Below are 54,949 nucleotides of genomic sequence, written 5' to 3' on the forward strand. Positions count from 1 at the left end.
TGGGCCTGCCATCCTCGTCGGCGAACGACAATGGGGCGGCGTTTGGCGCGAAGCCGATCTTCAACGGCTGTTGCAGAACCCGCTTCTCGGCCTGGCTGAGCGCCAGCTGCGCCGATGCCGACCACTGCGGCAGGGGCAGCCAGCGTTGTGCCAGTGCATCGCGCTGGGCCTGGCTGGTCGCGGCCAGCGCCAGGTCCAGCGCTTCGGCCAGCGGTTGCTTGCTGTTGGGAACGCCGAAGTGCATCCGTTCGGGAGGCAGGTCGCTCGGACGCAGCAGGACGACACCCTGCAGGCGCAGGCGTGCGATCAGTTCGGTGGCAACGTAGGCATTGCCTATGTAGACATCAGCTTTGTCGTCTCTGACCATCTGCAGCGCAGCCAACGAGCTGTTTGCGACAAGCTGCACCGCACGCGGGAAACGTGCCCGCACCTGCGGTCCGGTCAGGAAATCCTGCTCGATGACCACCCGCAATCCGTCCAGGTCGGGCATGTTCGAAGCACGCAGATCGCCCGGCCTCCCCACCAGCGCCAACGGCGCCTCGCCATAGGCAGCGGTATAGACCATGCACTGGGTGCGGTCGGCACTGAGACCGACATTCATTACCACGTCGATCTCGCCACGACAGGCCGCATCCAGCACGGATGTCCAGTCGGAATAACGCCTCGCCTCGACCTTCACACCCAGCTGACGGGCGAGAAGCGCCAGATAATCCGGACCCAGGCCAACCTGCTGGCCATCACGGAGGGACTCGAACGGCGGCCAGCCGCTGTCATACTGGCCCACGACGATGCTTGGATGGGCGGCGAGGTACTCGCGCTGCAGGGGACTGAGCGGCAACAGCCCAGGCACAGCCTGTGCCAGCGCCACGGGCAGCACCAGCACGGCCAGCAGCAGGACCAGCCCGCGAACAGCCCAGCTACGCATCGGCGTCGATCTCCTAGAATCCTGACAGGGCCGCGATGGTCGCGGCCCGGCTTGCCCGGTGGCCATACTAGAGCAATGAGCTTGCGCATCATCATCGCAGACGACCACCCTGTGGTCCGTATCGGTACCCGCGCCGTCATCGAATCGAGCGGGGTCGGCCGCGTGGTCGGCGAGGCTGACAGCGCGCAGGCGCTGATGGCCCTGCTCGGCAGCCAACCCTGCGACCTGCTGGTGACCGACTATTCCATGCCGGGCAGCCCACAGGCCGACGGCTTCGCCATGATCGGCATGATCCGCCGCCGCTTCCCCGACCTGCCGGTGCTGATGCTCAGCGTCTCCAACAACCTGGCGATCCTGCGCATGGTGCTCGACAGCGGCGTGCTCGGCCTGGTCGACAAGAGCTCGTCGATGGACGAACTGCCGCAGGCCATCCAGGCGGTCTATCGGGGCCAGCCCTACATCAGCCGGAGCCTGCGTGAGCGGGTCGAGGCTGCGGGCAGCTGGCGCATGCGCGAGGGCGACGGCAAGCCGTTGTCGCCACGCGAGGTGGAAGTGCTGCGGCTGCTCGGCACCGGCATGACGGTGAAGGAGATCTCGCTGCAGCTGCACAAGAGCGTCAGCACCATCAGCCGGCAGAAAGGCGACGCCATGCTCAAACTGGGCCTGAAGGGCGACGCCGAATTGTTCGACTACCTGCGCGACGGCAAGATCTGAGAACCAGATCACACTGTAAGGGCATCTGTCACCGCCCTCTTTGACCGGCCGCCGTTCTGTGCCAAGATGACCCGGCATGGGTTTTCAATGCGAGGTCGAAGGAATCGACCGGCTCATGTCCTCGCTCCCGTCCCAGGTGGATGGGGTGCGGTTTCCTGCCGGCCGTCTGGCCCGGCAACGCTGACCATGGAGAGGCGCATGCATCACCCCCCCGAGCCATGTTGGACCCTGCCGTTGCGGCCCCTGCGCGCATTCGCGGCGTGCCTGCTCGTCTCTCTTTCCGCTGCGGCCTGCAGCGCCGCCGATCCGGCCCCCTCGTCCTCCCAGCCTGGCGCTCCCGTGCAGGCTGCCGATGCGCCCCGACAGGATGTTGCCCCGATGCAGAACACCTCTCCCGACACCGCCGTCACCCCGCCCGACGCGCCGACCGTGATGTATTTCACCTACCAGGTGGACGGTGATGGCGCGACCTCCTACGAGGTCCAGAACGGCAGCGTGGCGACCTTCTGGTTCGGCCACACCTTCACCCTCGATGGCACCACGTATTACACGGGTTTCTCCTGGGATACCCGCGAGCACTACGGCAAGCCGGGCGAGCAGTCGCCGGCTGGCCCGGATGATCGCGCCAACCTCGCCGAGGCCACTTTCGTGCTGGCCGGCGCCGACGCCAAGAAGCCATGGAAGTTCCGTGGCCAGGAATGGACCATCGGCGCGCTGGGCGCGTACGACAAGGCCGACGATGTCGATACCCGGCGCAAGCCGCTTGAACATCGCACCGCCGACGGTCGCCTGCTGCTGGCGGTGCCGACCAGCAGCTTCGACCGCGGCATCAGCAGCACCGGCTATGCACTGCTGCTGTTCAACCCCAAGCGCAGCGAAGACGACGTGGACAGCAAGGTCTGGCGCTATGTCGGCTCGGTGCGTACGGGCGAGGACAACAGCGCTGCCTGCGACGAAGGCAACGTGATGCCCTGCACCGACAGCGATGGCGAACTGGCCTTCGCTGCCGACGGCAACGGCCTGCCGCGACTGACCGTGACCTTCAAGGGCACCACCATCGAAGGCCCCGGCAAGACCCGTGCGCTGGGCGCCGGCGACGCCGTGCACTACACCTTCGACAGCGCGACCCAGCAGTACGTCGCGCCCTGATAGCACCCGCCCACGCGCGGGTTTCCTGTTGACCGACATGTTCTTGACTCACGGATGAGTCCGGTTGGCGATTCGCGGCATGCGCCGCTCCATCAACCCCGAGGAAAACGTCATGGCACAGCATGACTACAGCAGAAAGGAAGTCCTGGACATCGTCGAGCAGGTCGCCCGGCAGAAAGGCCTTCCGGTCGATGACTTCATGCGCTTCGCGCACATCGAGACCGGCGGCACCTTCAACGAGCGCGCCCACAACACCTCGTCCGGCGCCAAGGGCCTGTTCCAGTTCGTGCCCGGCTCCGCGCGCCAGTACCACCTGACCGGCCACGAGTTCGACCCGACCCGCAACACCGAAGCGGCCGCACAGATGTACCAGGACAACCTGGACTCGATGGCACGCCGCAACGAGCGCACCGGCCACCCGTACCTGTCCGGAGGCAGTACGCCGACCGGCCTGGACCTGTACCTGGCCCACCAGCAGGGCAGCGCCGGCTATGGCTCGGTGCAGACCGCGATTGCCACCGGCACCTTCGGCGTGGTCCGCAACGGCCACGGCGAAGAGATCAACATGCGCCGCAACGTGCTCAACCAGATCGGTTCCGATGCCAAAGCGCTGACCGGCCACACCCTGGCCGAGATGCGCGGCATGAACGATGGCGACCTGGCGCGGACGTTCTCCAGCTACTACATCCACAAGTACGCGGCGATCAGCATTCCGGAAAAGAACATCGCCCCGCAGACAGTGGCGCCGGGCCAAAGCCAGGCCCCGGCAGCGCCTGCACAGGCCAGCGCAGCCGTGGCGGCGGGTGCAGCCACGCTGGCGGCAACCGCAGCGGCGGCCACCGCGCCGAAGCCGGGCATCGAACTGCACGCCGCCTACGAGGCCGGCGTGAAGTACGACCACGTGAAGTACGCCATCAACATTCCGGGTCACGCGCTGTACGTACCGGGCAAGACCGGCAAGAACGTGGAGCAGGGTTACATCGACTGCTCCGGCTGGGTCGGCACGCTGCAGAACCGCACCATGGACGAGATCAACCAGAAGGCCGGGCATGCGGTCTTCAGCAAGGCCGATCGCATCGACCTGGGCAACCTGGGTTCCGGCGGCATCGTGCGCAAGGCATTCGACCAGTCCGGCGTGCTGCTTGACCGCGACGCGATCCTCAAGCCCGGTGCGCTGAAGGAAGGCATGATCATCGGCCTGGATACGGCCAGGACCCGCCACGAGCACTGGAACGGCATCGACCACATCGTGATGGTGGTGCGCGACCCCACCACCGACAAGCTGCTGATCAGCCAGTCCTCCGGCAGCAAGGGCGTGCACACCATGCCGGTCGAGGACTACCTCAAGCAGGTGAAGGACCACCCGAACTGGAAGCTGTACGCCTCCGATCCACTGTCCAAGGCGCGCGACCTGCTGGAAAACCGCACCCCATCGCACGAGCAGGCCCAGGGCAAGCCTGCCGCCGAGCACAAGGCCGCTGCCACGCCGCACGCCGAACTGTACAAGCAGGGCGCGCACAGCGAAGGCGTGCGCAAGGTGCAGGAACAGCTGGGACATCTGGGCTACGTCGGTGCCGACGGCAAGCCGCTGGTCGAGGATGGCCGCTTCGGCCGCAACACCGACGCGGCGGTGCGCCAGCTGCAGAAGGACAACGGCCTGGTGGCCGACGGCATTGTCGGGGCGAAGACGCTGGAGGCCATCAAGGAAGCCCGCGAGCGCCCGCTGCTGAACGACGAACGGCACCCGCGCAATCCGCTCTTCATCCAGGCCAGCAAGGGTCTGGAACTGTTGCCGGCCGGCACCTTCAAGGATCGCCACGCGCTGGAAAGCGCCGCGGCGGCCCTGACCAAGGAGGCGCATGCCGCCGGCCTGCAGCGCATCGACACGGTGGTGCCCAGCCCGAACGGTGAACGCCTGTTTGCCGTGCAGGGCACGATCGGTGACCCGGCGGCCAGCCGCGTGGCGGTGGAGGCCCGAGCCGCCAGCGAGCAGAGCATCGCGCTCAGCAGCGGTGCCGTGCAGGGCGCGCCTAACGTGCTGCACCAGCAGCAGGACGCCCAGCAGGAGCAGGCCCGGCAGGCACAGAAGGCGATGGGCGTCTAAGCCCGCAACGCCTTGGCAGAGAAGGGAGGGCCACGTCCGCGTGGCCTTTTCCCTTTCTGCCAGCTGAGCGGCCGAGGCCGCTTTCAGCCTTGCTTCATGCCGCCTGCCGCTAGATGAATGCGCAAGCCGCACGGTGGACCAGGCAATGTTCCGGCAATGTTGGAACGCCAGCGTGGTCTCCACGGCAGCCGGGGCGCCCGCGCCCTCCCTGCCCAGCGTGGCATGCACCTCACAGGAGAACGAACATGCTCAGTACTTCCACACTCAGCTTCCGTGGTCTGGCGATGGCCCTGGCACTGGTGGCCGGTGTCGCCGTGGTCAGCGATGCCAGCGCGATGTCGAGGAAGGACAAGCGCACCCTGGTCGGCGCCGTGGTCGGTGGCGTGGCCGGCAACCTGCTCTCCAACGGTGATCCGGCTGCCACCGTCGGCGGCGCCGTGGCCGGCGGCGCGATCGGCAACCTGACCACCTCCGACCGCCGCGACCGCCGTTACTACGACAATCACCGTTACGACGACCGCTACGATCGCCGTTACGACCGTGGCTACTACCGCAGCGGCTACTACGACCGCGGTGATGACCGTCGCTGGCAACGCGAGCGCTACTACGACAACCGCTACTACCACGACCGCGGTCGCCATCGCGGCTGGTAAGCAGCGCGGCATCTTCCATGCCGATGCACGGACGGGCGGGTCGATGACCCGCCCGTTTGCGTTGGCCGCGTGCATGGCGTTGAATGCGCAGCCTTGGATGTGACTTTCCCCACTGGGGCTGCGGCATGACTTCTTCCTCCCACCGCGTGCAGGGCCTCAACAACGACGAGGTCGCTGCCGACTGGCCACCGATCAGCGCGGCGGACATCGCGTGGCTGCGCCAGCGCTACCCGCAGCTGCACATCGGCAGCGAACCGCGCTGGCACAGCCCGCGGCCGCTGTCGGCTGCCGCCATCGTCAACGGCGCGAACGGCGCGGTGTTCGTCAAGCGCCATCACCACAGCGTGCGCAGTGCGGCCTGCCTGGAAGAAGAGCACCACTTCATCGCCCATCTCGCCGCAGCGGGCGTACCGGTGGTGCAGGTGCTGCCAGCGGCCGATGGCCACACTGCGGCCGAACATGGCGAATGGACGTTCGAGCTGCATGCGATCGGCGTCGGCGAGGACCTGTACCGCGACGCCGTGTCGTGGTCGCTGCTGACCGATGTCGCGCAGGCCCGCGAAGCCGGGCGCACACTCGCGCAGCTGCACCGGGCCGCCGCCAGCTACCACGCGCCCCAACGCAGCACCCATGTGCTGGTCGCGCGCGACGATCTGATCCGTGCCGACGATCCGATCGCGGCCATCAAGGCAGGGCTGCACGAGCGTCCCGGGCTGGCCCGCTATCTCGCGCGCATTCCATGGGAAGCGCAGCTGCAGCGCGACGTGCTGCCGTGGCATGCCGGCCTGGCCGAGCGCCTGCGCGATGAGCCACGATTGTGGGCGCACAACGACTGGCACGTTTCCAACCTGCTGTGGCGCGATGGGCAGATCAGTACCGTGCTGGATTTTGGCCTGGCCTCGCCCACCAGTGCGCTGTTCGACCTCGCCACGGCGATCGAGCGCAACGCGGTGGCGTGGCTGGAACTGGAGCGCGGCATGGAGACGGTGCGCATCGATATCGCGCTGGCCCTGCTCGACGGCTATCGCCAGGTGCTGCCGCTGTCGGCGGCACGCGTGCACCTGCTGGCCGACCTGCTGCCGATGGTTCATTTCGACTTCGCACTGTCCGAAGTGGAGTACTTCGAAGGCGTCACCGGCTCGACCGCCAATGCCGACGTCGCGTGGCAGCCCTTCATGCTGGGGCATCCGGCGTGGTTCCACAGCGCGCCGGGACAGGCACTGCTGCAGGCGCTGCACGCGGCGGCGTGACCCGGTTGGCGCACCATTGGGGTCAGATCCCTTTCCTGCGGAAAGGGATCTGACCCCGCAGCCTGGACCCCGCAGCCTGAAGGACGCCGGCTCGCAAATCCGTACCATTTGTAGTGAAATGGTCACCTGAAGCGGGGGTGCCTGGATCTGCCAGGCTGAGAGAGTCCCTTGGAACCTGATCCGGTTTGCACCGGCGTAGGGAGCTTTGAGCCGCAGCCACACCCCCATCATGGGCCCTGTGCACCTGCGCGCCGTCGCTTCGTCTCCCTTGTTGTCCGAAGACGAACCGAATGAACCGCTGCCTGCGCCCCACCCTGCTCTCCCTCGCCCTCTGCGCTGCGCTGCCACTGCACGCCAGCGAGGCCGATGCGTCCCCTGATGCGGCTGCCACCGGCGCCGAGCGCTCGCCCACCGAACTGGCGGCGGTACGCGTGCAGGCCGGCAAACCGAAGGCCGATACCTCACGCGTGAACGCCTTCGGTGGCGGCAGCTGGAAGGACACGCCGGCCTCGGTGAACGTGCTTGAGCGCGATTACCTGGACCGTCGCCAGGTGCGTTCGCTGTCCGAGCTGGCCAGCAACGATGCCTCGCTGGGTGATGCGTATGCGCCGGTGGGTTACTACCAGAACGTCGCCATCCGTGGCTTTGCCCTGGACGCCGCCACCGGCTACCGCTTCAACGGCCTGTCCATCGCCGGCGAACAGCGCCTGGCGCTGGAGAACGTGCAGTCGGTTGAAATCCTCAAGGGCGAAGCCGGCCTGGCCGCAGGCGTGATGGCGCCGGGCGGCATCATCAACTACATCGGCAAGCGCCCGGCCGAAGTGCGCACCGCCACGCTCGGTACCGATTCGGAAGGCTCGCGCTACGTCGCCGTCGATGTCGGCCACTGGATCACCCCGCGTTTCGGCCTGCGCCTGAATGCCGCATGGGATTCCAGCAACTCCTATGTCGAGCACGCCGACGGTCGCCGCAACTTCTACTCGCTGGCCGCCGACTGGCTCATTGGCGAGCGCGGCAAGCTGGAAGTGGATGCCAATTACCAGACCAGCTCGCAGCGTTCGGTGTCCGGCTACCAACTGCTGGGCGCACGCGACCTGCCGCGTGGCGTCGACCGCGAACACCTGCTGGGTTACCAGCCGTGGCAGCGCCCGGTGGATATCGCCAGCACCAACATCACCGCGCTGCATACCTACGACTTCAACGAGGCCTGGCAGTCGCGCATCTCGGTCGGCCACAGCCGTTCGGTGATCGATGACAACGTCGCCTTCGCCTACGGCTGCTACTACGCCGTGCTGTGCGCCGATGGCAGCGTGCCGGGCAACTACTTCGCGCCCAACGGCGACTATGACGTCTACGACTACCGCAGCCCGGACGACACCCGTCGCAACCAGCAGGCCCGTGCCGAGCTGCGTGGCCGCTTCGAGACCGGCAGCGTCGGCCATGAGCTGACCGTCGGTGCCGACTACTTCCGGCGCACCGTGGACAAGCGCCCGAGCGTCAACGAGTACGTCGGCACCAGCAACATCCACGAAGCACCGGTGCCGGTATTCGCGCCGTCGCCGAAGATGCCGGGACCGTCCGCACAGCGCCTGGACAGCCGCCAGACCGCGTTCTTCGCGCTGGACCGGATCAGCTTCGGCGATGACTGGCAGTGGCTGGCCGGTGGCCGCTTCGTGCGCCTCGATGAGCGCGCCTACGACAAGCGTGGCACCCCGCAGCGGCACAGCCGCCTGTCGCGCTTCCTGCCGCAGACTGCGGTGGTGTGGAAGGCCACCGACCAGCTCAATGCCTATGCCAGCTACGTGCGCGGCATTTCGCTGGGCCAGGAAGCGCCGTTCTGGACCAGCAACGCCGACACCTTCCTGCCGTCGGTGCAGTCGCGGCAGCTGGAAGTGGGCGTGAAGTACGTGCCGGTCGAAGCGCTGACCCTGGGCGCGGCCGTGTTCCGCATTTCGCAGCCGTACCAGTACGCCAAGCCCGACAGCAGCGACGTCGGCTACACCTTCGTCGAGGAAGGCACGCAGACCCACACCGGCCTGGAGCTGACCGCCAACGGCCAGCTGACCGATGCGCTGCAGATCGTGGCCAGCGCCAGCGTGCTGCAGGCGCGCGCGCGCGACACCGGCACGCCGGCCTATGAAGGCCATCAGCTGGTGAACGTGCCGAAGGTGCGCGCCAGCGTGCACCTGGCCTATGCGCTGCCGTTCGTGCAAGGCCTGGACGTGACCGGCGGCTGGCGCTATGCCGGTGCCAACGTGGCCCGCGCCGACGGTGGCGTGCGCGCACCCGACTATTCAGTGTTCGACGCTGGCCTGCGTTTCCAGCATCGCCTGCGCGAGCGCGCAGTGACCTGGAACCTGTCGGTGGACAACGTGTTCAACCGCTTCTACTGGCGCGATACCGGCAGCAGCGGCGGTGACTACTACCTGTTCCCCGGCGCACCGCGACAGGCCCGCCTGTCGGTGACGTTCGCGCTGTGAGCGGCGTGATGCTCGAGTGGACCGCCGCACTGTGCAGCATCCTCGGCGTCTGGCTGATGGCCCGGCGCCGGCTGGCGGCGTGGCCGGTGGGCCTGCTGTCGGTGGCGCTGTATGGCCTGGTGTTCGCCGAGGCCAAGCTGTACTCGGACACCCTGCTGCAGGTCGCCTTCGGTGGTTTCCTGGTCTATGGCTGGCTCAACTGGCGACAGCATGCCGCCGATGAGGGCAGCATCCGCATCGTGCCGCTGGCGCGCGGCACGCTGCTGCGCGACCTGTCCATCGGCCTGTGCGGTGGCGTGGCGCTGGGTGCGGCCATGCACAGCTTCACCGACGCTGCCCTGCCGTGGTTGGATGCGCTGCTGACCGGTCTGAGCCTGGTCGGGCAATGGTGGCAGGCACGCCGCCACGTGGCCTGCTGGTGGGTGTGGATCGCAGTGGACGTGGTCTATGTGGGTGCGTACCTGTTCAAGTCGCTGCACGTGACCGCCGCGCTGTACGTGTTCTTCCTCGGCCTGGCCGTGTTCGGCCTGCGCGCATGGAGCGCCGCCGCTCGCGAGCCACAGGTGGCAACCCGGTAGAGCCACGCCATACGTGGCTGGGCTACCGGTAGTCGCCAACCTTGGTTGGCGTGCGTGCCGACCAAGGTCGGCATCTACCCAGAACATCCACGCATGGCGTGGATCTACTGGGTAAGCACCAAACCCAGCCGCAGCGGCTGGCGCATGTCGGCCGGTGGCGCGGCCTGCAGGGGTGCACTCTGCAGGGTCGCGCGCAGGGCGGCGTCGACCTGGGTATCACCCAGGCTGTCGAATTCCAGCTTCGAAATGCGGCCATCCGCCGCGATCCACACGCTCACCGGCAACGGCGTCGGCGCGTCCGGATGTGCCTGCAGCCATTCCAGCACGCGCTGCGCCTGCGGGTCCTGCTCCTGCTGCAGGCGCTGCTGCAGCTGCCCCCCCACGGCGGCGGCATAGGCCATCCAGTGTGCAGGAGCTTCCTGCGCGGACACCCCGGCGCTCCCCAGTGCCAGCGCACCGAACAACGCGGCCAGTGGCCGCCACCAGCGGCGTGCACCGGTTGTGTTCCTTGCCATCGCCATCGCCCGCCCCTGCGCTCTCATCCAACGGCTGATGGTCGGCGCGGTAGATGACAGGCAGATGGCGGCCGCTGCTACTCGGCGCGATCAGTCGCCCAGGTCGGCCAGCACCTTGCGCGAGGGCGCGAAGAAGGTCACGCCGGTGGTGGCGGTGGAGAAGTCGAGGATGCGGTCGTGCAGCGGTGCGGGATTGCCGATGAACATGCGCTCGAGCATCTTCTCGATCACCCACAGGCGGCGCGTGTAGCCGATGAAGTAGGTGCCGTACTCGCCGCGACCCGGGTTGGCGAACGGCATGTTGTCGCGCAGGATCTCGTGCTCGCCGTCGGCATCCTCGATGGTGCACAGCGTCTTGTGCGACTTCTGCGCATCGGCCGGCGCATCGTCCAGCTCGATGTTGTCGTGCTTGGTACGACCGATGATTGCTTCCTGCGCCTCGGTCTTCTGCGCGCGCCAGGCATCGAGGTTGTGCAGGTACTTCTGCACCACCACGTAACTGCCGCCGGCATGTTCCGGATCCTCTTCACCCACGATGGTGGCTTCCGGCAGTGACAGCCCTTCAGGGTTGGCGGTGCCGTCGACGAAATCGAGCAGGTCGCGGCCATCGAAATAGCGGAAGCCGGCCACGTCATCGACCGTCTCCACCGCATCGCCAAAGGCCATCAGCAGGTTGCGCTCGAACGCCACGATCAGATCCATCGTGCGTGCACGGATGTGGTACAGCAGGTCGCCCGGCGTGGACACGGCCGTGTGGGTCGCGCCCTTGATCTCGCGGAACGGCTGCAGCTCGCGCGGCGGCGTGGTGCCCACCAGCGGCTGCCACACGCGGTGGCCGATGGCCACGTTGCAGGTGAAGGTGCGTTCGATCTCGCGGATGGCGGTGTTCTTGATCAGGTCGTCGGTGCTGGCCAGCACCTCGCGTGCCTTGGCGATCGACGCCTCGTCATCCTTCACCTTCAGCACCAGAAACGCCGCCGAATGGGTCAGTGGCGCGGTGATCTGCTGCGGCTCGTTGTCGAGCGTATGGTTGACGGCGGTGATCGGTGCGGGCTGGGAGTTCACGGCGGTTCCTGCTGGCTTGAGGCGGACGCATCGCGTGTGGCGATGTGCGGGCGATCATAGCGGAACCGCCTGACCGGGGACGGAGCGGTTCTCGTTCCGTCCACCGGCGAAGCTACGAAGGCCTCAGTCCACATCACTCCAGACCGCCAGTTCGTAGCCATCCAGATCGCGGAAGTGGAAGCGGCGACCACCCGGGAAGGCGAACACCGCCTGCACTACCTCGCCACCGGCGGCCACTACGCGTTGCTGCGCATCGGCCAGGTCCGCGCAGTAGAGGATCACCAGCGGCCCCCCGTGGGCACGCACCGGCGCGTCGGCCACGAAGCCACCTTTCAGACGGCCGTCGTCGAACTCGGTGTAGGCCGTGCCGTAGTCCGTGAAATGCCAGCCGAACACCTCGCCGTAGAAGCGCTTGCTACGGGCAATGTCGGCGACGTTGAATTCGATGTTGTCGATGCGGCGTTCGGCATCGTGGGGCGCGGCAGGATTCATGGCGAGGCTCCGTGGTGGGAGCCCAGCATCGATCAATGCAGCACAGTGGTCTTGAACAAAACGGCCATCATTGTCCCCACTCCAGGCGCAGCTCGCTGGCGGTCATGCCCGCCAGTTCACGCGCCTCGCGGCTGAGATGGGCCTGGTCGGCATAGCCGGCATCAGCGGCCAGCATCGCCAGCGAGTGCTGCGGCAGCGCACGGCTGTGGCGCAGGAAACGTTGCAGCCGCAGGATCCGCTCCAGCGTCTTGGCGCCGTAGCCGAACTGCGACTGGCTGAAACGCCGCAGGCTGCGCGGGCTCAGGCCCAAATGCGCCGCCAGCGTATCCAGCGTGGCATTACCCGCGGCGAGCGCCTGGAACAGGACATGGGCGCGCTGCGCCGGCGTATCGAGCGCGGCCGCACCCATGTGCTGTTGCAGGCAGTGCGCCATTCGCTGCAGGCGCTGTGCAGGCGCGGTGTCGCCGATGGAGGCCGCCGCCTTGTTCGCCCACGCGCCCTTCAGGTCGGCCAGTGGCACGGCCTGGCCGATGATCCCGGCCAAGGGCAGGCCCAGCGCGGCCAATGCCTGGCCGGGACGGAAGCGTGCGCCCAGCACCTGCGCACCGGGTGCCAGCGCCGGGTGCGCGGCCACGCGGTCCGGGCCGACGACGAACAGCGCACCGTCGCGCCAGAGGATATCCACGCAGCCATCGGGCAATACGGTGATGTGCCCATCGGCATCGGCAGGAAGCTGGCTCTGCCACAGCTGGCCAAAGTGGCCGCGCAGCTGCGCAGGCGCCAGATGCTCCTGGTAGGTCGTGCCGGTGCCTGCAAGAGAGGAAGGGTCGCCCATGCCGCATTGTGGCGCCACGGGGCCCATAAAAGTGAAGCCCGGCGCGAGGCCGGGCTTCGGTTGGCGTGTGGGAGAGAGAGAGAGTCACACGCCAGCACAACACGCACTAACGACAGGCGTTTGTTACCAGGTGAAGCGCGGGCCCACGAACCACTCGCGGTCGCCGGCCTTGGCCAGCTTCACTTCGCCACTCAGGCCCCAGTTCTGGTTGAACTTGGCGGTGGCGCCGACACGGCCATAGAACTCGCCGTCCGGGTTGATGCCGTGCTTTTTGGTGTAGTCCTCGTAGCCGGCCATCACGTAGCCTTCCACGTACGGGTTGAACGCGGTGCGCACGCCAACTTCGGTCGAGTAGCCGTTGAAGTCCAGGCCATGCTTCATGTCGAACTTCTGGTACGCAACGCGAGCCACCAGGTCGGTGTTCGGTGCGATGCCGTAGTTGTAGCCGGCGCCGATGCGCCACTGGTCGACGTCATTCTTGAACTTGTCGGTCTCCTGCGCGCTGTAGTCGCCGAAGATGTGGAAGTTCGGGTGCACCGCCACGGAACCCTTCACCTTCCAGCCGTCGGCGTCGCCGCCCTTGGCATCGGTGTTCACGTAGCCGCCTTCAACGTAGTTGTACGACAGGCCATCGGTTGCCGATGCAGCGAACGGCAGAGCAGCCAGAAGACCCAGGGCAAGCAGCGAATTCTTGTTCATCGGGACACACCTTTAATTATTTTGGTTTCGTCGGCCGCCTCCCGGGAGGGGGAGAGAGAAGAGGCGGTCGACAGGTGTGAATTATCCGTTAGGGGGTCTAATCAACCCTGAATATTGAACTGACTGGTGTATAAATAAGGCTGGCGTTCAGGGAACTCCGCATGGGACCGCTGTCGGCTTCTTACGCGCACCACGCTCGATGCTTGATGCGGGCACTGATCCTGATCGCCTCGCCGGTTGCGCTACTGCAGGCACAGGCCGCTGAGCGCATCGTTTCTGCCAGGCACATCGTCGTACAGACAGACGATGTCACGCGCTTCTTCAAGGTGCTGGACGCCAACCAAGGGCGCCCAAGCGCCGATGATCTGCAACACGGCTATCTGGATGCGGGTACGGATGCCCTGCGCAGCTTCACCGACCGCCGTATCGGCTCGATGGAGCGGCTGGCCAGGGCCATCCAGGACAAGCCGGCATTGTTTGCGAAAGCGAGAACCTGCGCGACCGCATTGCCATCGATCCGCACGCGCGTCGCCGCTGCCGTCGATCGACTTGGCGCCCTGTTGCCGTCTGCGCGCTTTCCTCCGGTCACCGTACTGGTGGGCCGCGGCAACAGTGGTGGCGTGACTACCGAAGCAGGTGTGGTCATCGGACTGGAAGCACTGTGCAACGCCGACTGGATGCAGACCGACGTAGGTGACCGCTTCGTGCATCTGATCGCGCATGAGTATGTGCACGTGCAACAGCCCGGTGCACGCGTGGACATCGAGCAGCCCACCCTGCTCTATCAGACCCTGCTGGAAGGGGGCGCCGAATACGTGGCCGAACGGATCTCCGGGCAACCGGCCAACGCGCATCTGCAGCGTTGGACACAGGGTCGCGAGTGTGCGCTGGAGCGCGCGTTCCTGCAGGACAGCATGGGTACCGATCTTTCGAGGTGGCTGTACAACGGTCCCGGCGACGATGCGCGCCGCGGAGATCTCGGCTACTGGATCGGCTATCGCATCGCCCATGCCTATGTTGCGCGCGCGGCCGACACGCGCAGCGGCGTCGCCGAACTGCTGGATGTCCAGCCTGGGAACGCTGCAGCGCTGCTGGAAGCAAGTGGATGGCAACCTGCGTGCGGAGCAGGCGGAAGCACGCAGACGCGCATGCCGTGATGCCGGCTTCATGCAGGTGAATGGGTAAGGTTTAACAGGCACAAGGCGCCCCGCCGATGCAGATCAGTTCGCTTGATCCCGCTTGTTAAGGTTTGTTGATCTACAGGCCTTCACAGCCCATCCACGTACTCAAATTCCAGCTGAAAGCACGGGCTGGCGCCGGGAACAAACGCCGCTATATTCCAGCTTCCCCAGACGAAGGAGGGAGTTGGAAATGAAACTGACCAAGCAGCACATCAACGCAGCACGCGCCATCACCGTCGCCATCGTGGCCACCGTAAGCCTCGGCGCTTGCGCCACCTACAAGGACGAGTTCGCAACCATCAACTCGCGCCTCGATCAGCTCGACGTAAAGGTGCAGGGCGCTGCCCAGAGTGCCGAGTCCGCCAACCAGTCGGCGCAGCAGGCCAACCAGCGTCTGGACCAGATCGAAGGCCGCGTACAGCAGCTTGAAAGGGCACCGGCCGGTCGCAAGCCGCGCGGCTGATAGCTCCCTCATCCTTTGAATTGATCCACCTCTGTATCGGGAACCAGTGGCCTTCGCCGGCCACTGGCATCCTTCCACCCAGGATTGCATTGCAAGGAGCCGTCCCATTCGTACCTCCTCCTCCCCTGCACGCCGCGTCCTCCATGCCGCACTGGCGATGGCACTGGCCGTTGCGTGCAGCGGCGCAGCCAGCGCCAAGGGCAAGGACAAGGAAGCCCCTGAACAGCGAATTGCCGCCGTTGATGAACTTCCACCCGACCAGAGCGTGTCCGAAACAGTGATCGAGCTGGCCGGCTGGGTGGTTGCCAGCAAGGACAACCAGGGCTACCCGTTCGCAATCATGGACAAGGCCGCCGCGCAGGTCCTGATCTTCGGCGGCGACGGTAAGCTGCGCGGCGCGGCACCGGCGCTGTTCGGTTCGGCCATCGGTGATCACTCGGCCCCTGGTGTTGCCAAGCTCGCACTGAGCGCGATTCCCGGCCATGACCGCACCACCCCTGCCGGCCGTTTCATTGGTGGCTACGGCCCCTCCGACGATGCCGGGCGCGTGCTGTGGGTGGACTACGATTCCGCCGTCTCGATGCACCCGCTGCCGCCAGGCACCCCGAAAGAGAAACGCGCCCAACGGCTGGCAACGCCGACGCCGGACGACAACCGCGTCACCCACGGCTGCATCAACGTCTCGCCCGCGTTCTACGAGCAGATCGTGCAGTCCACGTTCGAGAAGGGCGGTGTGTTCTACATCCTGCCGGACAAGGATTCGATCGCGAAGACGTTCCCGGAGTTCGCGCAGAGCCGTGCCGCCGCAGATGGCGACGAGAAGAAGACCGCACAGCATGCCGGCGAGTAGAGCGTTCCTGCATCCGCCTTTGTCGCTGCGGCGCACGCCTTGACCGAGCCTGCCCGCCCGGGCAGCTGCGATGCACCGTCGGCTGCTGGAAAGTCGCCTGCGGCTGAGGCAAGGCGCCATCCCTTGGGGGCCAGCACGCTGGCATACTGCGCCCGTTGATGATCCTGCGAGGCAATGTCTGCCTCGTCCAAGAGGCCGCCGGTGGACCCACTCTTCCAGTTTCTGCTGAGCACGATGGGTGGCGTATTCGTCTTCCTGTTCTTCGTGGCGCGCGAGTACCTGCGTGGCTTGGGATGGCTGCTCGGTTCCTGGGATCCGAACATGGGGCACGCGACCGAAGATGAGCTCATTTCGAAGGCCAATCGCAGCGCCTTGCTGATTGCGGCGGTGCTTCTGGCGTGGGCCTTCATGGGCCCTTCTCCCTACCGCCACAACTGGGAAATCGAAGTAATGGGCATCGGCGCCGGCATGCTGCTGGCCTATGTGGTGATCATCCGCCTTGCAGCTTCAAGGGTGAAGAGGCTGCTTGGGTGAGCGTGCCTCACATCAGCACCAATGAGGATCAGGAAGCCGTAGCCTCTGCAGCCCGCGCCAATGCCGCGGCGTGCGCGTCGCCCTTCCGCTCGCTGTAGCGGTCTACCAGGTAGTCCGACCGGCCCCGCGTCAGCAGCGTGAACTTCACCAGCTCTTCCATCACATCCACCACCCGATCGTAGTACGGCGAGGGTTTCATCCGGCCGTCGTCATCGAATTCCTGCCAGGCCTTGGCCACCGACGACTGGTTGGGGATGGCCAGCATGCGCATCCAACGGCCGAGCACGCGCAACGTGTTGACCGTATTGAACGACTGCGAGCCGCCACTCACCTGCAGCAGCGCCAGCGTCCTGCCCTGCGTGGGCCGCACGCTGCCATCTTCCAGCGGCAACCAGTCGATCTGGTTCTTGAACACGCCGGTGACCGTGCCGTGCCGCTCGGGGCTGACCCAGACCTGGCCTTCCGACCACTGCGACCATTCGCGCAGTCGCTGCACTTCAGGGTGGTGCGGGTGCACGCTGTCCAGCATGGGCAGCGCATGCGGATCGAACACGCGGGTCTCGCACCCCAGGTGACGCAGCAATCGCTCGGCTTCCAGCGCCAGCTTGCGACTGAACGACTGCGGCCGAAGCGAGCCGTAGAGCAGGAGGATGCGTGGTGGCCCCAGATCTGCGGCGGCAAGCTGGCGGTGATCGGGCTGGGGCAGTGAGGCGTCTACCAGGTTCGGCAGGTGGGCACTTGTGATTGGCTTATTCATTCGACTATTCTAGAAATATGGAAACGTCGAATGCAATCGCCGCCCTCACCGCCCTCGGCCATGCCACCCGCCTGGCTGCCTTCCGCCTGCTGGTGGAGGCTGGCCCGGCAGGTCGCATGGCGGGCGACATCGCCACGGCCCTGCAGGTGCCCCCAGCCACGCTCAGCTTCCACCTGAAGGAGCTGGTGCAGGCCGGCCTGGTGGAGAGCGAAAGCCAGGGTCGCCATGTCTGCTACCGCGCCAACTTCGATGCGATGAACGGCTTGATCGAGTACCTGACGCACAACTGCTGCGCGGGCTCGCCAACCGAGCAATGCATGCCCACGGCGCCCGCCTGCAAGGGCTGACCCCACACAGATCCTCTCCTCTCAAGGCAATTGCTCCATGACCCGCAATGTCCTGTTCCTCTGCACCGGCAACAGCGCCCGCAGCGTGCTGGCTGAAGCCACCCTGCGTGCATGGGGCGGTGATCGCTTCAGCGCATTCAGTGCGGGCAGCCAGCCCAATGGCCAGATCAACCCCTTCGCGCTGGCCCAGTTGCAGGCCGAAGGAATGCCCATTGAAGGGCTGCGCAGCAAGTCGTGGGATGAGTTCGTGGATGCAGCACCGATGGCTCTGGTGATCACCGTGTGTGATGCAGCCGCAGCGGAAGCCTGCCCTGTGGTGTTCGGTGACTTCGTCCGCAGCCACTGGGGCCTGCCCGATCCGGCCGCCGTGGCAGGCAGCGATGCCGACAAGACCGCAGCCTTCGCGCTGGCTCATGCCATCGTGAAGGCGCGACTGCGTGCATTGCTCGCCTTGCCTGACTCATTGTGGTCCGACCGCGAAGCGCTGCAGCACGCGCTGGATCAGATTGGACAGTTGCAGCCGACCGACAGCATGCCGTGACTTCCCGCATGAATCTGTTCGAACGCCACCTGACGCTTTGGGTCGGGCTTTGCATTGCGGTCGGCACGCTGCTGGGCCACTTCCTACCCGGTGCTTTCGCGGTGCTGGCGTCCGCCGAAGTCGCCAAGGTCAACCTGCCGGTTGCCGCGCTGATCTGGCTGATGATCATCCCGATGCTGCTGAAGGTCGACTTCCGCGCGATGCGCCAGTTGCAGCAACACTGGAAGGGCATCGGGGTAACACTGTTCATCAACTGGGCGGTCAAGCCGTTCTCGATGGCGCTGCTGGGCTGGCTGTTCCTGCGCCATGCCTTCGCGGACTGGCTGCCCGCAGCACAGATCGACAGCTACATCGCCGGTTTGATCCTGCTGGCGGCCGCGCCCTGCACTGCCATGGTGTTCGTCTGGAGCAACCTGTGCCGCGGCGATGCCAACTTCACCCTGAGCCAGGTGGCGTTGAACGACGCGATCATGGTGGTCGCATACGCACCGGTGGTTGCGCTGTTGCTGGGCCTGTCGGCGATCACCGTGCCGTGGGATACGCTGCTGTTGTCGGTTGGCCTCTACATCTTGGTGCCCGTGCTGGTGGCCGCGTTGCTGCGGCGCTGGATCCTTTCGCGTGGCGGCGAGGCGAGGCTGCAGCGTGCGCTTCGACGGCTGGGTCCGCTGTCGCTGTCCGCCCTGCTGCTGACGCTGGTGCTGCTGTTCGGGTTCCAGGGCCAGCAGATCGTGAAGCAACCGCTGGTGATCGCGCTGATTGCGGTGCCGATCCTGATCCAGGTCTATTTCACTTCCGGCCTGGCTTACCTGCTCAACCGTCGGCTGGGCGTGGCGCATTGCGTGGCCGGCCCTTCGGCGTTGATTGGCGCCAGCAACTTCTTCGAGCTGGCGGTGGCGACAGCCGTGGGACTGTTCGGCGTGCATTCGGGGGCGGCGCTGGCGACGGTGGTTGGTGTGCTGATCGAGGTGCCGGTCATGCTGTCCGTGGTGCGGATCGTGAACCGTACACAAGCCTGGTACGAGAGACGCGAAGAGCACTGACACACCGGAGTGCGCCGAAGTCGATTTGCGTTCTTCGCCCCGCACTGTCGTCATCGGCCTGGTGGGGTACCCGTACGCCACGTCATCAACTTCGACCCATGTCGCATATTCCCCATGCCGCTACGGCCGTTGCGGCGCCTGCGTCTGCGACAGCTTAACAGCGTGCAAAAATGCCAAAAGCGTCTTTGATCAAGCGTTGAATGCAACTGTTCTGATTGGCACCGCGCAGCAGCACGCGTACAGATGACGTGCCATCGAAAAAGGATGGCCGGGCTTCGAAAACCCGTGCGCTTGTTTGACAACGCTTGCCCGCCGGCGTCACCCCTCGTGGCGCCGGCGGGCAATCCGTCTGCCGGCTATGGCGGGCGGAGCGTGGAGGCCCTGTGCCTGCCGGTTTCAACAAGCGCCCGGTTTTCGAGCCACGTCTCCGCCCGCCACCTTTGCGTGGCGGCTGCCGTCTGTCCTGCACGGAGCATTGCCATGAGCACACCCGAATCCTCCCGACTACGCACGCAGTACGTGCCCGCCAGCGCGGACGCGCCTTCGGAAGCACTGCACCCGCACGATCCGCACGGTTTCATCGCCACGCTCGACCGCATCGGCAAGGGCGCCGCCGCCGACGGCCAGCCCTGGCCGGAACGTCATCAGATGCCCGGCCGCCGCATGGCCTTGGCCGACGCGGACTGCGCATTGACCGGCCTGCGCGTGGCGCTGGAAATGCTGCTGGCTGCCGAGCGCGTGCGCCAGAACGGACCCGACGAGGAGTACGTGGGCGACCGCGTGATGGAGGGCCTGATGATGGCCAGCCTGTCGCTGGCCGCACAGGTCAGCGCACGCATGCGGCCGGAAGGGTAATACGGGGAACAACGCACACTGCAACGCCGGGCACGGCCCGGCGCTGCGGCGCACGCCACATCACTCGCAGAGTGCGCTGTCTTCCTTCAACGCGGCATCCTGCAGTGGCTGGCGCTGTTCGATCTGCGCACGTTGTTCCGCCGTCGGCTCGCCCAGCCACCATACACGGCAGCGCGCGGTAAGACGGCCAACCATCTTCGACTGATCGGGCGAATACAGCATCGCCAACGCGGTGCCGGGGCAGTCGTGGGCCTGGCAGGCGGTGTAGAACCACCACGGCTCACCCTGCAGCACTACCAGTTCGCCAGGACCGCTGGGCCCGCTCAACAGGCGTTCGCGCAGCGATGGAATCTCCTTGTCAGCGGATTCGGCTGCGGCCGTGCTCTTCATCAGGGCGTTGAACGCGGCCAGCACCTTCGGATCCTTGCGGCCGCAGTCGTCCACGGTATTGCCGCCCACCAGGGTGAAGAAATGCGTCGCCAGCGGGTTGTCCACGCAGGTGAGTTCCCCGCCGGCGCTCGGGTCTTCCGGTTCGCCTTCGTTGTCCGACACCGAGGGGTCCACACCGTCTTCGGCGGACGGTTCCTTCTCGACCACCGTCGCCACGGCGGCCGGTGCTTCGGCGGTCGGCGCCGGCGCCACAGCAGGTGCAGTCTCGCCAGTCTTCTCCGGTGCCTGTCCGCAGGCTGCCAGCAGCGCGGCCATCATCGCCATCCCTGTGATTCGCATCTTCATTCCGTGTCCTTGTCTGATCTGCGCTGCATCCACCAAATCGGCGGCCGCGTGATTCTAACCAGCGGCGCGCTAGGATGCGTCTGAAGCCTTCCCATCATCGCCAGGGCCTGGACGCATGCGCCGCACACGACTCGCCATGATCTTCTGCAGTGCCCTGCTGATGGCATCGCCGGCAATTGCCCACGATGCAGAAGGCGCGAAGCCCGCACAGCCGCTTCCCGATATCGCGCTGCCCGCACCGCTGGACCGTGTACTGCGCGACTACGAGCAGGCGTGGCGCACGGGTGATGCCAGGGCATTGGGTGCGCTGTTCGCCGAGGATGGCTTTGTGCTGCAGAGCAACCAGCCGCCGGTGCGAGGCCGCAGCGCAATCGAGGCCGCGTATGCCGGCCAGGGCAGCAGTCCGTTGCGGCTGCGTGCCTTGGCGTATGCGGTGGAGGGGAATACGGGCTACATCATTGGTGCGTACAGCTACGGCAACAACGTGGGCGATACCGGCAAGTTCACGCTCACGTTGAAGCGCGTGGGGGATGGGCCGTGGCTGATCTTTTCGGACATGGACAACACCAGCGCGCCGCCGCGGGCGCGGTGATCGGCGTTGCAGTAGATCCACGCCATGCGTGGATATGCAGCGCGCGTGATGCCAAGCAAGCTTGGCACCCACCAAAGCCTGTCTCCCGTCCGGCACCCGCGTGTACTCCCTGATGAAAAAACCCCGGCACGTAGCCGGGGTTTTTCGATTCACTTGAACAGCGTGTCCGGGTATTCCGGTTTCTGTTCCCGCGCCAGCAATGCGCGCAGGCCTTCTTCAGGTGTCTGCTCACCGTGCAGCACGGCACGCACGCGGTCGGAGATCGGCAGGTCGATGCCATGGCGGCGCGCCTGTCGCATCACTTCGTCGGCGGTCTGCACCGACTCGACCACCTGGCCGATTTCGCGCACGGCATCCTGCAGCGTCTGGCCACGGCCCAGGGCCAGGCCCAGGCGGCGGTTGCGCGACAGGTCGCCGGTGCAGGTCAGCACCAGATCGCCCAGGCCCGCCAGGCCCATCAGCGTTTCCGGCTTGGCACCGATGGCAGCGGCCAGGCGCAGCATCTCGTTGAGGCCACGGGTGATCAGGCCGGCACGGGCGTTGAGGCCCAGCTGCATGCCATCGGCCACGCCGGTGGCCACGGCCAGCACGTTCTTCATCGCGCCGCCCAACTCGGCACCGACCATGTCGTCGCCGGTGTAGGCGCGGAACGCCGGGCCATGCATCGCCTCGGCCACCATCTGCGCGAACTCGGGCACGTCGCCGTGCACGGTGATCGCGGTCGGCAGGCCCTGGGTGACTTCCTTGGCGAACGACGGCCCGGTGACAACGGCCAGCGGCACGTCCTCACCCAGCACTTCGCGCGCCACTTCATGCAGGAAGCGGCCCGAACCGGGTTCGAAGCCCTTGGTGGCCCAGGCCACGCCGGCACCGGCAGGACGCAGCGGCGCCAGCGCACGCACGGTTTCGCCGAAGGCATGCGAGGGGGTCACCACCAGGATCCAGGCCGCGCCCTCCACCGCCGACGCCAGGTCGGTGGTGGCACGCAGGCTGTCCGGCAGCGGGATGCCCGGCAGGTAACGCGGGTTCTCGTGGCGCTGGTCGATGGCTTCGACCACGGCAGCATCGCGCCCCCACAGCACGGTCGGATGACCGTGCCGTGCGAGCAGGCTGGCCAGCGCGGTTCCCCAGGAACCGGCGCCAAGCACGGCGATCTTGTCAGCGGTAGTGCTCATCCGTGACGTCGCGGCAGGAATCAGGCGTTGCCAGCCGGCTCGGAGTCAGCCAGCGACGGTGCGTCGCCCTGCTCCTGGCGCTGGCGCAGGGTTTCTGCGTACAGGCCTTCGAAGTTGATCGGCTGCAGGAAGAACGGCGGGAAGCCGCCGGCCTGGATCAGGTCGCTGATCAGCTGGCGCACGTACGGGAACAGGATGTTCGGGCACTGGGTGCCGAGCAGCACGTCGATCGACTGCGGGTCCAGGCCGACCAGGCCGAACACGCCGGCCTGCTTCACTTCGGCCACGTAGGCGGTGCGCTCACCAGCCTGGCAGGTCAGGGTCACGGCCAGCACGACTTCGAAGGCGTTCTCACCCAGGCGCTGCACCTGCTGGTTCAGGTTCAGCTGCAGCTCCGGCTGCACCTGGTCATTGAAGATGGTCGGGGCGTTCGGCGACTCGAAGGAGACGTCCTTGACGTAGATCTTCTCGACGGTGAAAGCGGGGCCGGTGGCGGCATCGACCGGCGCAGCAGCGCCGTTGGTGATCTCTTCGGACATTTCCAGTAACTCCAATGAATGCAATGAAAACGATGGTCGAATTACTGCGATGGGGGCGGGATCAGGCCCATACAAGGCCGGATCCGCCACCTGCGGCAATCAGTTGCGGCCCTTGACCAGCGGCAGCTCGGCCTGCTGCCAGGCGGGAATGCCGCCGTCGAGCACGTAGACCTTCTCGAAGCCGGCCTTCTTCAGCGCCTTGGCGGCGGTTTCCGAGGCGTTGCCGCTGCGGCACACCAGCACCACCGGCGACTGCTTGGCGTTGGCCACCAGCTTGTTGTCCGGGCCGAAGGCACTGGCCTGGGCGTTGCGGCTGCCGGCAATGTGGCCCTTCTCGAAGTCACCGCTGGCCGACAGGTCGACCACCACCGTGCCGCCCGCGTTCATCAGCTGGGTCAGTTCGGCGGGCTTGATGCCCTTGAAGCCCCGGAACAGGCGGCGGATCTCGGTGACGATGATGGCCACGGTCAGGCCGACCAGGGCCGCGGACAGCATCGGGTTTCGGCCTGCAAAGGCCAGCAACTCTTCGTAATTCACTCAGGTCACGGGTCGATTAAGCGGGCGCCGATTGTCGCACAAGCCGGACGCGGCCCGTCACTGCCCCTTCCACAGGTCCGGCAGGCCGGCGGTCTGCCACCAGCGCTTGGCCTCCGGATCCCAGCGCCAGCGCTCGACCACCATCACGGTGCGTTCGGCCTGGGTGTTCTGGTTGATCACCCCGATTTCGACCCGGCGCTCGACCAGGCCGCCTTCCAGCGCCGCGCTGCTACGCTCGCGGTAAGACGACACGCGCAGCTGCGCGTAGCGGTTGAGCTCGAACTCGGTGGGCGGCTTTTCCTTGCGCAGCTTGGGGTCCAGATAGCCGATGGCATCGTCCATGCTGCCCCAGCGGATGGTCGCGCCGTAGGCGATCTGGGTCTCTTCCAGCAGCTTGCGCTGCTTGCGGCTCAGGTCGTCGGCCGAAGCCACGGCGCTGACCAGCAGCAGGGAACACATCAGGAACTGGATGAGGCGGCGCATCGGTGGTTTCCCCAGAACGTCAGCCTGCCATCCTACCCTTTGGCGAAGGCAACGAAGCGACCGCTGAACTCGGCGGCGGGCTTGCCATCGGCACCGGGCTGGGTGGCGATGATGCTGATGCGGGCCTTGCGGCGCTGGCGGAAGGTGTTCAGGAAGGCATCCCAGCCAGTGGCCTCGGCCGCTTCGGCGTGGGCGTGCAGGTCTTCGTAGACCGGGGCCAGGTAGCGCAGGTTGCTGTCGGCCACGTAGACCTCGGCATCGTGGCCGGCCAGGCGCAGGCGCAGGCTGACCAGCGCCCAGCCGGACAGGGTCAGCACCGAGGCCAGGCTGCCACCGAAGGCGTTGCCCTTGTCGTTGACGTTGGCGGCCAGCGGCGCGGTGATGCGCAGCACGCCATCGGCATAGCCGTCGAGCTGGATCTGCATGGCGCGGACCGCCGGCATGCAGTCCAGCACGTCCTGCAGGGCGGCCAGCGAGGAAGTCAGAGCATCAACGGACATCGGAGCAGAGACCACGACAACGAAGGGCCCGCATAATGCAGGCAATGGCCGACCATACGATACCCACTGGCGCCGCCGGTTCCGAGCCGGGCTGGACCTTCATTTCGCTGCGACCGCAGGGCCAGAATTCCGCACTGCGCCGCGCCGTTGCTGGGCTGGGCGGGCATGTGGTGGCCCTGCCACCCTGGCGCCTGCAGCGCTTGAACGGCATGCCAGTGGTGCGTCAGCTGCAACGCGCGCTGAACTGCGATCGGGTGGTGTTCACCAGCCCGGCCGCCGTTGCCGCAGCCGCGTCCCTGCTGCCGCTGGCCGAGGCGCAACGCAGCCCGTGGCTGACCGTGGGCGAAGGCACCGCGCGCGCACTGCGGGCGCAGGGCGTCGGCGAGGTGCATGCACCGCAACGGATGGACAGCGAGGGCCTGCTGGCGCTGCCGGTGCTGGCCGAGGCGCGGGGCCTGCGCATCGGCCTGGTCACCGCCCCCGGCGGACGCGGGCTGATTGCTGCACACCTGCAGGCCGCCGGCGCCACGATCGAACGTGCCGATGTCTACCAGCGCCGCCTGCTGCGCCTGCCGCCCCGCACGTTGGCTCGATTGCCGCATTCAGCGCAGCCGTGGGTGCTGGCGGTGAGCAGTGGCGAAGCGCTGCAGCATTTCTGGCAGCAGCTTCCGCCGGCATTGCAGCAACGCCTGCAGGCCCAGGCCACCGTCGTCGTGGCCAGCGAACGGCTGGGCGATCAGGCGCATGCACTGGGGCTGCAGCGCGTGGTGCGCGCGGCCGGGCCCACCACGGCACAGCTGGTGGCCGCTGCACACGCCACGCTCACCGTCCCGGCAGCGACCTGAACAGGGACGTGGGTCACGCTTGCCGCTGTGGTCGGCAACAGTGATGCTGTGCACAACGCGGCCTGCCGGATCCTGACCGGCGACGTTGCCGACAAGGAAGCCCCATGAACGAGACTCCGCCCGTTTCCCCGCCCCGTCGACCCGTGCGCTGGCTGCTGCCGCTGGCCGGAGTGGTCGTGCTTGGCGTGGGCGGCTATGCCGGCTGGTACGTCTGGCAGCAGCAACAGCACGAACAGGAAGCGCAGGCACAGACCATGGCCGTGCAGCTGCAGGGCCTGGAGGCGACGCTGGATGCACTGCGCCGCGACCAGCGCGCGACCAGCCAGCGCCTGCAGGATGCGGCGACCACCAACCGCGTGCTGCGCGACGAGATGCTGGGCCTTTCGCAGCGCAGTGCGCTGCTGGAAGAGAACCTGGCCAAGCTGGCCGACAGCGCCAATCAGGGCCGCCAGGCGGTACAGCGCGATGAGGCCGAACTGCTGCTGACCCAGGCGGCGCAACGCCTGAACTACGCCGACGACGTGGAAGGCGCGCGCCGCCTGTATGCACAGGCCGCCACCGCGCTGGCCGATCTGCCCGACAGCGATGGCCTGAACCTGCGCCAGGCATTGGTGCAGGAGCGCGATGCGCTCGATGCGCTGGGCGCCGGCCCGCGCGTGCAGTCGCTGCAGCGGCTGGATGCGTTGGCCAGGGCACTGCAGGGGCTGCCGTCGCAGGTGACCGGCAACGCTGCGACCGACACCGCAAAACCGTGGTGGCAATCGACGCTGGCCCCGTTCGTGGACATCACCCCGAGCCGCCAGAATGGCCCGCTGACCGCCGCCGAACGTCGCAATGCCGACGACGCCCTGCAGCTGGAACTGACCCTGGCGCGCGCCGCGATCGAACGCGGCGACCGCACGGGCCGCGATACCGCACTGGAACGCGTGGAACACTGGGCACAGCGGCGTTGGCCGGATTCACCGGCCCTGCGCGCGCAACGTGCTGAACTGAAGGCCTTGCGCGAGCTTCCGCTGCAGGCCAGCAACACCGTGCTTGGCAGCACCCTGCAGCAACTGCGCACCCAGACCGACCGGAGGTAATCCCGCATGAAACCCCTGCAATCCCTGGTTGTGCTGTTGCTGGCGGTGGCCATCGGCGTGGTGGCCGCGCAATGGCTCGGCGCCGATGACCTCAACCGTTTCGGTGAAGTGACCCTGCGCTACGGCGGTTACGACTACCACAGCAACCTGCCGAAGGTGGCGCTGCTGTCGGTGATCGCAGTGCTGGTGCTGTGGCTGCTGTGGAGCCTGATTGCCGCACCGTTCCGCGCCTGGGGCCGCTACCGCCGCAAGCAGGGCCGGGTACGCCTGATCGACGGCCTGCAGGCCTACGAGCACGGCCAGTGGCAGCGTGCCGAGAAGCTGCTGGATGGCGCTGCCAAGGACCCGGAAGTGAGCGCGGTGGCGCTGGCCAATGCCGTGCGCAGCGCACAGGCACGTGCCGACGGCCCCGCCGGTGAAGCGCTGCTGCAGCGTCTTGGCGAGAGCGATGCCACCCTGCAGGCACTGCTGCGCGCCGAACAGCTGCTGGCGCGCGATCTGCCGGTGGATGCGATCAACGCATTGGACGTGGCGGCGATCCAGCCGCTGCCGCCGCGCGGCCTGTGGCTGCGTACCGAGGCGCTGGCGCGTGCCGGTCGCGCACACGAGGCCTATGGCCAGCTTGGTGCGCTGCGCCAGAGCAAGGTACTGCCGGCCGAATCGAACAGCGAACTGGAAGCCCGCCTGGCCGCACAGGCGCTGCTGGAAGCGGCCGATGTCAACGCATTGGCCGCACAGTGGGAAGCCACGCCGAAGGCGCTGCGGCCGACCCCGGACGTGGTGGGAGCCTATGCCAGCCGCGCGGTGGCCCTGAACTGGGATGAGCCGGCGCTGCTGGCGCTGGAACAGGCGCTGGACCAGCGCTGGGACGACGAACTGGTGGCGCTGTACGGCCGCCTGCCGGCCGAGCGCCTGGCCACCCGCCAGGCCAACCTGGCGCGCTGGCGCAATGTGCATGATGGCTCGGCCGCACTGCATCTGGCGCAGGGCCGCGTGGCCCTGGCCCAGCAGCAGTGGGATGCCGCCGATACGTTCCTGCACGAGGCCATCGCCGCCGGCGCCGGTGCCCCGGCGTGGGAAGCGCTGGGTGAACTGTTCGCGCAGCGTGGCGAGCACGCGCTGGCCGCGCAGTGCCTGGCCAATGCGCTGCGACTGCAGCGCGGCGAGGACAGCGTGGCGCTTGTGCGCGGCAGCGAGGCGCCGCTACGTGCCACGGTGGAAGAGCAGCCCATCGCGGTGCAGCCGCCGGTGTATGACGCCAATGAAGAGCGCGACGAGTTCGGCAACCCGCGGTTGCCGTGAGGCGTGCCGACCAACGGTCGGCACCCACCGGAGCAACAAAAAAACGCCGCCCAATGGGCGGCGCTTTCATGTGTGGAACCCGGTAGTCGCCAACCTTGGTTGGCGCGCGGTCGCAACGATCAGCGTTCGACGATCGCCACCACGCCCATGCCGCCGGCGGTGCAGATCGACACCAGCGCGCGGCCACCGCCGCGTTCGGCCAGCTGCTTGGCTGCGGTAGCAATCACACGTGCACCGGTGGCGGCGAACGGATGGCCGGTGGCCAGCGACGAGCCCAGCAGGTTGATCTTGTCCGGGTCGATACGGCCCATCGGTGCATCCAGGCCCAGGCGGTTGCGGCAGTAATCCTCGCTCTCCCACGCACGCAGGGTGCACAGCACCTGTGCAGCGAAGGCCTCGTGGATCTCGTAGATGTCGAAGTCCTGCAGGGTCAGGCCATTGCGCTTGAGCATCTCCGGCACGGCCACGGTCGGTGCCATCAGCAGGCCTTCGCCATGCACGAAGTCCACCGCAGAGACGTGCGCATCGCGCAGGTACGCCTGCGGCTCATGGCCGTGCGCACGCGCCCACTCTTCACTGGCCAGCAGCACCGCGGCGGCGCCATCGGTCAACGGCGTGGAGTTGGCGGCGGTCAGGGTGCCACGGCCGGAGACCTTGTCGAAGGCCGGCTTCAGCGTGGCCAGCTTTTCCAGCGAGGTATCCGGACGCAGGATGTTGTCGCGCTCGACGCCACGGAACGGTGCGATCAGATCGTTGAAGAAACCGCGCTCATAGGCAGCGGCCAGCTTCTTGTGCGAGGACACCGCCCACTCGTCCTGCGAGTCGCGCGAGATGTTCCATTCCTTGGCCATGTCCTCGCAGTGGTCGCCCATGCTCTTGCCGGTGCGCGGCTCGGCCACGCCCGGGAACTCGGGCTTGAGCTCGGAGAACTTGAAGCCGGAAGTGAGCGCGCGGATCTTGTCGCCAGTGCTCTTGGCACGGTTGGCGGCCAGCAGGCGCGCGCGCAGCTTCTTGCCGTAGACGATCGGCACGTCGGAGGTGGTGTCCGAACCGCCGCCGATGCCCGATTCGATCTGGCCCAGCGCGATCTTGTTGGCGACGGTGATGATGCTGTCCAGCGAGGTGCCACAGGCGCGCTGCAGTGTGATGCCCGGGGTCAGCGGCGACAGGCCGGACGACAGCGTGGCTTCACGGCCCAGGTTCCAGTCGCTGGAGTGCTTGATCACCGCACCCATCGCCACTTCACCCAGCTGCTGGCCGTGCAGGCCGAACCGTTCGACCAGCGCGCCCAGCGTACGGACCGACATGCCGAGGTTGCCGACATCCGAATACGCGGTGTTCTGGCGGCAGAACGGAATGCGGACGCCACCGAGGATGGCGACGGGACGAGCGTTGGGCATGGAGATACCTGGCATGGATGAGGGTGTCTGCAACATGGCCTGCACGGCGGAGCAGGCATAATGGAGCCAAGTGTAGCTGCCGCCCTGTGATGGGCCAACCGTGGAACCATGAGCAAACCCGACCCCGCGATGAATGCCCTTGGCGTGCTGGCCCTGGAACTGGCCGGCGGTGAAATCCCCCGCCAGGCGGTACTCAGCGCCGAACAGGCCGGTGAACTGGCCGATCGCGTCGGCCGCGACCTGTCCAAGCTGGTGCCGCAGGTGGCCGAGCTGGACCTGGTGTTCGCCGCCGCCCATTTCGACCCGGCCGAAGTGCTGCGCCCGGGCTGGCCGATCCACCGCCGCCTGGAAGAACTGCAGATGCGTGCCCCGGGCCGCAACCAGGGCCCGCGCCTGCTGGCCTTTGGTACCGACGCCCAGGGCGACGTGCCGCTACCGTTCCAGGCCGACGCCAGCCTGGTGGGCGGCGGCCTGCGCGTGGTGCCGTTCCTGCTGACCGGCAGCGACGTGGCGACGACCAATGCGGTGGCCGAGGCGCTGGAAGACACGCTGCTGGCCAACGGCATGGCCCATGCCGACACCGCGTTGATGGCGCAGAACACCTTCGGTGCCCGCATCGAGCACGCGCGGTATTTCACTGTGAATGATCTGGCCGCGATGATGTCGATGCAGTACGACAACCAGGGCCTGGCCGCACTGTGGCCGCTGATCGAGACCGCGATCATGGCCCCCGGTGAAGACGAATGGCTCAACGCCGCGCCCGAGCCGCTGCTGCGTTACACGCATGGCGAAGCACGCATGGCGCTGTTCGATCCGGCCGGCTGGTGCGCGCACTACGATCACGGCAAGAACGATTGCGACCGCCTGAAGGGCATCTACGAGCAGTTCCTGATGCGCCAGCGGCAGATGGCCGCCGTGCTGGAAGCACATGGCGTGCCGGTACTGTTCGTGCACTGCGAGGCCGGCCAGGACGCGCGCGAACTGCTGGCGCGCTGAAGGCGGGTAGTGCCGGCCGCTGGCCGGCAACATCTGGATCTACGATTGCCGGCCAGCGGCCGGCACTACCGATCAGGAAAAACGCCGGCTTGCGCCGGCGTTTTCCGTTTCAGCAGAAATAGCCGCAGTGCTGTTCGTGCACTGCGAGGCCGGCCAGGATGCGCGCGAACTGCTGGCGCGCTGAAGGCGGGTAGTGCCGGCCGCTGGCCGGCAACATCCGGATCTGCGATTGCCGGCCAGCGGCCGGCACTACCGATCAGGAAAAACGCCGCCTTGCGCCGGCGTTTTCCGTTTCAGCAGAAATAGCCGCAGTGCTGTTCGTGCACTGCGAGGCCGGCCAGGACGCGCGCGAACTGCTGGCGCGCTGAAGACGGGTAGTGCCGGCCGCTGGCCGGCAACCTCCGCATTTGCGATTGCCGGCCAGCGGCCGGCACGACCGATCAAGAAAAACGCCGGCTTCTGCCGGCGTCCTCCGTTTCCAGCAGGAGCGCGCTTACGGCGCCTTCTGGATCACCGCACACGCCAGGCGCGCGCCGGCATTGCCGGTCGGCTGGGTCTTGTAGTCATCCGCATCGGCGTGGACGATCAGGCCACGGCCGATGATGTCGAAGTCATCACCCTTGCCGATGTTGACGTTGCTCGACACCGGGCCGTCGATGGTGGCCACGCCCTTGTCGTCGGCCTTGATGTTGGGCATGTCGCCGCCGTGGTGCGGATCGGTGGCGACATTGCCGTGATCCTGCTTGCCCGGGTTGAAGTGGCCACCGGCACTCATGCCGTCCGGGGCGCTGCAGTCGCCCTTCTCGTGAATGTGGAAGCCGTGCTCGCTGCCCGGCTTCAGGCCGCTGATCTGGCCGGTCACGTGGACCTTGCCATCGACCACCTTGAAGGTGACGCTGCCCTTGGTCTCGTTGCCCTGGGTCGGTGCCAGCTCGGCGCTGGCCGTAGCATCGGCAGCCGGTGCAGCCGCCGGGGCCGGCGTTGCAGCCGGTTCGGTGGTAGCACCGTCGGCCGGCGCGGCCGGCGGGGTTTCAGCCTGCGGCGCGGCCGGCTGCTGGTTGCAGGCCGCCAGGCCCAGCGCAGCAATGGCTGCGAACAGCGAAGTGTGGATCAAGCGCATGGAATCTCTCCCTGGATGATGCCTGCAGTGATCAGCGGACAACCCGGATCACGCCACAGGCGATGCGGACGCCGGCATTGCCGGCGGGCTGGCTGCGATAGTCGTCGGCGTTGGCATGCACGACCAGTGCACGTCCGGCGATATCGGTGGCGGCGCCTCCGCCAAGGGTAACGCCCTTGAGGTGGATATCGACGTTGGCGCGGCCCTGGGCGTCGGCACGCAGATTGTCCATGTCGCCCAGGTGGTGCTTGCCGGTGCCGGCGCGGCCATGCGCAGCGCCACCGGGATTGAAGTGATTGCCGGCACTGCTGGCATCCACCGCACTGCAGTCGCCGCGCTCGTGGATGTGGAAGCCGGCCTGCTGCATCGGCTGCAGGCCACCGATCAGGCCGGTGATGTGGATACCGCCGGGCTCCACCATCAGTGCGATGCGGCCACTGACAATGCTGGCCGAGGCCGGCGCAATATTGGCCTCGACCTGCTTCGCTGCGCTGACCACGGTCGGCGGCGGCGGAGTAGGTTCGGTCTTTTTCGGCGCGCTGCCGCAGGCAGACAGCAGCACGGCGGCGGACAACGGCAGGATGGCAAAGGACAGACGCATCAAAGACTCCTTGCAGATGACACTAAGCGTTGCATCGTCCATGAACGATCAACAGTTCGGCAAGCGGGCGCGAGGATCGCGTGCAGGGGCCGTTCAATGGCCCCCGCGGCGGCGCCCGGCGCCCAGCTTGCGGGTAAGGGTATTGCGGCCAAGGCCGAGGCGGGCAGCGGCTTCTGCGCGGCGCCCATGGGTGATCTGCAGCGCGGCCTCCAGCAGCGCATGGTCGACCCGCTCGCGCACCTGCGCGTGCAGCCCTTCCACGCCTTCGGCCAGCTGACGGCGTGCCCATTCGGCCAGCAGCGCTTCCCACTGCCCCGGATCGGCGCTGGTGGTGCTGCTGCGACGACCGCGCGTACGGTTGAGCGCGGTATCGACGTCGGCCACGCCGATGGTGTCGGCGGCCGCCAACGCCGCCATCCGCCAGCACACGTTTTCCAGTTCGCGCACGTTGCCCGGCCAGTCGTGTTCGCGCAACGCCTGCAGTGCGGCCGCGGTCAGGCGCTTCGGCGGCGTATCCAGCTTGCGCGCGGCGGCGGCCAGGAACGTACTGGCCAGCTGTGCGATGTCCTCGCGGCGCTCGCGCAGCGGTGGCAGCTGCAGGCGCACCACGTCCAGGCGGTGCAGCAGGTCGGCGCGGAACTTCCCCTGCGCAACCAGACCTTCCAGGTCCTGGTGGGTGGCGGCAACCACCCGCACGTCGACGCGGATCAGTTCACGGCCACCGACGCGGAAGAACTCGCCCTGCGCCAGCACGCGCAGCAGCCGGGTCTGCAACGGCAGCGGCATGTCGCCGATCTCATCCAGGAACAGTGTGCCGCCATCGGCCTGCTCGAAGCGGCCGATATGGCGGCGCTGCGCGCCGGTGAAGGCGCCGGCTTCGTGGCCGAACAACTCGCTTTCCAGCAGCTCGGACGGGATTGCAGCGGTATTGAGCGCGACGAAGGGCCCCTGCGCGCGCGGTGATTCGCGATGCAGCGCATTGGCCACCAGCTCCTTGCCGGTGCCGGTCTCGCCGGTGATCAGCACCGCCAGCGGTGCCTGCGCCAGGCGACCGATGGCGCGGAACAGCGCGCGCATCGGCGGGGTATCGCCCACCAGTTGCGGCGGTTGGTCGCTATGCGCTTCGGCCGCAGGTGTGGCCGCCGCCAATGCCGGTGCGACGGCCGGCAGCACCCGTTGCGCCAGTGCCACCGCATCGTCCAGATCGAACGGCTTGGACAGGAATTCATGCGCGCCACCGCGGAACGCGCCGGCCGTGCTGGCTACATCGGTATAGGCCGACATCACCACCACCGGCAGCTGCGGCAGCGCGGCCTTGAGCTTGTCCAGCAGCACCAGGCCATCGTCGCCGGGCATGCGCACATCGGTGAACAGCAGCGCCGGTGGCGGGCCTTCGCTCAACGCCTGCAGGGCGGGTGCGGCGCTGTCGAAATCGACGACCTGGTAGCCCGCCTCGCGTAGCGCGGTGCACAGCACGAAGCGCACGGCCCGATCGTCATCGACCACCCAGATGCGCTGCGGGGACGAAGAAGACTCAGACATCGCGCGGGGCCTCCTCGGCCGGGGCAGCGCCGCTGACGATCGGCAGCAGCAGAGTGAACACGGTATGGCCCGGGCGCGAGCGGTAGGTCAGCGTGCCGCGATGCTCGCGCGCCACCTGCTGGGCCAGCGCCAGGCCCAGGCCAGTGCCTTCGGCACGGCCACTGACCAAGGGCAGGAACAGGTGTTCAGCCAGTTCCTCGGGAACGCCACGGCCGTCGTCGGCGATTTCCAGGCGCAACGCCAGCGTGTGCAGCTGCTCGGCAATGCGCACGCCATGCTCCACGCGGGTACGCAGGGTGATGTTGCCGGCGCCGGCCTGGATCGCGTTGCGCACCAGGTTCCAGACCGCCTGGGTGAGGCGGTCGGCGTCACCATGGAATTCGGGAATGCTGGGGTCGTAGTCGCGCTGCAGGCGCACCGCCCAGCCGGCTTCGCTCTCGGCCAGGCGCAGCACGCGCTCCAGCGCGGCATGGATGTTCAGTTCGGCGTGGGGCGCCGCCGGGGCCGGCGACAGCAGCTGGTCGAGCAGGCCGTTGAGGCGCTCGATCTCCGAACCGATCAGTTCGATCAGCTCACGTTCGCCGGCGTCGCGCTGAGCGGCACGCCGCGCCAGCAGCTGCGCCGCGCCCTTCAACCCGGCCAGCGGATTACGCAGTTCGTGGGCCAGCCCCTTCAGCGCCGCGCTGAGCGCGCTGGGCAGCGCCTGGGTGGGATCGAGTCCTGGGAACTCATCGACCGGATGCGCTTCCAGCAGCCAGCCGCCATCGTCGCGGCGGCTCATCCAGCCCTCAGCGAAGCGCGGGGCCTCGCCGGGCACCGCCAGCGCCAGCCGGTTCAGGCGCAGGCTGTCGCGTTCATCGCGGGCCAGGAAATGGGCCAGTGCCTCGCCCTGGACTTCCAGTGCGGCCAGCGGCCGACCCAACAGGCGCCGGACGCTGACGCCCAGCCAGCGGGCGAAAGCCGGATTGCAGCCGGCAATGCAGCCATCGGCCCCGGCCCAGGCCAGCGGCGTGCCCAGGGCATCGAGGGACGGCGGGGGTGCGGGGTCGGACATTGCACCAATGTAGTGCAAAACGGGGGTTCGGGGTCAGAGCCCTTTCCTCGCGGCAAGGGATCTGACCCCTTGCGCTGCGGGATCCGGGGTCGGATCCCTTTCCGTGAGGAAAGGGCTCTGACCCCTGCCGCAGGTCGAGCAAGCTCGACCACTACCAGATGCGTGGCCGGTTACAGCTTCATGTTCAGGCCGACGAACACGCTGCGGCCCGGGGCCGGCGAGAACATCGGGCGGGCGCTGTCCCAGAAGAAGCTGTCGTACCAGGCGTAGGCGTACTGGCGGCCGGTGACGTTCTTCAGCTGCAGGTCCACGCTGAAACGCGGGGTGAGCTGATAGGCCGCACTGAGGTCGAGCACGGCGAAGCCACCGAACTTGCCGGCCACGTTGCGTTCTTCCAGGTAGTAATCGCCCTGTGCACGCGCCTGCAGGCCCAGCCGCAGCGCATCCGTGGCGCGGTAATCCACACCCAGATTGCTGATATGGCGCGGGGTGGCAGCCACTTCGCGGCCCTGCAGGGAAATGCCGGCATCGCGGTCGTCGCGGGTGATCTTCGCTTCCTGGTAGGCGTGCGAAGCCCATACCGTCCAGTCGTCGCCCAGTTGCAGGCTCAACTGCGCATCCACGCCTCGTCGGCGGGTCTTGCCCAGGGTGACCGTGGTGCCAGTGGCCGGCATGTTGGATACCTCGTTTTCCGCGTCCTGCTGCCACACCGCCAGGCGCGCCTGGGCGCCCTGGAACGGCTGGAACTTCAGGCCCAGCTCCATGCCGGTGTTGGTGGACGGCTGCATCGGTGCCTGCCCGGGGGTGAGGTAGGCCGGCGCGGTGGACCCGGTCAGCACCTGGAAGGTGCGGCCCCAGTTCGCGTAGACGTGGGTGGTCTGGCCCAGGCTGTGGATGATGCTCAGCTTGGGCTGACCGATGCTGCCGTAATCCTGCAGCCGAGCGGTGATGCCGTTCATCAGGTGCGTGCGGCCACTGAAACGGTCCACGCGGTAGGCCGGCACGATCTTCCAGGCCTCGACCGGCTGGTAGACGGCCTGCACGTAGGCACCCCAGTTGTCGAAGCTGTGGCGATCGTCGTTCTGCACGCGCGCCGGCGGCTGGCTGTAATCGGTCGGTTCGGCGTAGGCGTAGCGCTCGCGGATATAGCCGTTGTCCTGCTGCTCGTAGTTCAGGCCGCCCTCGACAGTAAGCGCGGGGCTGGCCTGCCAGGTCAGCGTGCTGAGCAGGCCAGTCTGGCGCTCATCCCACACGCGGCGCTGACGCGGCAGGTTGCCGGTGGGCAGATCGCTGAAGGTCACGCGGCGGTCGTCTTCATAGCGGTTGTAGTAGAGCCGCGTGCCGAAGGTGAGTGCGTCGGACAGCTTCAGGTCGACGTGCGCGGCGATCTGCCGCATGTCGCGGTCATCGCCATCATTGCCGTTGCGCAGCTCGCTGCCACGGCGGAGCGTGCGCAGTTCCTCGGCGGTCATGAAGCCCGGTTCGTCGGCCTCATGGTGGTAGGCGCGCGCCGTCAGGCCCACGCGCAGCCCTTCGTCCAGCGTGCCGAAGAACCACTTGCCGCCCAGCGAGTACTTCTTCGAGGTGTCGTGGTCGCGATAGCCATCGCTGGCCTGGGTGCCAACAAAATAGTTCTGCGCGAAGCCATTGGCTTCGCGGCCAACCGCCAGCTGTGCATCACGGGTGTTGTAGCTGCCGTAGGCCAGGCGCGCATCGGTGTAGCTGCCGCCCTGACGCGTACCGAAGTTCACGTTGCCACCGATGTTGTGCAGCCCATAGCGCGGGTCGTTGGTCCCGCGCACCACTTCGATGTAGCTGATGTCCAGCGGGAACAGCATGTCGATGAAGCGCTGGTTGCCACTGTTGACGTTGCTGGGGATGCCGTCGATGAGGGTCTTGATGGCGTTGAGGTAGCCCTCGCCGTTGAAGGCGCGGAAGCTGACCTTGCCCGATTCGGCCCCCTGCCGCGTTTCGGTGAGCTGGATGCCGGGCATCTGCCCCAGCAGCTCCCAGCTGTGCGAGACGTTGCGGTCTTCGATCTGGTCCGCGCCGAGCACGTCCACCGAAGTCAGCACCTGGCGCGCGCTGAGCTGGCCTTCGCCATGCTGGTGCACCTGCACCTTGCCGAGGGTGAGCGCGGCATCGGCGGACTGTGCGAAAGCTTCAGGGGCGAACGGAGCGGCCGCGAGGGCGGCCACAAGGGTGGGAGTCTTCATGGGAAGGGGCGGCTGCGGTGAAATGTAATCATATAACATTTCACATGCCCGCTTTTGCAGCGTCGAGCAAGGCTCGGCGCTACAAGAGCGGGTGCCGGGGGCTGGGATTACACCGGGTAGCCGGTGGCTTCCCGTGCCTTCTTCCAGGCGGCTTCGAATTCACGCGCGGAGATTTCGTCGTCCTCGTCGAAATCCAGGAACGACACCGGCTGGTCGGCCAGCAGGAAACGGTCATCGCTGTGGGCGTGCTCGTCGGCCCAGACCATCTTGGTGCCGTAGATTTCCACCTGGCGCACGATCTTCTCGCCACGGGCTTCCATCAGCACGTTGCCCTTGCCCAGCCCCGATTCGGCCCAGTGCTTGTAGTACTTCTTTGCGGCGGACTTCGCGCCGCGTTTTGCGTTGTGCTTTGCGTAGGTCATTGCAGGGGTCCTGGCCGCAGGCGCGGCCGGAAAGTTCGGAATGGCGCCATTATCAGGCATCCGGGGTCAGAGCCCTTCCCTTTGGAAAGGGATCCGACCCCTGCTGCTTCAGTTCGGCAGGGGCGCGCCCTTCGGCCACAGCATCCAGATATTGCCCTTCTGCTTCATGTCGCCGGCCAGCTTGCCGGCGGCATCGCCGCTGCCCCAGTACAGGTCGGCGCGCACCTCACCGGCGATGGCGCCGCCGGTGTCCTGCGCGGCCACCGGGCGCACCACCGGGGTGCCGTCCGGGCGCGTGGTGGAGAGCCACAGCAGGCTGCCCAGCGGCACCACGCTGCGGTCCACCGCCACGCTGTAGCCGGCGGTGAGCGGCACGTTCAGCGAACCACGCGGGCCTTCCGGGCTGTCCGGGTTGCGCACGAAGAACACGTAGCTGGGGTTGCTGCGCAGCAGTTCCGGCACGCGCGCGGGATTGGCCCGGGCCCAGGCGCGGATCGCGTCCATGGTGACGTCTTCCTTCTTCAGCTGGCCCTGGTCGACCAGCCAGCGCCCGACGGCGCGGTAGGGGTGGCCATTCTGTTCCGCATAGGCCAGCCGCACCTGCTTGCCATCGGCCAGGCGCACGCGGCCGGACCCCTGGATCTGCAGCAGCTGCAGGTCCATCGGGTCGGTCAGCCAGGCCAGCACCGGGGCGTTGGCGCCCTGGGCCGCGATGGTGCCGGCGTCGTCATAGGGCTTGAGCACCTTGCCTTCGACGCGACCGCGCAGGCGCTTGCCCTTCAGTTCCGGGTAGAGGCTCTCCAGCTGCACCACCACCAGATCATCGGGAGTGCCGTAGACCGGCACCGTCGCCTTGTCGGTGCGGGTCAGGCTGCCGGCATAGATCGGCTCGTAGTAGCCGGTAATCAGTCCGTCGGCCTGGTGGCCACCGGCACGCAGCGCATAGGCATCAAGGTCGCGCTGCAGGAACTGGCGGATCGCGGCCGGGTCCTTGTCTGACACTGCTGCGGCGGTGGCGCAGGGTTTGGCCCAGACCGCATCGTTCTTCAGGCGGGTGCAGCTGCTGCGCCAGGCAACGAAACCGGCCTGCAGATCGCTGTTGGAGACGGGTGGCAGCGCGCTCCATGCAGCCTTGGCATAGGTCGCTGCAGGCGGCATGGTGGGCGTGGGCGCTTCAGACCCGGTGCGGGGGGCGGTGGTGGCGCAACCGGCGAGCACGGCCGCTGCCAGCAGGATGCAGTGCCTGCGCTTGACGAAGGTGGCGGAATCGATCATGCCGCCATGGTGGCGGGCCGGCCGCTGGGCGGCAACCCGGCGCGGGGTCAAGCGTTCATGCGCGGGGTCACGGCGTCTGCAGCAGCAGCGAGTACAGGATGCGCGCGTCTTCGGCATCCAGCGTCTTCGGCAGGTCGTCGCGGCCACGGAAACGGCGGTGGAAGGCGGCGACGGTGGCCTCGCGGTTGTCCAGCGGATAGCCAAAGCGGGCCAGCGCATTCCACGCGTCGAAACCCTCTGGCGCAGCACCGTCGGCCGCGCGCGGCCACACGCCAAAGCCGACCTCGGCCAGCTGCTGCCAGGGGAAGAAGCGGCTCGGATCCTGCTTGCGCGTCGGCGCCAGGTCGGCGTGGCCGATCACCTGGCGCGGCGGGATGTTCAGGCGCGAGGTGAGGTCGCGCAGCAGCACGATCAGCGATTCGATCTGCGCCGCACTGAACGGGCTGCGGCCATCGTTGTCGAGCTCGATGCCGATCGAGGCCGAATTGAGATCGGTGATGGTGCCCCAGCGCCCGGCGCCGGCGTGCCAGGCACGGCGCTCATCGGCGACCAGCTGGTAACGATGGCCATCGGCACCGACCAGGTAATGTGCACTGACCGGTCCACCGCTGTTGGCCGTGCGCAGCGTATGCAGGCTCTGCTGCACCGACTTCTGCTCGGTGTGGTGGATGACGATGATGACAGGCGTGCGCGCGTTCTGGTTGGGTGATGGCACCCAGGTGGCGAGCGGGTTGCGGGTTTCCTGCGGCGCGGAGGCACAGGCAGCCAGCAGCAGGCAGGCCGAGAGCATCAGGACAGTGCGGATCGGGTGCATGGCCTGATTGTGCGCGATCAGGCGCGATGATGCATGTCACAAGGAAGATTCGGTAGGTCCACGCCAGGCGTGGATGCGCCACTCCGGCTGTGCCACCAACGGTCGGCACCCACCAGAGCAGACCCCGTGCCAAGCAAGCTTGGTACCTACCAGAACGAGGACAGTGGAAGTGCCGACCAACGGTCGGCACCCACAACATCAATGCAATAGCTCTGCCGCTACTTCAGGCCTCGTAGGCAGATTCGCCGTGCGAAGTCACATCCAAGCCGGTGCGTTCGGCCTCTTCGGTCACGCGCAGGCCGACCACGACCTTGACCACCAGCAAGATGACCGCGGTCACCACCGCCGACCACACCACGGTGAGGCCGACGCTGACCACCTGCACCCACACCTGGTGGGCGATATCCAGACCGGCCTTGGTACCACCCAGCGACTGTGCACTGAACACACCGGTGAGAATCGCGCCGACGATGCCGCCGACACCATGCACACCGAACACGTCGGCAGTGTCGTCCACCTTCAGCAGGCGCTTGAGGCCGGTCACGCCCCAGACGCAGACCACGCCGGCGACGAAGCCGATGATGATCGCGCCGAGTGGGCCGACCGTGCCACATGCCGGGGTGATGCCGACCAGGCCGGCCACCGCACCCGAAGCAGCGCCCAGTGCCGATGGCTTGCCCTTGCTGATTGCTTCCACCAGCGTCCAGCCGAGCACGGCGGCGGCGGTGGCCAGCACGGTGTTGAGGAAGGCCAGCGAGGCCACGGTATCGGCTGCGGCAGCGGAACCGGCATTGAAGCCGAACCAGCCCACCCACAGCAGCATCGCGCCGATGTAGGTGAACGGCACGTTGTGCGGCTTCAGCGCGGTCTGGCCGTAGCCCAGGCGCTTGCCGACAAACCAGGCAGCCACCAGGCCAGCAACGCCCGCATTGATGTGGACCACGGTGCCGCCGGCGAAATCGATCGCGCCCAGCTCACCCAGGTAGCCGCCCCCCCAGACGATGTGGGCCATCGGGATGTAGCTGAGGGTGAACCACAGCGCCGAGAACAGCAGCACCGCGCGGAACTTGATGCGCTCGGCGAAGGCACCGACGATCAGCGCGGTGGTGATACCGGCAAAGGTCGACTGGAACGCGACGAACAGATAGTCCGGCAGGCCCTTGATCGGTGTGTTGCCGACCGACTCGGGGGTGAAGCCCTTGAGGAAGGCGAACTCGGTGAACGACCCGAAGAACGGATTGCCCGCGCTGAACACCGCGCTGTAGCCGTAGGCCACCCACAGCAGCAGCACCAGCGAGAACACCACCAGGATCTGGCTGAGCACCGACAGCACGTTCTTCGAACGCACCAGGCCGCCGTAGAACAGGGCCAGGCCCGGCACGACCATCAGCAGCACCAGCAGGGTGGAGGTGAGCATCCAGGCCACGTCGCCATGATCATAGGCGGCGGCCGCTTCGGCCACGGCCGGCGCAGCGGCTGCAGCTGCAGTGTCCTGCAGCGGTTCAACGGCCACGCTTTCGCTCGGCAGTGGCGACACCTGCGCCTGGGCGTGGGCATTGCCCGGCCAGGCACCCGCGGCCAGCGCACTCAGCAGCATCAACAGCCACACGACATGGAACCGGGCTTGCCACCCGGTGAGAAGGCGCATCTTCATGGGGGAGTCTCCGGAAAGGGGTTACAGCGCGTCGGCACCGATTTCGCCGGTGCGGATGCGGATGACCTGTTCGACGGCGGTGACGAAGATCTTGCCGTCACCGATCTTGCCGGTGCCTGCCGACGATTGGATCGCTTCGATCACCGCATCGGCACGCTCGTCGGTGACTACGGTTTCGATCTTGATCTTGGGCAGGAAATCGACGACGTACTCGGCGCCGCGATACAGCTCGGTGTGGCCCTTCTGGCGGCCGAAGCCTTTCACTTCGGTCACGGTAATGCCCGACACGCCTGCGTCGGACAAGGCCTCGCGGACCTCGTCGAGCTTGAACGGCCGGATGATGGCGGAGATCAGTTTCATGCGCATGTCCCGATGGTGGATGGGGCCAGCGCGCCAGCGCGCGTTGGCATCAGGCAACCAGCGGCCATCACTGTGATGGCCGTGGCTGTTGCACCGGACACGTACAGGGCCGGGACGGCCGTGCCTCTCTCCTTGCACGACCGACGCGGGAGGGAGGGCGGCCCTGGTCGCGTATCCGGTCTCTCTCTTGCCCCTGGATCAGGGGTCAGAGCCCATTCGTAAACGAACGGGATCCGACCCCGATCTGACCGCGGCTCCCCAGCCGCGAAAACGGAAGCGATGGCGGCGGGTGGGAGGGGGAAGCCCACCGCCATCGCATCCGGTCAGCTGGCGTAGTACAGCTGGTACTCCAGCGGGTGGGTGGCCGCGCGGAACTTGGTCACTTCCTGCATCTTCAGCGCGATGTAGCCGTCGATGAAGTCATCGCTCATCACGCCACCGGCCTTCAGGAACTCGCGGTCCTTGTCCAGCGCTTCCAGCGCCTGGTCCAGCGAGGAGCAGACCTGCGGGATCAGCTTCTCTTCTTCCGGCGGCAGGTCGTACAGGTCCTTGTCGCTCGGTGCGCCCGGGTCGATCTGGTTCTTGATGCCGTCCAGGCCGGCCATCATCAGCGCGGTGAAGGTGAGGTAGCCGGACTGGATCGGGTCCGGGAAGCGCATTTCGATACGGCGCGCCTTCGGGTTGGAGACCCACGGAATGCGGCACGATGCCGAACGGTTGCGGGCCGAATAGGCCAGCATCACCGGCGCTTCGAAGCCCGGCACCAGGCGCTTGTAGCTGTTGGTGCCCGAGTTGGCGAAGGCATTGATGGCCTTGGCGTGCTTGAAGATGCCGCCGATGTACCACAGCGCCAGCTGGCTCAGGCCGCCGTAGCCGTCACCGGAGAACAGGTTGGTGCCGCCCTTGGACAGCGACTGGTGCACGTGCATGCCGCTGCCGTTGTCGCCGACGATCGGCTTGGGCATGAAGGTGACGGTCTTGCCGTTGCGGTGCGCGACGTTCTTGATCACGTACTTCATGCGCAGCAGTTCGTCGGCCTTCTGCACCAGGGTGCTGAACTTGGTGCCGATCTCGCACTGGCCGGCGGTGGCCACTTCGTGGTGCTGCACTTCCACTTCGATGCCGACCTGTTCCAGGGTCTTGCACATCTCGGCGCGCAGGTCGTGCAGGGTGTCGGTCGGCGGAACCGGGAAATAGCCACCCTTCACGCCCGGACGGTAACCGCTGTTGGCGCCGTCGTACTTGGCGCCGCTGTTCCAGGCGGCTTCTTCGGAATCGACCTTGAAGAAAGTGTTGCCCATTTCATTGGCGAAACGGACCGAGTCGAAGATGAAGAATTCCGGCTCCGGGCCGAAGAACGCGGTTTCGGCAATGCCGGAGGACTTCAGGTAGGCCTCGGCGCGCTTGGCGATGCCGCGCGGGCAACGGCCATACGGCTGCATGGTGGCCGGGTCGAGGATGTCGCAGCTGATCACGATGGTCGGATCGGCGTAGAACGGGTCGACGTAGGCGCTGGCGGTATCCGGCAGCAGCACCATGTCCGACTCGTTGATGCCCTTCCAGCCGGCGATCGAGCTGCCATCGAACATCTTGCCTTCTTCGAACAGCGACGGTTCGACGATGCTGACCGGGAAGGTCACGTGCTGCTCGACACCACGCATGTCGACAAAGCGCAGATCGACGAATTCGATCTGGTTGTCCTTGATCAGCTTCTCAACGTTTTCCACGGACATCGGTACGACCTCGGATGGGGATGAATGCCTGCTGAGGTAGAGCAACGACCGTGCCAACTTTTCAGATGCCGCAAGTCATTGATTTCATGAAGGCCGCCCCGTGCGGGTGCAGAACGCGGCGCACCAAACGAGTGCACCGACCACCAGACGCACCCGTTTGGTGCAGCGCGGATCGTCTATCCTCTCGCCCTTCTTCCTTCCGCCGCGCGTGCACGCACCGTCCATGTCCGACCTGCTCTCCGCCCTGCTGCTGGGCATCCTCGAAGGCTTGACCGAGTTCCTGCCGATCTCCAGCACCGGCCACCTGCTCATCGCCCAGCACTGGCTGGGTGCCCGTTCGGACTTCTTCAACATCGTCATCCAGGCCGGCGCCATCGTGGCCGTGGTACTGGTGTTCCGCCAGCGCCTGCTGCAGCTGGCCACCGGCTTCAACCAGCGCGGGAACCGCGAGTACGTGTTCAAGCTGGGCGCGGCGTTCCTGGTCACCGCGGTGGTCGGCCTGGTGGTACGCAAGGCCGGCTGGTCGCTGCCGGAAACGGTCAGCCCGGTGGCCTGGGCGCTGATCATCGGTGGCGTCTGGATGCTGCTGGTGGAGGCCTACACCGCGCGCCTGCCCGACCGCGACCAGGTGACCTGGACGGTGGCGATCGGCGTCGGCCTGGCGCAGGTCGTGGCCGGCGTGTTCCCCGGCACCTCGCGCTCGGCCTCGGCCATCTTCCTGGCCATGCTGCTGGGCCTGAGCCGCCGCGCGGCCGCCGCCGAGTTCGTGTTCCTGGTCGGCATTCCCACCATGTTCGCCGCCAGCGCCTACACCTTCCTGGAAATGGCCAAGGCTGGGCAGCTGGGCAGCGAGAACTGGACCGACGTGGGCGTGGCCTTCCTTGCCGCGGCCGTCACCGGCTTCGTCGTAGTGAAGTGGCTGATGGGCTACATCAAGTCGCACAGGTTCACCGCCTTCGCCATCTACCGCATCGCGCTGGGCGCGGCACTGCTGCTGTGGCTGCCGTCCGGCAGCTGAACAGCACCGGGGCATGGCAACCCCGTTGCCGGCCCTACCCCGTTTCCCCCACGGTTCCCCAAGGAGAATCACCATGAACCGCAAGCTCACCCTGCTCCTCCCGCTGGCCCTGATGGCCGCCTGCAGCCAGACCCCGGCACCGGCCGGCACCGGCGGCGACGACGTGGCCCCGGCCGCGGCCAAGGCAGCAGACCAGCAGACGCTGGCGCACCTGGATGCGCAGCGCCTGCAGAGCCAGCACTGGCTGCTGCAGCAGGCCACCGGCGCCGACGGCAAGCGCATCGACGCGCTGTTCGCGCGCGAAGACAAGCCGGTCACCCTGGACTTCGCTGATGGCCGCCTGTCGGTCAGCAACACCTGCAACCGCATGGGCGGCGGCTATACCTTCGACGCTGGCAAGCTGAGCGTCAGTGCGATGGCCTCGACCATGATGGCCTGCACCGACAAGGCGCTGGTGGCGCTGGACGAGGCCGTGTCGAGCCGCCTGCAGGGCGAGCTGAAGGCCGAGCAGGATGCCGATGGCAAGCTGACCCTGACCAACGCCAAGGGCGACAAGCTGGTCTTCACCCCGGAACCGACGGCTGAAACCCGCTACGGTGGCGCCGGCGAAACCGTGTTCCTGGAAGTGGCCGCCAAGACCGAGAAGTGCTCGCACCCGCTGATCCCGGACTACCAGTGCCTGCAGGTGCGTGAGGTCAAGTTCGACGACAAGGGCCTGAAGCAGGGCGAGCCGGGCAAGTTCGAGAACTTCTACGGCAACATCGAGGGTTACACCCACGAAGACGGCGTGCGCAATGTGGTGCGCGTGAAGCGCTACGAGGTGAAGAACCCGCCGGCCGATGCGCCGTCGCAGGCGTACGTGCTGGACATGGTGGTCGAGTCGGCCATCGAGAAGAAATAAAGCGATGGAAGGGCGGCCGAGAGGCCGCCCTTCTTCATGGTCGGTAGGGCCGGCCGCTGGCCGGCTGCCCTGCGCCGCACTGCCAACACACGGATGCTGCCGGCCAGCGGCCGGCACTACCCGGATGCATCGGGAGATCGGCATGAAGCACGTCCCCGTCCTCATCATTGCTGCGCTGCTGGCCATGTCCGCGAATGTGGCCGCTGCCAGCACGCCCAGCACCGATCAGCTTGAAGCACACCTGTGGCAACTGGTGCGTGCCACCAACGCGCAAGGAAAGCGCATCGACGCGTTGTTCGTCCGCGGTCGCGCGCCCTACACACTGCGCTTCCAGTCCGGTTTCATGAGCGAGTTGAACCTGTGCAACCACGTCAGCAACGAGTACCGGCTGCAGGGCAACCTGCTGATCCTGCGCAACAGCGTGCAGACCACAGCGCTATGCGTCGATCAGAGACTGCCCACGCAGCAGAAGCTCGCCGGAAAGCTGATGCACGGCGAAGGCTCGGCACCGACGCTTGCGCTTGACGACCGCGGCGCGCTGGTGCTGCGCAACGCGAGGGGCGACACCGCAGTGTTCGAACCGGCGGCGCTGCAAGCGGATGGAAGGTAGGGCCGGCCGCTGGCCGGCATCTTCCCTGTGTTGCCGCCGTTGCCTGCAGCAGCCGGCCCGCGGCCGGCTCTACCCTGTGTGCTGCTCAGCCCAGCGCCGGGTTCAACGTGTAGGTGCCGTGCAGTGCGGCTTCGGCCAGCACGTGGCCGTGCATGGCGCGGTACGCGTCGGCGGCGGTGAAGCGCTGCGGCAGGTCCAGCGACGCCACGTCCAGCGCGAATACGCGGAAGAAGTAGCGGTGCATGCGCTCGTCGTTGAACGGCGGATACGGGCCGTCATAGCCCAGGTAATCACCGGCCATGTCCGGGTTGCCCGCGAACCAGCCGGTGAAGTCGTTCAGGCCTTGGCGGCTGCCGGCCGGGCCGTCGGGTGCGGGCTTGCCCTTCACCACGAAGCCGTCGCTGCAGCTGCCAGCGGCGATCTCCTGCACCGTGGCCGGGATATCGGCCATCACCCAGTGCACGAAATCGCAGCGCGGCTGGTCGCGCGGCACGCTCATGTCGCTGCGGCCAACCGTCTCCGGCACGGTCGGTACGTCCGGGTCCACGCATACCAGCAGGAACGAACGGGTGCCGGCCGGCGCCCCGCTCCAGGCCAGGTGCGGGTTGCGGTCCGGGGCGAAACCGTTGGCGTCGCCCGCGGCGAACTCACGATCAATCGGTGCGCCGTTGGTCAGGCTGTGGCTGGTCAACTGCATCGGACTCTCCTCACTCTTCCGGGTAACCCAGGCGCACCGCAACCGGGGTGAGCTGGGCGAAGGCGGCGCTCATCACGTCGCGGTAGTTGCGCCAGTGGCCGGCCGGCAGGCGCGGGGCTCCCAGCTGTGCCGCCGGCGGCATCGGCCGCTCGAACAGGCGGCCCAGCAGTTCGGCCATCGCCTGCGGATCGTTGCCGATCTGGTCGATGCGCAGCAGCACGTGCGGGTACAGGTCGTCCTCATGCAGCGTGGCGATCTGGGTCAGCGCGCGGGTCAGCCATTCACTGGCTTCGGCCAGCGACGTCATCGCCAGCGGCGCGGCGGCACCGTAGGCCACCCAGTCCAGCAGCATGTCGCGCGGGTCGCGCAGCACCAGCACCAGGCGGCCCTGCGGCAGCTGCGGGCGCAGCGCCCACAGCAGGGCGTTGTCCCACCACAGCAGCCAGTCGATCACGGTGTCGCTCTGCAGGCCACGTGCCGGCAGCTGTTCACGCCAGCGCTGCACCAGCCGCTCCGGCGTCAGCACGCCTGAGGCCAGGTCCTGCAGCGTGTTGTAGTTCTGGAACGCATCATCGGGCGGCGTGTTGGTGTAGCGGTCGCTGCGCAGCACCGGGCTGGCAGCAGCCAAGCCGGTCGCTACCCGCTCAACGCCCGAACCCGGCGGGCCCCAGAGGAAGATCGGCGCGGAGCTGGCATCGCCGTCGATGCTGCCCTTGTCCGGCCAGCTCGGCGGGGACTTGGCCTGTGGCGGCAGTGGCAAGCGCTGCGGCGCCTGGTCAGCCTGCAGCGACAGCCAGGTGCGCAGGGCGTCCTGCGGCTGCCCGGCGCGGTCCTGGATCTCGCCCATCCACGTCCGCAGGTCGGCGCGATGCTCTTCCGGCGCCAGCTCGATCAGCGCCTGCACGCGGGCCACGGCGGCGGCGGGATCGCGCTGCAGCAGGCCTTCGACCAGCCGGGTCTCGCCGCTGACGCGGCCCGGTTCCAGGCTGACGATGCGTTCGGCGATCGCTTCGGCCTGAGCATGTTCGCCGGCCATGTCATGCAGGCGCAGGCGCGCCTCCAGGGCCGGCAGATGCGCGGGCATCGCCGCCATCCAGCGCTCGACCGCGGTCACGGCGCTTTCGCTGCCCACCTGCTCGATGGCCAGCCGTGCCAGCCACACATCGTGCAGCTGGTCATCGGTATCCAGTACCGCATCCAGGCGTGCACGCGCTTCATCCTCGCGCCCCAGGCGCTGCCATGACATCAGCAGCAGCTGCAGCACCTGGCGGTCTTCCGGCTGCGTCTCCAGCAGCGGCAGCAGGTAGTCCAGGGCCTGCAGCGGCTGGCCATTGCGCAGCGACAGTTCACCCGCCAGGCGGCGCATCGACGGTACGTCCATCTCCGGCTGCTGCAGGGCCACCTGCATGGCTTCGGCGGCGGCAGGTACGTTGCCCTGGCGCAGTGCCAGCTGCACCACCAGCCCATGCAGCGAGGACAGCGACGGATTGAGTTCCAGCACGCGGCGGAACGACTGCTCTGCAAACGCCAGCATGTCCTTGCCCAGGTAGGCAAAGCCCAGTGCGTACAGCACGCGGGTATCGTCCGGCAGTGCCTTGCTGGCAGCCGACAGCAGCGCCAGTGCACGGTCGGCGTCACCGCGGCGCAGTGCAACCATGCCGTCGATGGTCAGCAGTTCCGGATGATCCGGCTCCACGCGCGCGGCCAGGGTGGAGATGCGCTGCGCTTCGTCGAAGTCATTGCGGCCGATTGCCAGGTGCGCCTGCATCAGATAGGCGGAGAACGAGTTCGGATCGAGGCCGGTGGTGCGCACCAGTGCTTCGTCGGCACCCTCGAACTGGCGCAGTGCCAGCAGCAGGCCGGCATGTTGCAGGTGCAGCTGGGCGTCGTCCGGGGCCAGCCGCAGCGCCTGCTGCAGGGCCTCCATCGCCTCCTCGGCGTTGCCCTGCTGCTGCAGCGCAAGCGCCAGCCAGCGGTGGGCGTTGGCCTGGCCGGGTTCGTCACGGGTCCACGCCTGGGCCAGCTGCACGGCCTGGTCGGCCTGGTTCTGGCGCAACGCTTGGATGATCTGGTCTTGCATGGCAGTCCGGTTCAAGTGCAAAGCCGCATTGTAGCGGGCTGCGCGCTGTCGCCGGTTCAGGCCTGCAGGACCCGCTGCAGGCGCTGGGCGACCCAGCGCTCGGAGAAGCCGTCGCCGCGCCAGTTTTCGATGAACCCGCAGTGGCCACCCCAGCAGGCGGTTTCCAGGCGCGCCTGGCCTGGCAGCTGCCAGTTGCTGAAGGTCGCGTAAGGAATCACCGGGTCGTCCTGCGCCATCAGGATGTCGGCCGGTACCTGCAGGGTCGACAGGCGGTCGCCGGCGATCGAGTAGCCGTCGAAATAGGCCTGCAGCGAACCGAAGCTGGTGTGGCGCTCGACCAGCCAGGCGGTCAGCGCGCGGATGTCCAGCTTCAACACGCGGTCGTCGCAGTCGCTCAGCTCGGGGAACAGATCGCGCTTGCGGCGCAGCGAGCCGGCCCACTTGCGGCGGAAGTACCAGTCGTACATCGCCGGGCCGTTCTCGATGCTCTCCATCGTCAGCGCCGGGTCCAGCACCGGGCACACCGAGGCAACGCGCAGCAGCGGCACGCCGGCCGCCGGCGCGCGCAGGGCCAGGCGCAGCACGAAGTTGCCACCCAGCGAATAACCGGCGGCCACCAGCGGCAGCTGCGGCCAGCGCTGGGCGATATCGCCCGCGGCGTGCACCACTTCATCGATGAGATTGGAGTGGAAGATGCCGGGGTTCAGGTGATGGGTGTTGCCGTGGTCGCGGAAGTTCAGCCGCACCACGTCGAAGCCCTGCTCGATCATGCGCGCGGCGGCCATGCGCATGTAGCTGGATTCGGCACTGCCTTCCCAGCCATGCAGCAGCAGCGCGATGCCCTTGGGCTCGCGGCCTTCGACATGGCTGTGCCAGCCCTGCAGGCGCACGCCATCACCACCATCGAGGATCAGCTCTTCGCTGACCGCACCGGTGGCCGCCAGCAGCAGCAGGCCGCGCTGCAGGCGCATGCGGCTGGAGCTGAGCATCGACTGCAGGTGCGGATTGCGCAGCCAGCGCGGCGGCTGATAGTCAGCCGCATGCAGCGTCGGCGTACCGGCGTCCAGGACAGGTGGCGGGATCAGGGCCACCGTAGCCTCACCCGGCGCTCATGGCCGCCACGATGCGCGCGCGCGAGGTTTCCGCGATGCGCCGACGGCCTTCCAGGTCCTGTGCACCGATCGGCGCCAGGAAGTGCACTTCGGCACGTCGCGCCGGCTCGCCGAGCAGGCGCAGGAAATTGGCAAAGAAGCTCTCGTTCGGACCGAACGCGACGATGGTCTGCGCGTCGCCCTTCGCCCCGTACACCAGGGCCACCGGCTGCACCGGCACGCCGGTCTCGACCGCGGCCTGGAAGATGCGGGCGTGGAACGGGCCCACTTCGTGACCGCCGCGGGTCCGCCCTTCCGGGAACACGCCCACGGCCTTGCCCTCGCGCAGGCGGTCGGCCATCACCTGCATCACGCCACCGAGCGATTCGGTGTTGCCACGCTGGTGGAAGATGGTCTGGCCACGCGCGGCCAGCCAACCCACCAGCGGCCAGCTGGCGATCTCGCGCTTGGCGACGAAGCCCATCATGCGCTGGCTGTGCAGGATGCAGATATCCACCCAGCTGACATGGTTGGCCACGAACAGCACGGCACCGGGCAGCGGCGCGCCGACCTGCACCAGGCGGAAGCCGAAGATCCACATCAGCCCGCCCTGCCACCAGTTGACCACCTTGGCGCCGAAGGTCGCCTCGCCCACGCGCAGTTCGCCCCACGGCGGAAGCATGCCGATCAGGATGAGCGGCAGGAACACGATGATGTGGACCAACAGCAGCGGTACGCGGTACAGGTAACGGCACACACGCGCCACGCCGCCACGGGGGGCCGGAGTGGGGGAAGTCATCCGCGCACGATACCGGAGGGCCGTCATCGCTGCCAGCCGATTTAGGCCATAACCGCCATCGACCGGGGCAATCGGCGGGGAACGCTGGGTTCCGCTGCCGTCAACGAGCCCCAGGGGGGCTCAGCCGTGACCGGCAGCCACCACCGCCAGGGTCAGCCGCGAGATGCATACCAGGCGGCCCTGCTCGTCCTCGATGCGGATCTCCCACAGCTGGGTGCTGCGGCCGACGTGCAGCGCGCGGGCGGTGCCGGTGACCGTGCCCGAGCGCACGGCACGCACGTGGTTGGCATTGATCTCCAGGCCCACGCAGACCTGCTTGCCGGTATCCACGCACAGGTTGCCGGCGCTGCTGCCCAGGGTCTCGGCCAGCACCACCGAGGCACCGCCGTGCAGGATGCCGTAGGGCTGGCGGGTGCGCTCATCCACCGGCATGGTGGCCTGCAGCCAGTCCTCGCCGGCGGCACTGAAGACGATGCCCAGGGATTCAATCGCCGTGTTGCGGCTGAGCGCGTTGAGCTGCTCGATGGAAACGGCTTCGCGGAACACCTGGGCCATGCGGGTACCTTCAGAGGATGGGAACGAGACCGGCGCCGAATGCGGTCAGCATGCGCACCAGCAGCCACTTCGGGCCGACGTTGACTTCGGGGAAGTCGCCGACGGCGACGTAGCAGCGATGGAAATCAGGATCCTGCCGCGGCAGCGGCTGCGGGCACTCCGGGCCGGGCTTGAACTCGTAGTCGGTGGCGTAGCGCCAGGGCCAGAAATCAAGGATGGGCAGCGCTTCGGAGGCCTTGCCGACGCTGTAGTTCAGCCCCGACAGCACCGGTGGCTTGGCCCGTGGCGCCACCGTCCAGGAGTTCTGTGGGTGGGTGTCACGCAGGATGCTCTGCGCCAGTTCCTCGGCAAAAACCGGGTCGTCGATGATCACCGCGCCTTCGGTGTTGTAGTTCTCGCTGCGCGGATCGAAGTTGTGGGTGCCGACCACGCCGATGCGGCGGTCGACCACCAGCGACTTGGCGTGCAGGCCCATGCGCGCGCCCTTGCGGGTGACCGGCAACGGCTTGTTGACCGCCTTGCTGCCCAGGAACGACGGCCGCGTCTCGGTGCGCAGCAGGCGCGTTTCCACCTCGCTGCCGGCGGCGCGACGGCGTGCGCGTGCGTTGTCGTAGGCACCATCGCTGTGGCGATTCAACGGGCCCTGCCTGCTGCCGGCATCCGAACCACTGCTGCTGCCACCGCGTGCGTTGCTGCCGGCAGCACTGCCACCGATCAGCGGATTGCGACCGCCCTCGTCTCCCCCCCCGGGCGCAGCGATCGGGTCGGGCAGCAGGTTGCGGTAGTCAACCGGCGCGTCCAGCGGGAACGGCTTGTATTCGAAGATGTTGAAGCCCAGTTCGCGCATGTTGCGCCGCTTGTACTTGTACGACAACGCATACACGATCGGGTTGTCGGTCGCCGCCAGGCTGTTGCTGGACACCACCACGCGCGGTGGCTGCGGGCGCTTGCGCAGTTCACGGAACAGCTTCTGCGCCGGCTTGGACAGCACCAGGTACGGCGTCTGCAGGATCACTTCCTTCTGCGCACTGGCGATCAGCGCATCCAGCTGGGGCTCGGTCACATGCTGGCCGGCCAGCGGTGCATCGGCCTTCTCGCGGCGATGCTTGCGTGGCAGGTCGGCCACGTAGCGCACCGAAGCCACCGGTAGCGCGGTATCGACGAAGGAACGGGTGACGAACTCGGTGTCGTTGGCTTCGGCACTGACCCGCTGTACCCGTTCCGGGCGGCGGAAGCTGGCCGGCGGCAGCGTTGGCACGCCCTCGCGCAGCAACGTACGGCCCACGTCGTTGAGGCGCTCGGCCGGCACGCTGCGGTGTGCGCGCCAGAACGCGTCGAAGTTGGCCGCCATCGCACGTGCTTCCGGGCCGGCGATCAGTACATCGCGGTCGCGGAAGTTGTACTCGCGGTCCCAGTCGTAATAGTCGTCCTGGTAGTTGCGGCCACCGACCACGCCGATCGCATCGTCGATCACCAGCAGCTTGTTGTGCATGCGCTGGTTGAACCGGCGGAAGCAGCACAGCACGCTGCCGGCATAGTCGAAGTAGTTCAGCCGGGCCTTGCCGAAGGTCGGGTTGTAGACCCGCAGCTGGAAGTTCTGGTGGGCGCCGGACAGGGCGCCGAGGATCTGCAGGTCGGAGATCGCCGAGAGCTGGTCGATCAGCAGCCGCACCTTCACCCCGCGCCGCGATGCGGCCAGCAGTTCGTCGATGACCAGACGGGCGCTGTCGTCCTTGTCGAAGATGTAGGTCTGCAGGTCGATGCTGCGGGTGGCGCTGCGCAGCAGGTTCAGGCGTGCGACCAGGGCGCCCTCGCCCTCATCGAGCAGGGTGGCGTAGTGGCGCGGTCGTTCCGGGGTGGATTCGGTGAATGCCCGGCCGGCCAGCGCCCGCAGCGGCGAATCCTGTGCACAGCGGTCTGCACGCTGGCAGTCGACCACGGTCGAACGTGCCTGCACGGCGATCGCCTCGGCGCGGTCGCGCTCGGCATTCGACAGCGATGCACAACCGCTGCCCAGCAACACGGTTGCCAGCGCCAGTACACGCAGCAGGAAGTTCACGGTTTCGGCGCCTCGCTCAGGCGCGCACGCAATACGAAAGTCACTCGGTCACTCAAGGCAAGCTGCCAGCTGTCCATGCCATACCGGCCTCGCTGCACGGTACCGCGGCTGACGACGTCGCAATCATAGCCGGGTCGGGCGCACTCCGCCTTCTCGACCTTCAGTGTCTCGGGGTGGCTGATCCCGCGCAGGGTCAGCCGGCCGTTGATGTCGCCACCGCTCTCCACGGTTTCCGGCCAGTACGGCAGCGAGTCGAACTCGACCACCGGATGGCGGCCGGCATCAAAGAACTCCTCGCCGCGCATCCACCCGGTATAGCGCGCCTTGCCGGGGATCTCGACCGAGCGCGTGAACATCTTCAGGTGCACCTGGTGGCGGCCGTCGGAGAGGATCTCGATGCGCCCTTCGAAGTGTGGGAACAGGCCTTCGATACGCTGCCCGAAACGGGTGCGCACCTCGAAGCCGATCTGCGAACGCTGGGTATCCAGGCGCATTACCCGGTGCGCTTCGGCGACCACCGGTGGCAGGGGGGTCGGCGTGGGCACGGCCGCCCAGGCCGGGCCGAGTGCCAGCAGCGCGGGCAGCAGATAGCGGCTGCGCCGCGCCAGGCTCATCGGATCACGGCCACCAGAATGCGTTCAGGCTGGCCACGCCTGGCTCGATCGAGGCCTCGCGCGGGAAGCCGAGCACGGCGATGCCGGCCGGCGGCATGCCGCGGTAGTCGCTGCTGGTGCCCTCGGTCATCAACGCCACCAGCCGCTCCAGGCCCGGGTTGTGGCCGACGATCAGCACCCGGTCGAGATCACGGCGGTCGTCCACCAATGCCGCCAGGGTGCCGGGGGTGGCTTCGTAGATGCGGTCTTCCAGGCGCTTTTCCACGTAACCGATGGTGCCGAGCACGGCTTCCAGGGTTTCGCGGGTACGCCGCGCCGGTGAGCACAGCACGCAGTCCGGCAGCAGGTTGTTCTCCTTCAGCCACTTGCCGGCGGCTTCGGCTTCGGCGAGCCCCACCGGCGACAACGGCCGGTCGAGGTCGGCCTGGCCGGGGGTAGCCGGTTCGGCATGGGCATGGCGCAGCAGGATCAGTTCACGCATCGCGGGTTTCCATGAAGAAGAGGATGCAGCAGGAAGAGTGACGCAGGCATCAAAGCTTGAGCCAGGACAGCAGCGGCTCCCAGTCGGCCTGATGCTCCCGCACCTGGGCCGAGCGGTAGTCGAACAGGCTGCGGCCGAGGCCGGTCATGACCACGTAGCTCTGGCTGTCACGCAGCTGCGCGACCACCGGGTACGGCCATTCGGCCAGCATCTGCAACGCCTGCTGCGAGGTCTGGGTCCAGGGCTTGGTGCGGTTGAGGACCAGCCCCACCGGCAGCTTGCGGCTGTGCACCCGCGGGTTCTGGGCCAGGCTGTTGAGGAAGCCGACGATGGCTTCGATGTCGAGCGCCGAGGGCAGCACCGGCACCACCACCGCGTCGGCAGCGTCAAGGAAATGGGGGATATCGTCGGCCAACGCGCCCGCCGGTGCGTCGATGATGACGGTTTCGGTGCCATCGGGCAGCTTCTGCGCCCACTGCTTCTTCCGATACACATCAATGGGGAGCACCGCGCTTTCCAGCCCGGCCCGCCGTTGCGCCCAGCGGGTGCTGGAGCCCTGAGGGTCGGCGTCGGCGATCACCGTGGCCCTGCCCTGCAATGCCGCGTACGCGGCCAGGTGGGTGGCGACGGTGGTCTTGCCCACCCCGCCCTTGGAACCGGCCACCAGGATCGTCTTCATGCCAGCCTCGCTTCCGGGTACGTGCCCCGAGCGTACACCGGCGGTGGTGACGGGAGGTAGCACCGCGCTGAACCTGCGGCCATCGCCTTTGCTATCGTGGCGCCCCCGAAGGATCGAACCGGCATGAGCGAGCTGCAGGACCTGAGCGCACTGATCCGCGCCAACACCCCCCTGATCGTGATCGAGACCCAGGACGAGGGTCGCATCGTCGACCTGTTCCGGCAGACGCTGATGCACGTCTGGCGGGCGCTGCACCGGTGGTCGATCACCGAGGGCCTGCGCCGCATCGACCTGGACAGCGAAGATCCGCCGGCCGGGCCACCCGACGCCAGCGCGGCCCTGCAGATGATCCGCCAGGCCG

At 67.3% G+C, this 54,949-nt stretch carries 58 protein-coding genes and 1 riboswitch (2 of these 59 running past the window's edge); of the genes, 24 read left to right on the top strand and 34 right to left on the bottom strand.

The genetic code is table 11. The annotated features are described in order from the left end of the window. Positions 1–925, bottom strand: the beginning of a protein-coding gene (locus AC5P78_RS07325; RefSeq protein WP_049396232.1) for an ATP-binding protein. It extends 2,675 nt beyond the left edge of the window; only the first 925 of its 3,600 coding nucleotides appear in the window; the start codon lies at positions 923–925; its stop codon lies off the left edge, out of view. Positions 926–1,000: 75 nt separating this feature from the next. On the opposite strand from AC5P78_RS07325, the gene AC5P78_RS07330 reads away from it, so the two are divergent. The 7 genes from AC5P78_RS07330 to pnuC all read left to right on the top strand — a co-directional run bounded on the left by AC5P78_RS07330 (position 1,001) and on the right by pnuC (position 9,853). After that, positions 1,001–1,639 (top strand): response regulator, encoded by a 639-nt coding sequence (locus AC5P78_RS07330; RefSeq protein ID WP_005407620.1) that lies wholly within the window; start codon positions 1,001–1,003, stop codon positions 1,637–1,639. A gap of 378 nt (positions 1,640–2,017) precedes the next feature. Then, positions 2,018–2,788 (top strand): hypothetical protein, encoded by a 771-nt coding sequence (locus AC5P78_RS07335; RefSeq protein ID WP_005407619.1) that lies wholly within the window; start codon positions 2,018–2,020, stop codon positions 2,786–2,788. A gap of 112 nt (positions 2,789–2,900) precedes the next feature. Next, entirely contained in the window at positions 2,901–4,892 is a 1,992-nt protein-coding gene (locus AC5P78_RS07340; RefSeq protein ID WP_012478761.1) for a peptidoglycan-binding protein, read from the top strand. A 245-nt stretch (positions 4,893–5,137) separates the two neighbouring features. Continuing rightward, complete coding sequence (locus AC5P78_RS07345) at positions 5,138–5,545, top strand: glycine zipper 2TM domain-containing protein (RefSeq protein ID WP_012478760.1); 408 nt, start codon at positions 5,138–5,140, stop codon at positions 5,543–5,545. 125 nt (positions 5,546–5,670) lie between these two features. Continuing rightward, complete coding sequence (locus tag AC5P78_RS07350) at positions 5,671–6,795, top strand: phosphotransferase enzyme family protein (RefSeq protein WP_049396233.1); 1,125 nt, start codon at positions 5,671–5,673, stop codon at positions 6,793–6,795. Between the two features lie 123 nt (positions 6,796–6,918). Then, positions 6,919–7,014: riboswitch (TPP riboswitch) on the top strand. A gap of 71 nt (positions 7,015–7,085) precedes the next feature. Further along, positions 7,086–9,275, top strand: a complete 2,190-nt coding sequence (locus AC5P78_RS07355; RefSeq protein ID WP_012478758.1) for a TonB-dependent receptor — start codon at positions 7,086–7,088, stop codon at positions 9,273–9,275. 8 nt (positions 9,276–9,283) lie between these two features. Then, positions 9,284–9,853 (top strand): nicotinamide riboside transporter PnuC, encoded by a 570-nt coding sequence (gene pnuC / locus AC5P78_RS07360; protein ID WP_024956293.1) that lies wholly within the window; start codon positions 9,284–9,286, stop codon positions 9,851–9,853. Between the two features lie 104 nt (positions 9,854–9,957). Here pnuC and AC5P78_RS07365 read toward each other — a convergent pair whose 3' ends face one another. From AC5P78_RS07365 to AC5P78_RS07385, 5 genes are all read right to left on the bottom strand, one after another. Next, positions 9,958–10,374, bottom strand: coding sequence for an energy transducer TonB (locus tag AC5P78_RS07365; RefSeq protein WP_012478756.1), 417 nt, complete (start codon positions 10,372–10,374; stop codon positions 9,958–9,960). Between the two features lie 84 nt (positions 10,375–10,458). Beyond that, positions 10,459–11,433: a Dyp-type peroxidase gene (locus AC5P78_RS07370; protein ID WP_012478755.1), complete on the bottom strand. Its 975-nt coding sequence runs from the start codon at positions 11,431–11,433 to the stop codon at positions 10,459–10,461. Positions 11,434–11,556: 123 nt separating this feature from the next. Beyond that, on the bottom strand, positions 11,557–11,925 hold the full coding sequence (locus tag AC5P78_RS07375) for a VOC family protein (protein ID WP_012478754.1): 369 nt from the start codon (positions 11,923–11,925) through the stop codon (positions 11,557–11,559). 67 nt (positions 11,926–11,992) lie between these two features. After that, the gene (locus AC5P78_RS07380) at positions 11,993–12,760 is read right to left on the bottom strand and encodes a helix-turn-helix transcriptional regulator (protein ID WP_044569347.1); all 768 of its coding nucleotides are present in this window, start codon (positions 12,758–12,760) and stop codon (positions 11,993–11,995) included. A 123-nt stretch (positions 12,761–12,883) separates the two neighbouring features. Continuing rightward, positions 12,884–13,459, bottom strand: coding sequence for an OmpO family porin (locus tag AC5P78_RS07385; RefSeq protein WP_005411880.1), 576 nt, complete (start codon positions 13,457–13,459; stop codon positions 12,884–12,886). A 206-nt stretch (positions 13,460–13,665) separates the two neighbouring features. Here AC5P78_RS07385 and AC5P78_RS07390 point away from each other — a divergent pair, with 206 nt between their 5' ends. The 4 genes from AC5P78_RS07390 (at position 13,666) to AC5P78_RS07405 (ending at position 16,487) form a co-directional block, all read left to right on the top strand. Next, positions 13,666–14,616, top strand: coding sequence for a DUF2268 domain-containing putative Zn-dependent protease (locus tag AC5P78_RS07390; protein ID WP_032965489.1), 951 nt, complete (start codon positions 13,666–13,668; stop codon positions 14,614–14,616). A 214-nt stretch (positions 14,617–14,830) separates the two neighbouring features. After that, positions 14,831–15,103, top strand: coding sequence for a hypothetical protein (locus AC5P78_RS07395; protein ID WP_005407606.1), 273 nt, complete (start codon positions 14,831–14,833; stop codon positions 15,101–15,103). Positions 15,104–15,260: 157 nt separating this feature from the next. Beyond that, a complete protein-coding gene (locus AC5P78_RS07400) occupies positions 15,261–15,953 on the top strand; it encodes a L,D-transpeptidase family protein (RefSeq protein ID WP_044569346.1) in 693 nt (230 codons plus the stop codon). A gap of 174 nt (positions 15,954–16,127) precedes the next feature. Beyond that, complete coding sequence (locus tag AC5P78_RS07405; RefSeq protein ID WP_012478750.1) at positions 16,128–16,487, top strand: hypothetical protein; 360 nt, start codon at positions 16,128–16,130, stop codon at positions 16,485–16,487. Positions 16,488–16,515: 28 nt separating this feature from the next. Here the strand turns inward: AC5P78_RS07405 and arsH are convergent, their stop codons facing one another. Further along, entirely contained in the window at positions 16,516–17,244 is a 729-nt protein-coding gene (gene arsH, locus AC5P78_RS07410; protein WP_012478749.1) for an arsenical resistance protein ArsH, read from the bottom strand. 17 nt (positions 17,245–17,261) lie between these two features. Here arsH and AC5P78_RS07415 point away from each other — a divergent pair, with 17 nt between their 5' ends. The 4 genes from AC5P78_RS07415 (at position 17,262) to AC5P78_RS07430 (ending at position 20,027) form a co-directional block, all read left to right on the top strand. After that, positions 17,262–17,591 (top strand): ArsR/SmtB family transcription factor, encoded by a 330-nt coding sequence (locus AC5P78_RS07415; RefSeq protein ID WP_049396448.1) that lies wholly within the window; start codon positions 17,262–17,264, stop codon positions 17,589–17,591. A 37-nt stretch (positions 17,592–17,628) separates the two neighbouring features. Next, positions 17,629–18,132, top strand: coding sequence for an arsenate reductase ArsC (locus AC5P78_RS07420; RefSeq protein ID WP_414498502.1), 504 nt, complete (start codon positions 17,629–17,631; stop codon positions 18,130–18,132). A gap of 8 nt (positions 18,133–18,140) precedes the next feature. Beyond that, complete coding sequence (gene arsB, locus AC5P78_RS07425; RefSeq protein ID WP_044569345.1) at positions 18,141–19,172, top strand: ACR3 family arsenite efflux transporter; 1,032 nt, start codon at positions 18,141–18,143, stop codon at positions 19,170–19,172. 480 nt (positions 19,173–19,652) lie between these two features. Then, complete coding sequence (locus tag AC5P78_RS07430; RefSeq protein ID WP_044569344.1) at positions 19,653–20,027, top strand: hypothetical protein; 375 nt, start codon at positions 19,653–19,655, stop codon at positions 20,025–20,027. 60 nt (positions 20,028–20,087) lie between these two features. Here the strand turns inward: AC5P78_RS07430 and AC5P78_RS07435 are convergent, their stop codons facing one another. Next, on the bottom strand, positions 20,088–20,762 hold the full coding sequence (locus AC5P78_RS07435) for an Ivy family c-type lysozyme inhibitor (protein ID WP_049396447.1): 675 nt from the start codon (positions 20,760–20,762) through the stop codon (positions 20,088–20,090). 136 nt (positions 20,763–20,898) lie between these two features. Here AC5P78_RS07435 and AC5P78_RS07440 point away from each other — a divergent pair, with 136 nt between their 5' ends. Beyond that, positions 20,899–21,354, top strand: a complete 456-nt coding sequence (locus AC5P78_RS07440) for a YybH family protein (RefSeq protein ID WP_044569341.1) — start codon at positions 20,899–20,901, stop codon at positions 21,352–21,354. A 149-nt stretch (positions 21,355–21,503) separates the two neighbouring features. Here the strand turns inward: AC5P78_RS07440 and AC5P78_RS07445 are convergent, their stop codons facing one another. From AC5P78_RS07445 to AC5P78_RS07465, 5 genes are all read right to left on the bottom strand, one after another. Further along, positions 21,504–22,529: an NAD(P)H-dependent glycerol-3-phosphate dehydrogenase gene (locus AC5P78_RS07445; RefSeq protein WP_012478742.1), complete on the bottom strand. Its 1,026-nt coding sequence runs from the start codon at positions 22,527–22,529 to the stop codon at positions 21,504–21,506. 20 nt (positions 22,530–22,549) lie between these two features. Next, positions 22,550–23,068 carry a protein-export chaperone SecB gene (gene secB, locus AC5P78_RS07450; RefSeq protein ID WP_005407596.1) on the bottom strand — a complete coding sequence of 173 codons (519 nt, stop codon included), beginning with the start codon at positions 23,066–23,068 and terminating at the stop codon, positions 22,550–22,552. A 99-nt stretch (positions 23,069–23,167) separates the two neighbouring features. Next, positions 23,168–23,605: a rhodanese-like domain-containing protein gene (locus tag AC5P78_RS07455; RefSeq protein WP_004153552.1), complete on the bottom strand. Its 438-nt coding sequence runs from the start codon at positions 23,603–23,605 to the stop codon at positions 23,168–23,170. 57 nt (positions 23,606–23,662) lie between these two features. Next, a complete protein-coding gene (locus AC5P78_RS07460) occupies positions 23,663–24,088 on the bottom strand; it encodes a hypothetical protein (RefSeq protein WP_005407594.1) in 426 nt (141 codons plus the stop codon). A gap of 32 nt (positions 24,089–24,120) precedes the next feature. Continuing rightward, on the bottom strand, positions 24,121–24,588 hold the full coding sequence (locus tag AC5P78_RS07465) for a YiiD C-terminal domain-containing protein (protein WP_005407593.1): 468 nt from the start codon (positions 24,586–24,588) through the stop codon (positions 24,121–24,123). Between the two features lie 35 nt (positions 24,589–24,623). Here AC5P78_RS07465 and AC5P78_RS07470 point away from each other — a divergent pair, with 35 nt between their 5' ends. From AC5P78_RS07470 to AC5P78_RS07480, 3 genes are all read left to right on the top strand, one after another. Further along, a complete protein-coding gene (locus AC5P78_RS07470) occupies positions 24,624–25,433 on the top strand; it encodes a uroporphyrinogen-III synthase (RefSeq protein ID WP_044569338.1) in 810 nt (269 codons plus the stop codon). A gap of 104 nt (positions 25,434–25,537) precedes the next feature. Further along, on the top strand, positions 25,538–26,515 hold the full coding sequence (locus tag AC5P78_RS07475; protein ID WP_012478740.1) for a uroporphyrinogen-III C-methyltransferase: 978 nt from the start codon (positions 25,538–25,540) through the stop codon (positions 26,513–26,515). 6 nt (positions 26,516–26,521) lie between these two features. After that, positions 26,522–27,817, top strand: coding sequence for a heme biosynthesis HemY N-terminal domain-containing protein (locus AC5P78_RS07480; RefSeq protein ID WP_012478739.1), 1,296 nt, complete (start codon positions 26,522–26,524; stop codon positions 27,815–27,817). A 119-nt stretch (positions 27,818–27,936) separates the two neighbouring features. On the opposite strand, the gene AC5P78_RS07485 is transcribed toward AC5P78_RS07480, so the two are convergent. Then, positions 27,937–29,232, bottom strand: a complete 1,296-nt coding sequence (locus tag AC5P78_RS07485; protein ID WP_012478738.1) for an acetyl-CoA C-acetyltransferase — start codon at positions 29,230–29,232, stop codon at positions 27,937–27,939. A 93-nt stretch (positions 29,233–29,325) separates the two neighbouring features. On the opposite strand from AC5P78_RS07485, the gene AC5P78_RS07490 reads away from it, so the two are divergent. Further along, the gene (locus AC5P78_RS07490) at positions 29,326–30,213 is read left to right on the top strand and encodes a hypothetical protein (protein ID WP_005407588.1); all 888 of its coding nucleotides are present in this window, start codon (positions 29,326–29,328) and stop codon (positions 30,211–30,213) included. A 493-nt stretch (positions 30,214–30,706) separates the two neighbouring features. Here the strand turns inward: AC5P78_RS07490 and AC5P78_RS07495 are convergent, their stop codons facing one another. The 11 genes from AC5P78_RS07495 to glnA all read right to left on the bottom strand — a co-directional run bounded on the left by AC5P78_RS07495 (position 30,707) and on the right by glnA (position 43,004). Then, positions 30,707–31,333 carry a superoxide dismutase family protein gene (locus AC5P78_RS07495; protein ID WP_005411864.1) on the bottom strand — a complete coding sequence of 209 codons (627 nt, stop codon included), beginning with the start codon at positions 31,331–31,333 and terminating at the stop codon, positions 30,707–30,709. Between the two features lie 31 nt (positions 31,334–31,364). Continuing rightward, positions 31,365–31,934 (bottom strand): superoxide dismutase family protein, encoded by a 570-nt coding sequence (locus AC5P78_RS07500; RefSeq protein ID WP_495217176.1) that lies wholly within the window; start codon positions 31,932–31,934, stop codon positions 31,365–31,367. A 93-nt stretch (positions 31,935–32,027) separates the two neighbouring features. Beyond that, a complete protein-coding gene (ntrC, locus tag AC5P78_RS07505) occupies positions 32,028–33,476 on the bottom strand; it encodes a nitrogen regulation protein NR(I) (RefSeq protein WP_012478733.1) in 1,449 nt (482 codons plus the stop codon). After that, complete coding sequence (locus AC5P78_RS07510; RefSeq protein ID WP_323157407.1) at positions 33,469–34,530, bottom strand: two-component system sensor histidine kinase NtrB; 1,062 nt, start codon at positions 34,528–34,530, stop codon at positions 33,469–33,471. Before AC5P78_RS07510 ends, ntrC begins: the two co-directional genes overlap by 8 nt. Before the next feature lie 170 nt (positions 34,531–34,700). Next, on the bottom strand, positions 34,701–36,746 hold the full coding sequence (locus AC5P78_RS07515) for a TonB-dependent receptor (RefSeq protein ID WP_012478731.1): 2,046 nt from the start codon (positions 36,744–36,746) through the stop codon (positions 34,701–34,703). 107 nt (positions 36,747–36,853) lie between these two features. Continuing rightward, complete coding sequence (locus AC5P78_RS07520; RefSeq protein ID WP_012478730.1) at positions 36,854–37,168, bottom strand: hypothetical protein; 315 nt, start codon at positions 37,166–37,168, stop codon at positions 36,854–36,856. 108 nt (positions 37,169–37,276) lie between these two features. Next, entirely contained in the window at positions 37,277–38,443 is a 1,167-nt protein-coding gene (gene mltA / locus AC5P78_RS07525) for a murein transglycosylase A (protein WP_012478729.1), read from the bottom strand. A gap of 67 nt (positions 38,444–38,510) precedes the next feature. Continuing rightward, the gene (locus AC5P78_RS07530) at positions 38,511–39,257 is read right to left on the bottom strand and encodes an N-acetylmuramoyl-L-alanine amidase (protein WP_012478728.1); all 747 of its coding nucleotides are present in this window, start codon (positions 39,255–39,257) and stop codon (positions 38,511–38,513) included. 223 nt (positions 39,258–39,480) lie between these two features. Beyond that, a complete protein-coding gene (gene amt / locus AC5P78_RS07535) occupies positions 39,481–40,911 on the bottom strand; it encodes an ammonium transporter (RefSeq protein ID WP_043034922.1) in 1,431 nt (476 codons plus the stop codon). Between the two features lie 21 nt (positions 40,912–40,932). Then, on the bottom strand, positions 40,933–41,271 hold the full coding sequence (locus AC5P78_RS07540; protein WP_004134334.1) for a P-II family nitrogen regulator: 339 nt from the start codon (positions 41,269–41,271) through the stop codon (positions 40,933–40,935). Between the two features lie 323 nt (positions 41,272–41,594). Beyond that, positions 41,595–43,004: a type I glutamate--ammonia ligase gene (gene glnA, locus AC5P78_RS07545; protein WP_005407550.1), complete on the bottom strand. Its 1,410-nt coding sequence runs from the start codon at positions 43,002–43,004 to the stop codon at positions 41,595–41,597. Positions 43,005–43,227: 223 nt separating this feature from the next. Here glnA and AC5P78_RS07550 point away from each other — a divergent pair, with 223 nt between their 5' ends. The 3 genes from AC5P78_RS07550 to AC5P78_RS07560 all read left to right on the top strand — a co-directional run bounded on the left by AC5P78_RS07550 (position 43,228) and on the right by AC5P78_RS07560 (position 45,533). After that, a complete protein-coding gene (locus tag AC5P78_RS07550) occupies positions 43,228–44,022 on the top strand; it encodes an undecaprenyl-diphosphate phosphatase (protein ID WP_024956253.1) in 795 nt (264 codons plus the stop codon). 73 nt (positions 44,023–44,095) lie between these two features. Next, positions 44,096–44,923, top strand: coding sequence for an META and DUF4377 domain-containing protein (locus AC5P78_RS07555; protein ID WP_076738902.1), 828 nt, complete (start codon positions 44,096–44,098; stop codon positions 44,921–44,923). 142 nt (positions 44,924–45,065) lie between these two features. Then, the gene (locus AC5P78_RS07560) at positions 45,066–45,533 is read left to right on the top strand and encodes an META domain-containing protein (RefSeq protein ID WP_076738918.1); all 468 of its coding nucleotides are present in this window, start codon (positions 45,066–45,068) and stop codon (positions 45,531–45,533) included. Between the two features lie 85 nt (positions 45,534–45,618). Here AC5P78_RS07560 and AC5P78_RS07565 read toward each other — a convergent pair whose 3' ends face one another. The 9 genes from AC5P78_RS07565 to AC5P78_RS07605 form a co-directional block, all read right to left on the bottom strand. Further along, positions 45,619–46,230, bottom strand: coding sequence for a YbhB/YbcL family Raf kinase inhibitor-like protein (locus AC5P78_RS07565; protein ID WP_076738901.1), 612 nt, complete (start codon positions 46,228–46,230; stop codon positions 45,619–45,621). A 10-nt stretch (positions 46,231–46,240) separates the two neighbouring features. After that, positions 46,241–48,310 carry a tetratricopeptide repeat protein gene (locus tag AC5P78_RS07570; protein ID WP_012478722.1) on the bottom strand — a complete coding sequence of 690 codons (2,070 nt, stop codon included), beginning with the start codon at positions 48,308–48,310 and terminating at the stop codon, positions 46,241–46,243. Between the two features lie 56 nt (positions 48,311–48,366). Then, positions 48,367–49,356, bottom strand: coding sequence for a YheT family hydrolase (locus AC5P78_RS07575; RefSeq protein ID WP_032965474.1), 990 nt, complete (start codon positions 49,354–49,356; stop codon positions 48,367–48,369). A gap of 52 nt (positions 49,357–49,408) precedes the next feature. After that, entirely contained in the window at positions 49,409–50,200 is a 792-nt protein-coding gene (locus AC5P78_RS07580) for a lysophospholipid acyltransferase family protein (RefSeq protein WP_024956258.1), read from the bottom strand. Between the two features lie 120 nt (positions 50,201–50,320). After that, complete coding sequence (locus AC5P78_RS07585; protein ID WP_005407542.1) at positions 50,321–50,755, bottom strand: hotdog fold thioesterase; 435 nt, start codon at positions 50,753–50,755, stop codon at positions 50,321–50,323. A gap of 10 nt (positions 50,756–50,765) precedes the next feature. Beyond that, positions 50,766–52,814 (bottom strand): phospholipase D family protein, encoded by a 2,049-nt coding sequence (locus AC5P78_RS07590; protein ID WP_012478720.1) that lies wholly within the window; start codon positions 52,812–52,814, stop codon positions 50,766–50,768. Beyond that, positions 52,811–53,428: a YceI family protein gene (locus tag AC5P78_RS07595; RefSeq protein ID WP_087802873.1), complete on the bottom strand. Its 618-nt coding sequence runs from the start codon at positions 53,426–53,428 to the stop codon at positions 52,811–52,813. Before AC5P78_RS07595 ends, AC5P78_RS07590 begins: the two co-directional genes overlap by 4 nt. A gap of 4 nt (positions 53,429–53,432) precedes the next feature. Next, on the bottom strand, positions 53,433–53,909 hold the full coding sequence (locus AC5P78_RS07600) for a SixA phosphatase family protein (protein WP_005407539.1): 477 nt from the start codon (positions 53,907–53,909) through the stop codon (positions 53,433–53,435). A 49-nt stretch (positions 53,910–53,958) separates the two neighbouring features. Next, on the bottom strand, positions 53,959–54,588 hold the full coding sequence (locus AC5P78_RS07605) for a nucleotide-binding protein (protein ID WP_005407538.1): 630 nt from the start codon (positions 54,586–54,588) through the stop codon (positions 53,959–53,961). A gap of 123 nt (positions 54,589–54,711) precedes the next feature. Between AC5P78_RS07605 and AC5P78_RS07610 the strand changes: the two genes are divergently transcribed. After that, positions 54,712–54,949 carry the start of an AAA family ATPase gene (locus AC5P78_RS07610; RefSeq protein ID WP_005411847.1) on the top strand. Its footprint extends 1,247 nt past the window's final position, so the window shows 238 of its 1,485 coding nt (coding positions 1–238); its start codon is at positions 54,712–54,714; the stop codon falls past the right edge of the window.

Source organism: Stenotrophomonas sp. YJH_SMC_133 (assembly GCF_059370655.1).

Bases quoted from the DNA above. Each gene is read 5' to 3' on its own strand.
- AC5P78_RS07330 (WP_005407620.1), top strand. From the start codon at position 1,001: ATGAGCTTGCGCATCATCATCGCAGACGACCACCCTGTGGTCCGTATC.
- AC5P78_RS07335 (WP_005407619.1), top strand. From the start codon at position 2,018: ATGCAGAACACCTCTCCCGACACCGCCGTCACCCCGCCCGACGCGCCG.
- AC5P78_RS07340 (WP_012478761.1), top strand. From the start codon at position 2,901: ATGGCACAGCATGACTACAGCAGAAAGGAAGTCCTGGACATCGTCGAG.
- AC5P78_RS07345 (WP_012478760.1), top strand. From the start codon at position 5,138: ATGCTCAGTACTTCCACACTCAGCTTCCGTGGTCTGGCGATGGCCCTG.
- AC5P78_RS07350 (WP_049396233.1), top strand. From the start codon at position 5,671: ATGACTTCTTCCTCCCACCGCGTGCAGGGCCTCAACAACGACGAGGTC.
- AC5P78_RS07355 (WP_012478758.1), top strand. From the start codon at position 7,086: ATGAACCGCTGCCTGCGCCCCACCCTGCTCTCCCTCGCCCTCTGCGCT.
- pnuC (WP_024956293.1), top strand. From the start codon at position 9,284: ATGCTCGAGTGGACCGCCGCACTGTGCAGCATCCTCGGCGTCTGGCTG.
- AC5P78_RS07365 (WP_012478756.1), bottom strand. From the start codon at position 10,374: ATGGCGATGGCAAGGAACACAACCGGTGCACGCCGCTGGTGGCGGCCA.
- AC5P78_RS07375 (WP_012478754.1), bottom strand. From the start codon at position 11,925: ATGAATCCTGCCGCGCCCCACGATGCCGAACGCCGCATCGACAACATC.
- AC5P78_RS07380 (WP_044569347.1), bottom strand. From the start codon at position 12,760: ATGGGCGACCCTTCCTCTCTTGCAGGCACCGGCACGACCTACCAGGAG.
- AC5P78_RS07385 (WP_005411880.1), bottom strand. From the start codon at position 13,459: ATGAACAAGAATTCGCTGCTTGCCCTGGGTCTTCTGGCTGCTCTGCCG.
- AC5P78_RS07390 (WP_032965489.1), top strand. From the start codon at position 13,666: ATGCGGGCACTGATCCTGATCGCCTCGCCGGTTGCGCTACTGCAGGCA.
- AC5P78_RS07395 (WP_005407606.1), top strand. From the start codon at position 14,831: ATGAAACTGACCAAGCAGCACATCAACGCAGCACGCGCCATCACCGTC.
- AC5P78_RS07400 (WP_044569346.1), top strand. From the start codon at position 15,261: ATGGCACTGGCCGTTGCGTGCAGCGGCGCAGCCAGCGCCAAGGGCAAG.
- AC5P78_RS07405 (WP_012478750.1), top strand. From the start codon at position 16,128: ATGTCTGCCTCGTCCAAGAGGCCGCCGGTGGACCCACTCTTCCAGTTT.
- arsH (WP_012478749.1), bottom strand. From the start codon at position 17,244: ATGAATAAGCCAATCACAAGTGCCCACCTGCCGAACCTGGTAGACGCC.
- AC5P78_RS07415 (WP_049396448.1), top strand. From the start codon at position 17,262: ATGGAAACGTCGAATGCAATCGCCGCCCTCACCGCCCTCGGCCATGCC.
- AC5P78_RS07420 (WP_414498502.1), top strand. From the start codon at position 17,629: ATGACCCGCAATGTCCTGTTCCTCTGCACCGGCAACAGCGCCCGCAGC.
- arsB (WP_044569345.1), top strand. From the start codon at position 18,141: ATGAATCTGTTCGAACGCCACCTGACGCTTTGGGTCGGGCTTTGCATT.
- AC5P78_RS07430 (WP_044569344.1), top strand. From the start codon at position 19,653: ATGAGCACACCCGAATCCTCCCGACTACGCACGCAGTACGTGCCCGCC.
- AC5P78_RS07435 (WP_049396447.1), bottom strand. From the start codon at position 20,762: ATGAAGATGCGAATCACAGGGATGGCGATGATGGCCGCGCTGCTGGCA.
- AC5P78_RS07440 (WP_044569341.1), top strand. From the start codon at position 20,899: ATGATCTTCTGCAGTGCCCTGCTGATGGCATCGCCGGCAATTGCCCAC.
- AC5P78_RS07445 (WP_012478742.1), bottom strand. From the start codon at position 22,529: ATGAGCACTACCGCTGACAAGATCGCCGTGCTTGGCGCCGGTTCCTGG.
- secB (WP_005407596.1), bottom strand. From the start codon at position 23,068: ATGTCCGAAGAGATCACCAACGGCGCTGCTGCGCCGGTCGATGCCGCC.
- AC5P78_RS07460 (WP_005407594.1), bottom strand. From the start codon at position 24,088: ATGCGCCGCCTCATCCAGTTCCTGATGTGTTCCCTGCTGCTGGTCAGC.
- AC5P78_RS07465 (WP_005407593.1), bottom strand. From the start codon at position 24,588: ATGTCCGTTGATGCTCTGACTTCCTCGCTGGCCGCCCTGCAGGACGTG.
- AC5P78_RS07470 (WP_044569338.1), top strand. From the start codon at position 24,624: ATGCAGGCAATGGCCGACCATACGATACCCACTGGCGCCGCCGGTTCC.
- AC5P78_RS07475 (WP_012478740.1), top strand. From the start codon at position 25,538: ATGAACGAGACTCCGCCCGTTTCCCCGCCCCGTCGACCCGTGCGCTGG.
- AC5P78_RS07480 (WP_012478739.1), top strand. From the start codon at position 26,522: ATGAAACCCCTGCAATCCCTGGTTGTGCTGTTGCTGGCGGTGGCCATC.
- AC5P78_RS07485 (WP_012478738.1), bottom strand. From the start codon at position 29,232: ATGCCAGGTATCTCCATGCCCAACGCTCGTCCCGTCGCCATCCTCGGT.
- AC5P78_RS07490 (WP_005407588.1), top strand. From the start codon at position 29,326: ATGAGCAAACCCGACCCCGCGATGAATGCCCTTGGCGTGCTGGCCCTG.
- AC5P78_RS07495 (WP_005411864.1), bottom strand. From the start codon at position 31,333: ATGCGCTTGATCCACACTTCGCTGTTCGCAGCCATTGCTGCGCTGGGC.
- AC5P78_RS07500 (WP_495217176.1), bottom strand. From the start codon at position 31,934: ATGCGTCTGTCCTTTGCCATCCTGCCGTTGTCCGCCGCCGTGCTGCTG.
- ntrC (WP_012478733.1), bottom strand. From the start codon at position 33,476: ATGTCTGAGTCTTCTTCGTCCCCGCAGCGCATCTGGGTGGTCGATGAC.
- AC5P78_RS07510 (WP_323157407.1), bottom strand. From the start codon at position 34,530: ATGTCCGACCCCGCACCCCCGCCGTCCCTCGATGCCCTGGGCACGCCG.
- AC5P78_RS07515 (WP_012478731.1), bottom strand. From the start codon at position 36,746: ATGAAGACTCCCACCCTTGTGGCCGCCCTCGCGGCCGCTCCGTTCGCC.
- AC5P78_RS07520 (WP_012478730.1), bottom strand. From the start codon at position 37,168: ATGACCTACGCAAAGCACAACGCAAAACGCGGCGCGAAGTCCGCCGCA.
- mltA (WP_012478729.1), bottom strand. From the start codon at position 38,443: ATGATCGATTCCGCCACCTTCGTCAAGCGCAGGCACTGCATCCTGCTG.
- AC5P78_RS07530 (WP_012478728.1), bottom strand. From the start codon at position 39,257: ATGCACCCGATCCGCACTGTCCTGATGCTCTCGGCCTGCCTGCTGCTG.
- amt (WP_043034922.1), bottom strand. From the start codon at position 40,911: ATGAAGATGCGCCTTCTCACCGGGTGGCAAGCCCGGTTCCATGTCGTG.
- AC5P78_RS07540 (WP_004134334.1), bottom strand. From the start codon at position 41,271: ATGAAACTGATCTCCGCCATCATCCGGCCGTTCAAGCTCGACGAGGTC.
- glnA (WP_005407550.1), bottom strand. From the start codon at position 43,004: ATGTCCGTGGAAAACGTTGAGAAGCTGATCAAGGACAACCAGATCGAA.
- AC5P78_RS07550 (WP_024956253.1), top strand. From the start codon at position 43,228: ATGTCCGACCTGCTCTCCGCCCTGCTGCTGGGCATCCTCGAAGGCTTG.
- AC5P78_RS07555 (WP_076738902.1), top strand. From the start codon at position 44,096: ATGAACCGCAAGCTCACCCTGCTCCTCCCGCTGGCCCTGATGGCCGCC.
- AC5P78_RS07560 (WP_076738918.1), top strand. From the start codon at position 45,066: ATGAAGCACGTCCCCGTCCTCATCATTGCTGCGCTGCTGGCCATGTCC.
- AC5P78_RS07565 (WP_076738901.1), bottom strand. From the start codon at position 46,230: ATGCAGTTGACCAGCCACAGCCTGACCAACGGCGCACCGATTGATCGT.
- AC5P78_RS07570 (WP_012478722.1), bottom strand. From the start codon at position 48,310: ATGCAAGACCAGATCATCCAAGCGTTGCGCCAGAACCAGGCCGACCAG.
- AC5P78_RS07580 (WP_024956258.1), bottom strand. From the start codon at position 50,200: ATGACTTCCCCCACTCCGGCCCCCCGTGGCGGCGTGGCGCGTGTGTGC.
- AC5P78_RS07585 (WP_005407542.1), bottom strand. From the start codon at position 50,755: ATGGCCCAGGTGTTCCGCGAAGCCGTTTCCATCGAGCAGCTCAACGCG.
- AC5P78_RS07595 (WP_087802873.1), bottom strand. From the start codon at position 53,428: ATGAGCCTGGCGCGGCGCAGCCGCTATCTGCTGCCCGCGCTGCTGGCA.
- AC5P78_RS07600 (WP_005407539.1), bottom strand. From the start codon at position 53,909: ATGCGTGAACTGATCCTGCTGCGCCATGCCCATGCCGAACCGGCTACC.
- AC5P78_RS07605 (WP_005407538.1), bottom strand. From the start codon at position 54,588: ATGAAGACGATCCTGGTGGCCGGTTCCAAGGGCGGGGTGGGCAAGACC.